Genomic DNA, 57,671 nt, shown 5'->3' on the forward strand with positions numbered 1-57,671 from the left:
TCGCCTGCGACAGCCCCGTCGCCAGCGGGAGCTCAGCGAGGGCGACGGAAGGCGGGGCCCCGGCCTCATCGCCGGGGAACACCCCGTCTTTCCAGACGAAGCCGAGCACACCGGCATCCTGCTGGTTCATCCACTCCACGACCTCTTGCGGACCCCCTCCGTAGAAGCTCTGCATGCTCGTGAAGGTGCCCGGCACGTAGGTGACGGTCGCCGTCGTGGACGCCGAGGGAGTCCCGATCATCTCGATGATGCGATGCGCGGGGGCGTCGTACAGATAGAGCTGGACGTCGCCGTCGACCGCGCGCTGCAGGTAGTGCCTCTCTGCCGTGATCGCCGCGCGCTCCTCGGGGGCGAGGTGGGGGTCGTCGAGGGAACGCTGAAGTGCTGCCACGCGATCCGCGGCGTTCTCGCGGTTGGCGGCCACCCGAACGAGCGGGGGCAGCCCACCGAGGGCGCCCAGGACGACCGGGATCGCGGCGAGCAGGGCGGAGCGGGCCGCAGGGTCGTCGATGCCGTCCCACCACGCCCGGACCTCGTCGTCGTCGGGTGGGAACTGCTCGAGAAGCGTCATCCAGTCGGGGTGGAGGGCGAGCAGCTCACTGATCTGCTGCTCCGCGTCGGCCCGAGACAGGCGCTCCAGGATGGAGATCCCCAGGCGGCGGGTCGCGGCCCGCGGGGCGAGCGCGTCGATCGACGGTGCGGGGGCGAAGAACAGAGCGGCGCTCCATCGCCCGTTCTCGCTCATCCCACGGGCGGCGGCCTCGATCGCCGCCGCGCACTCCTCGCCGCGGGTGCGCACGACCTCGCGGGCCTCGGACAGCAGCTCCTCGGCACGGACGCGGAGGGCCGCTCCGGTATCGGCGGCGCCCTGGGCAGGGTTCTGAGCAGCCGTCTCGAGCGTCTCGGTGAGACCCCGTCGATGCAGGTCGACGGCATCCACGGCCCGGCCCTGCGCCCAGGCGAGGGTCTCGGCGTACCGGTGCAGGCTGGCCGCGCACTCGACCAGCACCTGGGCGACGACCGACCAGTCGTCGGCGGCGGAGGTGCGGCGGAGCGAGAAATCGTCTGCGGCCTCACCCTGCCAGGCGTCGTGCACGGAGACGGCGAACAGCCGGTCGGCGAGCCCCACCGCCGCGTCGGACAGCTGGGTCCAGGCGCGGGCGGCGGAGAAGATCTGGTCGGGGCGACCGGGGATCAGGACGAGGGGGTCGGCGACGGAGGCGAGATCACCCATGCGCTGCTGCCGCCGCCTCGTCGGCCTCGTCGTAGGCATCCGCGGAAGCACGCAGGCGCGAGGCGATCTGCTCCGTCTCGACGAGTCGGCTGCGCCACGCACGCAGAAGAAGCGCCGAGAAGGATGCGGTCGCCGCGGCCAGTCCGCCGTGACCGAACTCGACGCGGGGGAGTGGGGCGGCGAGAGGCGCTTCGTCGCGTATGCCCTGCACCCGGGCGGCGATCTCGCGCACCGCTTCGGTGTCGATGGAGAACGACGTCATGAGGGCTCCCGCGGTGGGTCGGCGAAGGGGACGCGAGCATCGTAGGCTCACCGCGCCCGGCCGCCGGCAGAACTCTCCACAGGGTGAAGAGGGGGTGATGCCGTCGACGTGTGAGGGTGAGGTCACCCGAGCAGCAGGGCCACCGCGAACAGCACGGGAAGGCACCCGACGGTGGAGAGGAACACCACATCGCGCGACAGGATCTCGCCGACGCCGTACCGCTGCGCGAAGTTGAACACGTTCTGCGCCGTCGGGAGCGCGGCGAGAACGACGACCACGAACACCTGGTCGTCGGGCAGACCGAACCACAAGGCGACGAGCCACGCCAGAGCGGGCATGGCCACGAGCTTCAAGACCGACGCGATGACGACGTCGACGCGACGCCCGGGTTCGGTCAGCACCCGCTGTCCGTACAGCGACATGCCGTACGACATCAGCAGAACCGGCACGCACGCCCCCGCGATGAGGTGCAGCGGGTCGAAGACGATCGGCGGCAGGTCGATACCGAGCACCGCGACGAGCACACCCAGCGCTGATCCGATGAGCATCGGGTTCTTGGCCGTCTGCGTCACGATCCGCTTGACGGAGCGGGAGCCCGAGGTGACGGCATCCAGGATCGACAGCGCGATCGGCATGAGCACGAGCAGCTGGAACAGGATGACGGGAGCCGAGAACGCCGCGTTGCCGAGCATGTAGAGCGAGATCGGGATGCCGATGTTGTTGCTGTTGACCTGGCCCGCCGACAGCGCGCCGATGACCGTCTCGCCGACCGGGCGACGCAGGATCAGCGCCGAGACGAGGGTGTACAGGCCGATGATCACGGCCGCGGTGATCATCGACACCGGCAGAAGCGCCGAGAACAGCGTCGCCACGTCGGCGCGGGCGAGCACCGTGAACAGCAGGAAGGGTGAGAGCACGTAGAACGTCAGGCGACTCAGAACGTGGCGCGCGTGCGGCCCGAGCAGATCGATGCGGGCGATCACGTAGCCCACCACCACGGCGAGGCCCACGACCGCGAAGCCGGTGAGGACGCCGGTCACGCGAAGACCCGGCGGGGCAGAGGAGCGGGGGTGGGAGGCATCGATTCGAGCGTAACGGGGGCGGAGACGGTCGCGATGCACGGTCGGCTCTCGCAGCGAGGAGGCAGACGAGGCTTGAGGGGGTGGCGCCTCGGAGGGCCTCACCCTCGACGATCGCCGACGGCTGAGGGGATCAGCGCTCGATGGCCGCCTTCACCGCGTTCTCGAGGTCGTTCACGCTCTGGAGGACGAGCGGGGCGCCGTCGACGAAGAACGTGGGAGTGCTGCGCACGCCGAGCGCGCGGGCATCGTCGAAGTCCGATTTCACCCGGGCGCCGGTCGCCGGGTCTGCGACCGCCGCGTCGTACGCCGCCATGTCGAGTCCCATCTCGGCGGCGTATCGGCGGAAGGTCTCGGCCTGTGACTCCTGCGCCTCGCCCCAGCTGCTCTGCGTCTGGAAGAGGCGGTGGTACATATCCTCGAACCGGTCCTGCTGGCCGGCGGCCTCGGCCGCGACGGCCGCAGTGGTGGAGTTCGCGTGGCCCGGGAGGGGGAAGTAGCGGACGGCGTACGTGATGCGCCCCGCGTACTTCTCACGCAGCTCCTCGACCACGGGGTACGTCGCGCCGCACGCTTCGCATTCGAAGTCCAGGAACTCCACGACCGTCACCGCGTCTTCGCCGCCGTCGTCCATGACCTGGGTGTCGTCTCGAATGATCGCGGGGTTCGCCGACGGGCCGGGGGACTGGGCTCGGTCGACGAGGAAGGCGACCAGCCCGGCGACGATGAGGATCGCGAGCGCCGCGGCGGTCACGGTGAAGGGTGTGAAGAGGGATTTCATGGCTCAGTGATGGTCCTCGGGCGCGTGGTCGTGCGCGGTGGTGTGGTGGTCGGCGGGGTCATGGTCGGCCTCGAGGATCATCCCGACGGAGGTGGCGCAGGCGTCGCCGCGCCAGGCTTCCCGCCCCTCGCGCAGGGCGAACGCGGCGATGACGAGGCCCGCGACGGCGTCGGCCCACCACCAGCCGAACACCCCGTTCAGGACGAGGCCGGTGAGCACCGCAGCCGACAGGTACGTGCAGATCAGCGTCTGCTTCGAGTCGGCGACGGCGGTCGCCGACCCGAGCTCGCGGCCCGCGCGCCGCTCGGCCAGCGAGAGGAAGGGCATGATGACGACGCTGAGCGCCGTGAGGGCGATGCCGACGGGGGAGTGTTCGACTTCGACGCGGCCCACGAGGGCGAGACCGGAACTGACCGTGACGTAGGCGGCGAGGGCGAAGAACGCGACCGCGATGACGCGAAGAGTGCCCTTCTCCCATCGCTCGGGTTCGCGTCGAGTGAACTGCCACGCGACGGCGGCCGCCGAAAGCACCTCGATGGTCGAGTCCAGGCCGAAACCGATGAGGGCCGACGATGAGGCGATCGTTCCCGCCGTGAGGGCGATGACGGCCTCGACGACGTTGTAGACGATCGTGGCGGCGACGATCAACCGGATGCGGCGCTGCAGGACGCTCCGCCTATCGGTCGCGGCATCGCTCATGCGCACGTGCACGTCTCACCCGCGCAGCAGTCGGGCTCGACGTGGAGGACGACGCGCAGCAGCTCATCCAGCGCCGGCGCGAGGTGCGCGTCGGCGAGCCGGTACCAGGTGCGGCGCCCGTCGGGCACGGCCTCGACGAGACCGCAGCCGCGCAGACACGCCAGCTGATTCGACATCACCTGACGCGACACCCCGAGCGTGTCCGCCAGGTCGGACGGATACGCCGGAGCTTCCCGCAGAGCGAGGAGCACCCCCGCGCGCGTTCCGTCGGACAGAGCGTGCCCCAGGCGTGCCAGTGCGGCGGTGTGGGTCGCGGTGGCGCTCGGTGCGATCGTCGACATGCGGCCAGGATACAGAAAATCGTGAATTAAGCGAAACGTGTATCAAGACGTTCTCCGTCGTGAGCGCTTTTCCGGCAACGGCACGTCGCGGCGGGTGAGTTCGTCGACATGCGAGGCGCCGGCCGTGGGTGCTCGCGCGGTCGGCACGCCGTGCGCGGATGCGGATCTCGTCAGAGCGCACGTGCTCGGCATTTGCTGCGTGCTCTGCAGCGCGTCGGGGGTTCTTTCGCTCGATGCAGCCCATCCAGGGCTACGCCGATAATGCACATTATGTCAGCTTGAAGAGGAACGACCCTTCCCCGGCACCCACACGACCGGCGGCGATCCCTCGACCCGATCAGGTCAGAACACGTCCGACACGACTCCGGCGGCGATGGCACCCGCCGCGAGCAGCAGAAAAACCGCGAGGGCGATGCGCGCCCCGACGCCCCGCCCCGCCGTTCGGCGCGATCGCGCGCCGCTCAGGAGTGCGACGCTGCCCGCGACGAGGCTCCCGCAGGCGAAGACACCGAGACCGAGAAGAAGGCTCGCGCCGATTTCAGGCGTGTGAAGGTAGCCGAGAAGCAGCGCCCCCGCGTAGACGATCGCCGCCGTGACGACACCCGCCAGCACTCGTGCGCCGATATCGCGCCAGAACTTCTCTTCGCGGACCCACACTCCGACCCAGCCCCAGGGGCCGGTCGACGGGGTGTCACTTTCCACAGGCACGTGTGCACCCTAGCGTCCCCGCCGCGAAGGGATACGCTGCACCTCGTGTGCACGCGAATCTTCTGGAACACCAACGACGTCGCCAAGACCGTCAGCCGCTGTATGGATTGGGCCGTCAGCGACGAGCCCGAGCTGTGGTTCCTGCCCCGCGGCACGGCCCGCGACGGCCGGGCCGACGACCATTCGCTGACCTGGACGTCGGCCTACGCGAGCGTCGTGACCAGCATGTGGGGCATGGGGACCGTCGACGGCCTCAACGAGAAGGGGCTCGGCGCCCACGCCCTGTACCTCGACCCCACTGACGTCGAGTTTCCCGAGCCCGACGGGCGGCCCTCGGTCGCCAACGCCCTGTGGGTGCAGTACCTGCTCGACAACTTCGCCACCGTGGCCGACGCCGTCGCCCACATCGACCGCGTGCGCATCACCTCGCCGTTGTTCCGCGGCATCCAGCTCGGGGTGCACATCGCCCTCGAAGACGCCTCCGGAGACTCCGCGATCATCGAGCCTCTCGGGGGCGAGTTGGTCGTGCACCACGGCCCCGAGTACACCGTGATGGCCAACTCCCCCACCCTCGACAAGCAGCTCGAGAACCTCGCCCGGTACCGTCCCTTCGGCGGTGAGTTCCCCCCGCCCGGCGACATCACCTCGACCGACCGGTTCGTGCGCTCGGCGTACTTCCTGCACTACCTGCCCGAGCCCGAGAACACCGAAGAGGCCGTGGCGGGAGTGTTCCAGCTCATCGCCAACGTCTCGGTCCCCTACGGCGCACCGTACTCGACGGGCGACGTGTACCCCACCTGGTGGCGCGCCGGGGCCGACCTCACGAACCGGGTCTACTACTTCGGTTCGACGCGGAGCCCGAACATCTTCTGGGTCACCCTCGACGACCTGGCCGACACCACCGAGGTACGAAAGATCGACCCGCGCGAGCTCACGCTCGTCGGAGACCAGACCGCCCATCTCGAGCCTGCGGCGCTGCTGTACTGAGCAACATGCTCCGCTGCTGAGACCGCCGGGCGTCCAGGGCGCGGGTCAGCGCACCCAGCTCGACGTCACGTCGAGCACGCGTGCTCCTGACAGGTCGCTGATCGATAGACCGGCGAAGCGCACGGCGGCCTCCGACGTCTGCCAACGGAAGCGCGGGGCATCGGTGAGCGCCGCCTCGATGACGGTCTCGGCGGCCTCGTCGGCGGGCTGCGCGTTCGCGAACGACGTCGCTGCGCGGTCGAGGTAGGCCTGCTGCTGGGCGGCGTACGGGCCCGGCGCCGCGCGGTGCACCGAGTCGACGAACGACGAGGCGACGGCCGCGGGCTCGACGATCGACACGTCGATGCCGAACGGGGCGACGACCGGCGCGAGCGACTGCATGAGTCCCTCCACGGCGAACTTCGCCGCGCAGTACGCGTCGGAGAACGGCTGGCCCACCACTCCCCCGACGCTCGTCACCGTGACGATGCGGCCGCTCCCCTGTTCGCGCATACCGGGGAGCACGAGACGCGTCAGTCGCGCAACCGAGAGGTAGTTCGTCTCCAGCTGCTCCTGCAGCTGCGCGTCGGTGAGCTGCTCGAGCGTGCCGACGGCGCCGCGCCCGGCGTTGTTGACGAGGATGTCCACCGGGCCGACCGCGTCGACGAGGGCCTGGGCGACCGCGGCATCCGTCACGTCCAGCGCGCGGATGTCGAGTTCGACACCGGCGTCGGATGCCGCGGCGCGCAGCGCGTCGGCGCGCCCGGTGTCGCGCACGGTGGCGACGACCCGTGCGCCGCGCTGAGCGAGGCCGATGGCCGTGTGCAGGCCGATTCCGCTGGTGGTTCCGGTGACGATCGCGAGAGTCATGAGGACATCGTCGCGCATGAATCCATGGACCGGGTGTGCGGTCAGCGCTCAGTCAAGCCTGCGATGCTCACGCGATGTCGCGCGATATCTGGGACGCACCCGTTCGCCTGCCACGACGAGCTCTGAGCGTGCTCTGCGGGTCGCTTTTCGTCGTTGCCGTCGCGGTCTTCGCCGCGGTGATGGCCGTGAGTGCGCGCGACGACGGGCGCACGCAGGTGCTCATCGCGTCGATGGATGCCGAATCCCTCGCCGCGGCGAGTGCCCTGGCATCCGCGGTTCTGTTCTTCTTGCTCGTCTGCGCCATTCGCGCACCGCGCTGGTGGTTGCTGCTCTTCGTCCCGCTGCGGTTGGCGGCGTTCGGGGCGATGCTCGTGGCCGGGCTCCTCGGCGTGCTGACGGGCGGGGGCACGGTGGTGCCCCTCGTTGCCCAGGGCTGCGAGACCGGCTACGTCGTGAGCGAGCGTCCGTTCCTGCTCTCGGCGCGGATCGAGGTCCTGCGTCCCGAGGGAATTCTCGCCACCTCCGTCGCACACGTGTCGACCGACGATGGGCACACGCCCTTCTCGCAAGGCTCGTACATGGTCGTCGTCGACGGTGATCTCCTGCGCGTGTGGCACACGTTCGACAGCGCGACCGAGCCGCTGGGCGCTGTCGGCGAGCCTCGGTTCGTGCTCCCCCGCATCGTCGATCCGGGCGACGTGCGGTGCGGCCTGGCGGGAGGGCCCGAGCCGGTCACTGCGCTCCCATCGCCAACGGTCGCCCCCGATCCTGACGGTGGCCCTCGACCGACCGCCGCGGGTGACCCTCGGGTCGAGGTCGTGCGGCTGGCCGCCCTCGTCGTGAACTCCGCGATAGGTCCGGTTACGGATGCCGCGGGCGCACCCGTCGCGATCCCCTCGGCCGCCGAGCTGCCCTGCGATGGAGCGACGGGCATCGATCTCGCCCTTTCCACAGGCGACAATGCTCGCTCCTACTCGGCGATCCTGGCCGCCTTCGACGCAGCCGGATTCGCGACGGACCGCGCGATGCAGGAGGACCTCCGGTATGACGGCGTCGTGCGTGTGTCGGCCCGCGATCGCTCGACGATCGACGGGATGCTGCACTTCGTTCTTGGTGCGGAGTGCCGCACGTCCTGACCCGCCGATCCCCTCCCCCGCAGCCTCTTACCCCCGGGCACTCACCCGGATGAGGAACGCCCCTGGCTCCCGGTCGCTGTCGAGCTCGACGAGCAGACCACGCTCGGGCAGATCGATCTGCACCTGCGTCGATGCCTGGCACGGCAGCACCAGCGGCTCGCCGATGGCCGTCCCCGCCGAGGTCGAGATGCGCCCGGTCACCGCGTCAGGTCCGGCGCAATCGATCGTGACCGCGTAGGCGCCGGGGTCGATCGTCTGGTTGTCGCTGCGGAACGGAGCGACGCCGCCCGGGTCGCCGAACGTGCCCCAGGACTGCCAGAGGAAGTCGCCGGGTGCGGCGGCGGCCACCTCATCGTCGAAGTACCCCGCCCACGGGTCGGGGGTCACGGACGGCGACGCGGAGGGCGACGGCGTCGTCTCGCGCGCGACGGCGCCGGGTGAGGGCGCCGCGTTGTCGTCTCCGGTGCATCCGGTGAGTGCGATGGCCGCTACGGCGACGGTCGCGAGGGAACAGAACGTCCTGGTCGAGGGGGACATCCGGCGATCCTAGGCGCCCGTGGCCGCCCGGGCCAGGGTGTGGACGATTCCGGATACCGAGCCCCGGCCCGTCATCCGCGCGGCGTCAACTCCACCCACTGCCCGCCGAACTTCGGCGCGCGGCCGTCGCCCGACGAGGTGCCGGCCAGGCGACGTCGCACCCACGGCGCGACGTGCTCGCGGTAGTAGGCCGAGCCCCTCAGCCGCTCGATCTCAGGGATCTCGCGCAGGCGCCACCACTCCTCCGGTGCCGTCAGACCGACCGACTCGAGCACGCGCGCGGCGACGCGGTGATGTCCACGGGTGTTCATGTGCAGTCGGTCGATCGACCAGAACTCCCCGCCGGCGAGCTCGCGGTCGAACCAGTTGTACGCCGTGATGACGTCGGTGCGAGACGCGAGGCGTTCCTCGACGGCTCTCGACAGCCGGTCGCCGCGCACCTGCAGCACGCGCCCGAGGGGAAGCCCCGCCGAGGGGTTGGCCCCCGAGAGCACGATCAGCTGCACCCCCTCGTCGTCGCACCGGCGCAGCACATGCTCGAACAGGCCGACGATGCGCTCGAGGTCGGCGCGCGGACGCAGCATGTCGTTGCCCCCGCCGTTGAACGACAGGTGCGTCGGCTTCAGCGCAAGCGCCGGTTCGAGCTGCTGTTCGACGATCGGCTCGATGAGCTTGCCGCGGATCGCGAGGTTCGTGTACTCGATCGGTTCGCCGGTGGCATCCGCCCATCCCTGAGCGGCGAGGTCGGCCCACCCCCGCACGGTTCCGTCGGGCAGTTCGTCGCCGACTCCTTCGGTGAACGAGTCGCCGATCGCGACGTAGCGGACGGATGCCATGGGTCGAGCCTACGCGCGGGGCCCACCCCTTCGAGTGTCCACGACACGCCGCGTCCGTCGGGGCGAGCACGGCGTGTCCTGGACACTCGACGGTGTGTGGCGACGGGTCACGCCAGCGCGCGTCCCCGCTGCTCGCGCAAGAACGGCGCGGCGAGCACGGCGACGGTTCACGCCAGCGCGCGACCCCGCTGCTCGCGTAAGAACAGGGCCGCGACCACGGCGACGGCGAAGAACGCCGCGAAGACGATGAACAGCACCGGGGCGCCGCCCAGGGCGAGCAGCGGCGGCACCGCCAGCGGGGCGAGGATCGAGGCGATCCGTCCCACACCGGCCGCCCACCCGGCACCCGTTGCGCGCAGCGCCGTCGGGTACGTCTCGGGCGTGGCGGCGTACAGGGCGCCCCAGGCGCCCAGGTTGAAGAACGACAGCATCATGCCCGTGGCGATCAGCGACACCTCGCCCGACGCGGTGCCGAACAGCACCGCAGCGACGGCCGAACCCGCGAGGAAGGTGGCGAGCGTCGCGCGCCGGCCCCACGCCTCGATGAGCCACGCGGCGACCGCGTACCCGGGCAGCTGCGCGAGAGTGATGATGAGCGTGAAACCGAACGAGCGCACGAGGTCGTAGCCCTGGGCGACGAGGATCGTCGGAATCCAGATGAAGGCGCCGTAGTACGAGAAGTTGACGCAGAACCACAGCACCCACAGGCTCGCCGTGCGCGCGCGGAGCGACCGCGACCACAGGGCGCCCACGCGTGCGCGCGGGGCGGGAGCGGATGCCGCGACTCCCTCGGACGAGGGCTCGAGCGAGATGCGCCCGGCGGCGGCCTCGAGATCGCGCACGATCGCGACCGCCTCGCTGTTGCGACCGCGTGAGGCCAACCAGCGCGGCGACTCGGGGAGTCCCCACCGCACGATCAGGGCGTACACGGCGGGGATCGCACCGAGCGCGAACGCCCACCGCCACCCGTCGGCCGACGCGGGGACGACGAAGTACCCGATGAGTGCGGCGGCGGTCCACCCGACGGCCCAGAACGCTTCGAGGAACACGATCAGGCGCCCGCGGATACGCGCCGGCGCGAACTCGCTCACGTAGGTCGAGGCCACGGGCAGCTCCGCACCGAGGCCCAGCCCCACCACGAAGCGCAACACCAGCAGGGCGCCGAGGCCCCCGACCAGGGCGCTCGCCCCGGTTGCCACGCCGTAGACCAGCAGCGTCAGGGCGAACACCTGGCGTCGACCGAAACGGTCGGCCAGCAGCCCGCCGAGGCTCGCCCCGATCGCCATCCCGGCGAAGCCCGCCGAGGCGATCCACGACGCCTGCGTGGGCGCGAGCTGCCACTGCACCGCCAGTGCGGCGATGACGAACGAGATGAGCCCGACGTCCATGGCATCCAGAGCCCAGCCCAGACCCGACCCCGTGAGGATCTTGCCGTGACGGCGGGTGAACGGCAGCGCGTCGAGGCGTTCGGACACCCGCACGGTGTCGGTCGTCGTGGTCACCGGATGCCGGGCAGGTCGGCGTCGACGGAGAGATCGGTGTCGGCGAGCATCTCGCGCACCAGCGGAAGCACGCGGGTGCCGTACAGCTCGATGCCCGACATGAGTCGGTCGTGCGAGATGGAACCGCTGGCGAACTTCATCTGGAAGCGCGAGGCGCCGAGCACGCGCACGGTGGCGGCGATCTTGGTGGCCACGGTCTCGGGCGAACCGATGTACATCGAGCCCTCGGGGCCGACGTCCTGCTGGAAGCGCAGGCGGTTGTAAGCGGGCCAGCCGCGTTCGCGACCGATCGTCGTGTTCAGCTCGGCGACGCCCTCGTACGCTTCGTCCCACGCCTGCTGGTCGGTCTCGGCGACGTGGCCGGGCGAGTGCACCGAGATCGGCATGGCGGGCTTGCCGAGCTCCTGCAGCGAGCGGCGGTACAGATCGGCGAAGGGGCGGAACCGGGCCGACGACCCGCCGATGATGGCGAGCACGAGGCCGTAGCCGTAGCGTGCGGCGCGCACGACCGACTCCGGCGAACCGCCGACGCCGACCCACGCCTTCAGGCCGTTCTCGGTCTTGGGGTACACGTCGGCATCCTGGAGCCCGGCCCGCGTGCGTCCCGACCAGGTGACGGGCTTCTCGTCGAGCAGCAGCGAGAACAGCTCGAGCTTCTCTTCGAACAGCTGCTCGTAGTCGCTGAGGTCGTAGCCGAAGAGCGGGAACGACTCGATGAACGACCCGCGCCCGAGGATGACCTCGGCGCGACCGTTCGAGACGGCGTCGAGCGTGGCGAATCGCTCGTACACGCGCACCGGGTCATCGGACGACAGCACGGTCACCGCGGTGCCGAGATGGATGTTCGAGGTGCGGGCAGCGGCGGCGGCGAGCACGATCTCGGGGCTCGTAACCGCGAAGTCCTTGCGGTGGTGCTCCCCCACGCCGAAGAACGACAGGCCCACCTGATCGGCGAGCACGGCCTGCTCGACGACGTTGCGGATGGTCTGTGCGTCGGACTGGAGCGACCCGTCGGGGCCGCGCGAGATGTCTCCGAAGGTATCGAGGCCGAGCTCGACGGGGGTGGCGTCCATGGGGTCTCCTTGCATTCGGATGAATGAACTTTACGCGAGGACGAAACATTCCCCGCATCGGCGGAGGGGCGCCGCGATCGCGACGCCCCTCCCCTTGCTCAGCCGGAGGCCAGAGCCGCCCGCAGTGTGTCGAGACCGACGCCGCCGATGTCGAGCGCACGCGTGTGGAACTGCTTCATCGAGAAGTCGGCGCCGCGGCGCTCCTGCTCCTCGTCGCGCACCTGCTCCCAGATGCGCTGGCCGACCTTGTAGGCCGGCGCCTGCCCGGGCCAGCCGAGGTAGCGGTTGACCTCGAAACGCACGAACTCCTCGCTCATGTTGACGTTCTTCAGCATGAAGGCGAGGGCGTAGTCGTGGTCCCACGTGCCGGTTCCGTCGAGGCGCGGCTTGCCGAGGTGCACACCGATGTCGAGCACCACGCGCGCCGCGCGCATGCGCTGACCGTCGAGCATGCCCAGGCGATCGGCCGGGTCGTCGAGGTAGCCCAGCTGCTCCATCAGACGCTCGGCGTACAGCGCCCAGCCCTCGGCGTGACCGCTCGTGCCGGCCAGCAGTCGCCGCCACGAGTTGAGCTCGGCGCGGTTGTAGACGGCCTGCGCGATCTGCAGGTGGTGCCCCGGAATACCCTCGTGGTACACCGTGGTCAGCTCGCGCCAGGTGTCGAAGGTGTCGACGCCCTCGGGCACCGACCACCACATGCGCCCCGGGCGCGAGAAGTCGTCGGTCGGACCGGTGTAGTAGATGCCGCCCTCGTTGGTGGGGGCGATCATGCACTCGAGCGTGCGGATGGGCTCCGCGATGTCGAAGTGGGTGCGACCGAGCTCGGCGACGGCGTGGTCGCTCGTGCGCTGCATCCATTCCTGCAGAGCCTTCGTGCCGTGCAGCTTGCGCGACTCGTCCTTCTCGAGGAAGGCCACGGCCTCTTCGACGCTCGCACCGGGGAGGATCTCGTTCGCGATCGCCTCTTGCTCGGCGACCATGCGGGCGAGCTCTTCGACGCCCCAATCGTAGGTCTCGTCGAGGTCGATCTCGGCGCCGAGGAACTGTCGGGAGTGCAGCGCGTACATCTCGCGTCCCACACCGTCGACGTCCCCTGCGACCGGGGCGAGCTCCGACGACAGGAACGAGGCCAACGCGTCGTACGCCACGCGCGCGGCTCCCGCGTTCTGGTCGAGATCGCGGGCGAGCGAGGCGGGGAGCTGTCCCTCGGCCGGAGCGGCATTGCCGACGAACTCGGCGAAGAAGCCCGTGTCGGCGGTGTAGCGGCCGATCTGCGTCACCACCTCGGTCACCTGCCGGCGCGCGGGGACGACGCCCTCGGCGATGCCCCGACGCAGGGTCTCGACGTAGCCGTCGATCGCGGCGGGCAGGGCGCGCAGGCGCTGCGAGATCGTCGCCCAGTCGTCGGTGGTGGCGGTGGGCATGAGGTCGAAGGTCGCGCGGATGTCCTGCGCGGGCGAGGCGATGACGTTCAGGTCGCGCAGGTGCGTGCGCGCCGCGTGCTGCTCGATCATCAGATCGAGTTCGCGCACGAGGTCCATCTGCGTGACGGTGTCGATCGCATCGACGGGCTGGGCCGCCTCGAGGGCGGCCTTCGCCGCGCGTGCCTCGGCCACGAGGGCATCGGTGCCCTCGGGGCTGTAGTCGCCGAAGCGGCCGTTGTGCTCGTCGCGTCCGATGTACGTCGCCAGGGTGGGTACGCGCTCGGCCAGGGTGTCGACCCACGCGTCGGCGATCGTGTCGATCGGCGTGGGGGTGCGTTGTGCGTCAGTCATCTTTCGAGCCTAGGCAAGCCGGGGCGCAGATGCACCTCGGCCCCGGATCGCGCCGGATGCCGATACGGCAGATGACGCGGGGTCGAGGGCGCTCGGGTGCGCCAATCCGCCGGAGCAAGCGGACCGCGGCGCCGGTGCGGCAGCGCAGTCCGTGCGCCCCCGGCCCCGGCGCGGAAGCGCAGCGCCTGCCCCCGCGTCAGTGCCCGGCTTCGTCCCAGTCCGCGCCGCGGCCGATCTGCACGTCGAGCGGCACGGTGAGCTGGGCGGCGTCGGCCATGCGTGCACGCACGATCTGCTCCACGGCATCCCACTCCCCCGTCGCCACCTCGACGACGAGCTCGTCGTGGATCTGCAGCAGCACACGCGAGCGCAGACCCGCGGATGCCAGCTCGTCGCTGATGCGGAACAGCGCGACCTTCATGATGTCGGCGGCGCTGCCCTGGATGGGGGCGTTGAGGGCTGCACGCTCGGCGTTCTCGCGCAGCACGCGGTTCATGCTGGTGAGGTCGGGGAACGGGCGGCGGCGGCCGAAGATCGTCTCGGTGTAGCCGTCTTGGCGGGCCTGCTCCACCGACCCCCGCAGGTAGTCGCGGACGGCGCCGAAGCGGGCGAAGTACTCGAGCATGAGCTTCTTCGCCTCGGACTGCTCGATGCGCAGCTGCTTCGACAGCCCGAACGCCGACAGGCCGTACACGAGGCCGTACGACATGGCCTTGACCTTGGTGCGCATGGCCGGGGTGACCTCGGTGGGGTCGACGCCGAAGACGCGCGCGCCGACGAAGCGGTGCAGGTCTTCGCCCGAGTTGAACGCCTCGATCAGCCCGGGGTCGCCCGACAGGTGCGCCATGATGCGCATCTCGATCTGCGAGTAGTCGGCGGTGAGCAGGGTCTCGTACCCCTCGCCGACCTCGAAGGCCGCACGGATGCGGCGACTCTCTTCGGTGCGGATCGGGATGTTCTGCAGGTTGGGGTCGGTGCTCGACAGGCGCCCCGTCTGGCTGCCGGTCTGCACGTAGGTCGTGTGGATGCGCCCGTCGGCGCCGGTGGCCGCGTCGAGTGCGTCGATGATCTGCTTGAGCTTGGTCGCCTCGCGGTGCTTGAGCAGCAGGTCGAGGAACGGGTGCGGCGCGCTCTCTTGCAGGTCGGCGAGGGCGGCGGCGTCGGTCGTGTAGCCGCTCTTCGTCTTGCGCGTCTTCGGCAGCTGCAGCTCGTCGAACAGCACCTCTTGCAGCTGCTTGGGGGAACCGAGGTTCACCTCGTGGCCGATCGCCGCGTAGGCGTCACGGGCGAGCGCGTCGGCTCGCGCGCCGAGCTCGGCCGAGAAGCTCGACAGCTTCTCGTGCGAGACGGCGACACCGGCGAGCTCCATGTCGGCCAGAGCGGTGAGCGAGGGCAGCTCGATGTCGTCGAGCACCTCGGCGACGCGCGCGGGCATGTCGGCGCGCTGCGCCTCGGCCACGCGGCGGATGAACCACGCGAGCTGGCCGGGCGTGGCGCCCTCGGTCTCGGGGACGAGCTGCGTGGGGTCGGCCTCGGGGAGCTTCTCGTCGAGGAAGCGCTCGACGAGGTCGCCCAGCGTCTTGTCGGGGAAGCTGGGGCGCACGAGCCAGCCGGCCAGGATGACGTCGGAGGCGATGCCGCGCAGGGTCACGTCTTCGCGGGCGAGCGCCTTGATCTGGGGCTTGGCATCGGCCAGGACCTTGGGCGCATCGGAGGCCAACCACTCGGCGAGGGAGTCGCGGACCGCGGGGGTCCACGCGGCCTCGACCGCGGCGTCGGCGGTCGCCAGACCGAGGTGCGCCGGTCGGCCGCCCTCGAGGGTGAGGGACAGTCCCACGGGTCCCGTGACGCCCGTCGCCCACTCGACGAGAGCCGTGGCGTCGAGGGTGGCGGGAGTCGGCGCGGTCGCCGTGGGCAGAGCCTCGTCGACGGCATCGCCCGGGTCGCCGCCGAGGGCGTCGAACACGCGCGGCAGAAGCGTGCGGAATTCGAGACGCGCGAAGATGTCGCGCACGGCCTGCGCGTCGAGCGGCTGCATCGCGAGGTCGCCGGGGGCCTTGTCGAGCTCGACGTCGCGCAGCAGACGGTTGAGGGTGCGGTTGCGCCGCACGCCGTCGATGTGCTCGCGCAGGTTGCCGCCGACGACGCCGGTGATCTTGTCGGCGTTGTCGAGCAGGGCGTCGAGCGAGCCCCACTGGGTCAGCCACTTCACGGCCGTCTTCTCGCCGACCTTGGGCACACCCGGCAGGTTGTCGCTGGTCTCGCCGACCAGGGCGGCGATCTCGGGGTACTGCGCCGGCGGCAGGCCGTACTTCTCGATGACGGCGGCGGTGTCGTAGCGCTTCAGCTGCGACACGCCCTGCACGTTCGGATACAGCAGCGTGACGTCGTCGGTGACGAGCTGGATGGTGTCGCGGTCGCCCGAGCACACGAGCACGGTGAAACCCTCGGCCTCACCCTGCGTGGCGAGGGTGGCGAGGATGTCGTCGGCCTCGAAGTCCTCTTTCGCGAGCACGGGGACGCCCATCGCCCGCAGGCAGTCCTGCAGCAGCGGGATCTGGCCCTTGAACTCGGCGGGAGACTCGCTGCGGTTCGCCTTGTACTCGGCGTACTCGCGCGTGCGGAACGACTGCCGCGAGGTGTCGAACGCCACGGCCAGGTGCGTCGGCTTCTCGGCCTTCACGAGGTTGACGAACATCGACAGGAAGCCGTAGATGCCGTTGGTGTGCTGTCCGTCCTTCGTGGAGAAGTTGTCGACGGGCAGCGCGTAGAACGCGCGGTAGGCCAGCGAGTGGCCGTCGACGACGAGGAGAGTAGGCTTTTCGGCATCCGTCACTCCTCCAGCGTAACGAGTGCCACGGACACCCCCCCCGGTCCCGGCCCGACGAAGGCGATGATGACGTCCACACCCTCCGACTCCGTGTCCGGCCTCGACTGGGCGAAGCTGCGCGGAATGGGCGCCCTCGCCGAGAAGATGGGCCTCGAGTGGGTCGAGTTCACCGTCGACCGGTGCGTGGCCACCATGCCCGTCGAGGGCAACACCCAGCCGGTCGGCCTGCTGCACGGGGGCGCCTACGTCGTGCTCGGCGAGTCGCTGGGATCGATGGCCGCCAACCTGCACGCGGGTCCGGGGCGCCTGGCCGTCGGCATCGACATCAACGCCACGCACACGCGCTCAGCCACCTCGGGCCATGTCACCGGCGTCTGCACGCCCATCCACCTGGGGCGTTCGCTGACGGTGCACGAGATCGCGATCTCCGACGAGCAGGGCCGCCGTTGCTCGACGGTGCGCATCACGAACATGATCAAGGACGCCCCCGCGCGCTGATGTTCGTCGCGCACGCGACCCTTACCGTTGCGCTGATCGGCTCGGCCCTCCGCCGACCCCCTCCCCCGGGAACGAAAAATGGATGCCACCCGAGTGGCATCCATTTCGCGAGAGGTCTCGTCAGCCCTTCTTGGGGGCCAGCTGCTCGATGATCGCCTTGGCGACGTCCTGCATGGTCAGGCGGCGGTCCATCGACGCCTTCTGGATCCAGCGGAAGGCCTCGGGCTCGCTGAGGCCCATCTTCTCGTTGAGCAGGCCCTTGGCCCGGTCGACGAGCTTGCGGGTCTCGAAGCGCTCGACCATGTCGGCGACCTCGGCCTCAAGCGTGATGATCTGCTCGTAGCGGGCGAGGGCGATCTCGATGGCGGGCAGCAGGTCGTTCGGCGTGAAGGGCTTCACCACGTACGCCAGGGCGCCGGCCTCGCTGGCACGCTCGACGAGCTCCTTCTGGCTGAAGGCGGTGAGCAGCACCACGGGGGCGATGTGGTTCTTGCTGAGCTTCTCGGCGGCGCTGATGCCGTCGAGCTGCGGCATCTTGACATCCATGATCACGAGATCGGGACGCAGCTCGGTGGCGAGCTGCACGGCGGTCTCGCCGTCGCCCGCTTCGCCCACGACGTCATAGCCGTTGTCGCGCAGGATCTCGACGATGTCGAGGCGAATGAGCGACTCGTCTTCGGCCACGACGACGCGTCGAGGTGCGTTCGGAGCGCTGGCCGGAACGGCTTCTTGATCAGTCACGGAACCATCCTAAGTCTGGGAGGGGACAATCCCCCGGATCGCAGCCCCCGATCGCACGGGATGCTGTCGCGGGTACCGGTGGTGGGACTCGAACCCACACGTCTTTCGACAGAGCATTTTGAGTGCCCCGCGTCTGCCATTCCGCCACACCGGCAGGTGTTGCGTTCCCAATCTACCGGGCGGGAACGAAAGACGACGCGCGCCGGAACGAACCGGCGCGCGTCGTCGGGACTCAGACGTCCTGGTAACCGGGAGCCGCGCCGTGCACGGCGTCGCCGACGCGGTGCACGCGCAGGTCGTTGGTCGAGCCCGCGATTCCGGGAGGGGAACCCGAGATGACCACGACCTTGTCGCCGACCTTGGCCAGGTCGTTCGACAGCAGGTAGTCGTCGACCTGCAGGAACATCTTGTCGGTGTGCGACACGTGCTCAACCAGGGTGGAGCGCACGCCCCACGTCAGCGCCAGGCGGCGGCGGATGCCGGGCTCGGGCGTGAACGCGATCATGGGGATGGTCGCACGCAGGCGCGACATGCGACGTGCCGAGTCGCCGGACTCGGTGAAGACGCAGAGGTACTTGGCCTCGACGAAGTCGGCGACCTCGACGGCGGCGAGGGTGATCGCGCCGCCCTGGGTGCGCGGCTTGTTGGTCAGCGGCGCGATGCGATCGAGACCGTGCTCTTCGGTGGACTCCACGATGCGCGCCATGGTCTCGACGACCACGACCGGGTAGTCGCCGACGCTGGTCTCGCCCGAGAGCATGACAGCGTCCGCACCGTCGAGGACGGCGTTGGCGACGTCGCTGGTCTCGGCGCGGGTGGGCACCGGGCTGGTGATCATCGATTCGAGCATCTGCGTCGCGACGATGACGGGCTTCGCCATGCGGCGGGCCAGCTCGACGGCGCGCTTCTGCACGATCGGCACGGCCTCGAGCGGCAGCTCGACGCCCAGGTCGCCACGGGCGACCATGATGCCGTCGAACGCGTCGATGATCTCTTCGAGGTTGTCGACCGCCTGCGGCTTCTCGATCTTGGCGATGACGGGGACGTAGCGTCCTTCTTCGGCCATGATCTCGTGCACGCGGGTGATGTCGCTGGCGTCGCGGACGAACGACAGCGCGATCAGATCGGCGCCGGCGTTGAGGCCCCAGCGCAGGTCGGCTTCGTCCTTCTCGCTCAGCGCGGGCACGTTGACGGCCACGCCGGGCAGGTTGATGCCCTTGTTGTTCGAGACCGGACCGCCGACGATGACCTTGGTGGTCACGACGGTGCCGTCGGTCTCGACGACCTCGACGCGGACCTTGCCGTCGTCGATCAGCAGGAAGTCGCCGGGGCGGACGTCCTGCGGAAGGCCCTTGAACGTGGTGCCGACGATCTCTTTGGTGCCGAGGATGTCTTCGATGGTGATCTTGAAGATGTCGCCGGGCAGCAGGTCGTGGGGGCCGTTCTCGAACTTGCCGAGGCGGATCTTCGGACCCTGGAGGTCGACGAGGGCGGCGACCGGGCGACCGGCGTCTTCTGCCGCCTTGCGCACGTTGGCGAAGTTGGCATCGTGCACGGAGTAATCTCCGTGGCTCAGGTTGAGGCGGGCGACATCCACACCGGCGTCGATGATGGCGCGAACCATCTCATACGACGACGTGGCGGGCCCGAGTGTTGCGACGATCTTGGCGCGTCTCATCCGGTTTCAAGCTCCGTGAAATTTTCGGGAAGTGGCCGATCGGCCCTTGCCAGCTTAGGTGGGCAGGAGGCCGATGGCGACATCGGTCGGGCGCACCGGTGCGGGCAGCACCGTCTCGCCCATGAGGAACGTGTCGACCTCGGCGGCGGCCGCACGGCCCTCGGCGATGGCCCACACGATGAGGGACTGGCCGCGACCCGCATCGCCGGCGACGAACACGCCCGGCGTCGAGGTCGCGTAGGTGGCATCGCGTTCGACGTTGCCGCGATCGGTGAACCGCGTGCCCAGCTGGTCGCTGAGGTGCGCGCTCTCGGGGCCGGTGAAGCCCATGGCGATCAGCACGAGGTCGGCGGGGATCTCGCGCTCGGTGCCGCTCTTGGGCACACGGCGGCCGTCGAGGTACTCGGTCTCGGCGACCCGCAGGGCCCGGACCTCGCCCGCGGCGTTGCCGAGGAACTCGACGGTCGACGCGAGGAAGGAGCGCTCCCCGCCCTCTTCGTGGGCCGAGGCCATCTCGAAGAGGTTCGGCATCATCGGCCACGGCTGGTTCTCGGGGCGCTCTGACGGCGGCTGCTTGCCGATGGCGAGGTTCGTCACGCTCAGCGCGCCCTGACGGTGCGCGGTGCCGATGCAGTCGGCGCCCGTGTCGCCACCGCCGATGACGACGACGTGCTTGCCCTCGGCCGAGATCTGCTGCGGCACCTGGTCGCCGGCGACGGCCTTGTTGCCCTCGATGAGGTACTCCATGGCGTAGTGCACGCCGTCGAGGTCGCGGCCAGGGATCGCCAGGTCGCGCGGCAGGGTCGAACCGGTGGCCACCACGACGGCGTCGTAGCGCGCCCGCAGGTCGCTCCACGAGATGTCCTTGCCGATCTCGACGCCCGCGCGGAAACGCGTGCCCTCGGCCTGCATCTGCCGCAGTCGCAGCTCGAGGTGGCGCTTCTCCATCTTGAAGTCGGGGATGCCGTAGCGCATGAGGCCGCCGATGCGGTCGTCGCGCTCGAACACGGCGACCGTGTGACCCGCACGCGTCAGCTGCTGTGCCGCGGCGAGGCCGGCGGGACCGGAGCCCACGACGGCGACGGTCTTGCCGGTGAGGCGCTCGGGCGGCTCGGGCTCGACCCAGCCGTTCGAGAAGGCCTCGTCGATGATCGAGACCTCGACCTGCTTGATCGTCACGGCGGGCTGGTTGATGCCCAGCACGCACGAGCTCTCGCAGGGCGCCGGGCAGAGCCGTCCGGTGAACTCGGGGAAGTTGTTCGTCGCGTGCAGGCGCTCGATGGCGGCACGGCCCTCGCCCCGCCACGTGAGGTCGTTCCACTCGGGGATCAGGTTGCCGAGCGGGCAGCCCTTGTGGCAGAACGGGATGCCGCAGTCCATGCAGCGCCCGGCCTGGCGTTTGATGACGGCCGAATCCCCCGGCTCGTACACCTCTTTCCAGTCCATGATGCGCACGGGCACCGGTCGACGCTTCGGGAGCTCGCGCTCCGTCGTCTTGAGAAAGCCCTTCGGGTCAGCCACCCGTCACCTCCAGAATGCGCTTCCAGACGACGTCGCCGTCGGGGTCGAGCCCCTCGGCAACCGCCTCCTGGCGGGTCTGCAGCACGGCGGCGTAGTCGCGCGGCAGCACCCGGACGAAATTGTCCACCTCGGTCTCGAAGTCGTCGAGCAGACGACGGGCGAGGGTGGAATCGGTCTCTGCGACGTGCTTCTCGAGCAGATCGCGCAAGATCTCGGCATCCCCGGATCCGAGGGCGCCCAGAACGAGCTCGCCGGATGCCAGGGCCTCGCGGTTCACGAGGTCGCTGTCGAGTCGGTAGACGTAGGCCTGGCCGCCCGACATACCCGCGCCGAGGTTGCGGCCCGTGTCGCCGAGGATGACCGCGAGTCCACCGGTCATGTACTCGAGCGCGTGGTCGCCCACGCCCTCGACGACCGCCGTCGCGCCGGAGTTGCGCACGAGGAACCGCTCGCCGACGACGCCGTTGAGGAACATCTGCCCCTGCGTGGCGCCGTAGCCGATGACGTTTCCGGCGATGACGTTCTCGGAGGCCGCGAACGACGAGCCGCGCGGCGGGCGCACGACGATCGTTCCGCCCGACAGGCCCTTGCCGACGTAGTCGTTGGAGTCGCCCTCGAGGCGCAGCGTGATGCCGGCGGGCATGAACGCACCGAACGACTGTCCGGCCGAGCCGGTCAGACGCACGTCGATCGAGTTCTCGGGCAGACCGTGCTCGCCGCGCGCCTTGGTGACGTGGTGGCCGAGCATGGTCCCGACCGCGCGGGCCGTGTTGCGGATGGGCAGGTCGATCGTGAGCTGACCGCCGTGCGCGATGACGTCCTGCGCGCGCTCGATGAGCTGCACGTCGAAGTGCTCCTCGAGCTCGTGGTTCTGGTTGCGCGCGTGTCGACGCGGTTCGTCGTCGGCGAAGCGGGGTCCCTCGAGGATCGGCGCGAGGTTGAGCCCGCGCGCCTTCCAGTGCTGGATCGCCTCGTTCACGTCGAGCAGGTCGGTGCGCCCGACGATCTCGTCGATCGAGCGGTAGCCGAGGGCGGCGAGGTACTCCCGCACCTCCTGGGCGATGAACTCCATGAAGGTGACGATGTACTCGGCCTTGCCGGTGAAGCGCGAGCGCAGCACGGGGTTCTGCGTCGCGACACCCACGGGGCACGTGTCGAGGTGGCACACGCGCATCATGATGCAGCCCGAGACGACGAGGGGGGCGGTCGCGAAACCGAACTCCTCGGCGCCCAGCAGCGCGCCGATCACGACGTCGCGGCCGGTCTTCATCTGCCCGTCGACCTGCACGACCACGCGGTCGCGCATGCCGTTGAGCATGAGCGTCTGCTGCGTCTCGGCCAGGCCGAGCTCCCAGGGCGTACCCGCGTGCTTGAGCGAGTTCATGGGGCTCGCACCCGTCCCGCCGTCTTGGCCCGAGACCAGGATGACGTCACTGAGCGCCTTGGCGACGCCGGCGGCGACCGCACCGATGCCCGACTGGCTCACGAGCTTGGTGTGGATGCGGGCCGAGGGGTTGGCGCGCTTGAGGTCGAAGATCAGCTGCTTGAGGTCTTCGATGGAGTAGATGTCGTGGTGCGGCGGGGGCGAGATGAGGCCCACGCCCGCGGTCGCGTGACGCGTCCGCGCCACCCACGGGTACACCTTGGTCGGAGGCAGCTGACCGCCCTCGCCGGGCTTGGCGCCCTGGGCGAGCTTGATCTGGATGTCCTCGGCCTGGGTGAGGTACAGGCTCGTCACACCGAACCGACCGGATGCCACCTGCTTGATGGCGCTGCGACGCTCGGGGTCGAGCAGACGGTCGACGTCTTCTCCGCCCTCGCCGGTGTTCGACTTGCCGCCGATCCGGTTCATGGCGACCGCGAGCACCTCGTGCGCCTCTTTCGAGATCGAGCCGTAGCTCATCGCACCGGTCGAGAAGCGCTTCACGATGGCCGAGACCGGTTCGACCTCGTCGATCGGCACGGGCGGACGCACGTCGGTGCGCAACGAGAACAGGCCGCGGAGCGTCTTGAGCTCGTGCGCCTGGTCGTCGATGAGATGCGTGTACTCGCGGAAGATGTCGTAGCGGCGCTCGCGCGTGGCGTGCTGCAGGCGGAACACCGTGTCGGGGTTGAACAGGTGCGGGGCGCCGTCGCGACGCCACTGGTACTCGCCGCCGGTCCACAGGCGCTCGTGCGCGCGGGCCGCCGCGTCTTGGGGGTAGGCATACTCGTGGCGCGAGGCGTTCTCGGCGGCGATGACGTCGAGTCCGACACCACCGAGCTTGGACTCGGTGCCGGTGAAGTACGCGTCGACGAAGTCGCGCGACAGGCCCACGGCTTCGAAGACCTGGGCGCCGGCGTACGACGACACCGTCGAGATGCCCATCTTCGACATGATCTTCAGCACGCCCTTGCCGAGCGCGTAGATCAGGTTCTTGACGGCCTTCTGCGGCGTGATGCCCGTGATGAAGCCCGCCCGCACGAGGTACTCGACGGTCTCCATCGCCAGGTAGGGGTTCACCGCCGACGCGCCGTACCCGATGAGGGTCGCCACGTGGTGCACCTCGCGCACGTCGCCGGCCTCGACGACCAGCCCGACCTTCATGCGCGTCTCTTTGCGGATGAGGTGGTGGTGCACGGCGGCCAGCATGAGCAGCGACGGGATCGGAGCGAGGTCCTTGTTCGAGTCGCGGTCGCTGAGCACGATGAACTCGGCACCGTCTTCGATCGCCTGGTCGACCTCGCTGCACATCTGCGTCAGACGCTTCTGCAGCCCCTTGTGACCGGCCTCGACGCGGTACAGACCGCGGATCGTCACCGACGACCGTCCGCGCAGGGCGGTGTCGATGTGCTGGATCTTGGCGAGCTCGTCGTTGTCGATCACGGGGAAGTCGAGCGTGACCGTGCGGGTGTGGTCGGGTCCCCAGTCGAGCAGGTTGCGCTCCGGACCGAGACCCAGCGACAGCGAGGTGACGACTTCTTCGCGGATCGAGTCGAGCGGCGGGTTGGTGACCTGCGCGAACTGCTGCGAGAAGTAGTCGAACAGCATGCGCGGACGGTCGCTCAGCACGGCGACGGGCGCGTCGCTGCCCATGGCGCCGAGGGGCTCGGCGCCACCCTGACCCATGGGGGTGAGCAGGATGCGCACCTCTTCTTCGGTGTAGCCGAAGGTGCGCTGGCGGCGGGTGATCGAGGCGATCGGGTGCACGATGTGCTCGCGCTCGGGCAGCTCGCTGAGCTTGACGCGGCCCTTGTCGACCCACTCGCCCCACGGCTGCAGGCTCGCGAGCTCGGTCTTGATCTCTTCGTCTTCGACGATGCGGCGCTGGGCCGTGTCGACGAGGAACATGCGACCGGGCTGCAGCCGGCCGCGACGCTTGATGCGCTCGGGCGCGAAATCGAGCACGCCGGTCTCGGAACCGATCACGACGAGGCCGTCGGTGGTCTCGGTCCAGCGACCCGGGCGCAGCCCGTTGCGGTCGAGCGTGGCGCCGACGACCGTGCCGTCGGTGAAGATGAGGGCGGCGGGGCCGTCCCAGGGCTCCATCTGCATGGAGTGGTAGTCGTAGAAGGCACGCAGATCGGGGTCGATCGTGGCCTGCTTCTCGTACGCCTCGGGGACCATCATCATGATCGCGTGCGGGAGGCTGCGCCCGGTGAGCGTGAGCAGCTCGAGCACCTCGTCGAACGAGGCCGAGTCGCTGGCACCCTCGGTGCAGATCGGCAGCAGCGGACGCACGTCGCCGATGAGCTCGGACTCGAGCTGCGACTGGCGCGCGCGCATCCAGTTGCGGTTGCCCTTCACCGTGTTGATCTCGCCGTTGTGCGCGAGCATGCGCAGCGGCTGCGCGAGCGGCCACGACGGGAAGGTGTTGGTGGAGTACCGCGAGTGCACGACGGCGAGCTCCGAGACGAAGCGCTCGTCCGACAGGTCGGGGTAGAACGGCTCGAGCTGCAGGGTCGTGACCATGCCCTTGTAGCCGAGCGTCCGGCTCGACAGCGACACGAAGTACGCGTCGATCTCGTGGCGTGCGCGCTTGCGCAGGCGGTACACGCGGCGGTCGAGCTCGATCCCCGAGAGGGCGGGCTGATCGCCGACGGCCGGGCGCGCGATGAACAGCTGCTCGAAGGCGGGTCGGGCCTCGTAGGCGAGCTTGCCGAGGTTCTCGTGCTCGACGGGCACCTCGCGCCAGCCGAGGACCTCGAGGTTCTCGTGGCGGGCGATCTCTTCGATCCCCGCCTTCATCGCCGCGCGCTCGTCGTGGCCGAGCGGCAGGAAGACCATGCCGGCGGCGTACTCCCCCACCGGCGGCAGGTCGAAGTCGACGACAGCGCGCAGGAAGGCGTCGGGCATCTGGGTGAGGATGCCGGCACCGTCGCCCGTGCCCGCGTCGGAGCCGATCGCCCCACGGTGCTCGAGGTTGCGCAGCGCCGTCAGCGCCAGATCGATGATGTCGTGGCCGGCCACGCCGCGGAGAGTGGCGACCATGGCGAGGCCACAGGCGTCTTTCTCGAACGACGGGTCGTACATTCCCTGGCGGACCGGGAACGTTCCTCCGACGGTGTCGGAACGCAGGCTGGAAGCCATATCAACCGTCCTCACGTTGATGCTTCGAATGGGACGACGTCGGCCCGGAGAATTAGTTCGTGGCGGGGCTGCTTGTGGCGCTGGTGCCGACGGTGTCGCTCGTCGCGGGCGGCTCGCTCACGTCGACGAAGTCAGAGGGGTCGCCTGAGTCTACAGCCCCGGGAGCCTTGCTCTCGCGACCGGGGACGTAGGGCGACGGCTCCAGACCGAGGTGACGACGCGACTGCACGGCGAAGATCACGATGCCCAGGACGACGCCGAAGATGGCCGCCCAGACGTTCGTGCGCAGGCCCAGGATGATCTCGCTGGGGTCGATTCGGATGGATTCCCAGACGATGCGGCCCGCGGAGTACCAGACGAGGTAGATCGCGAACTGCTTGCCCCACTGCAGGGTGAAGCGCTTTCCCGCCCACAGGATGACGGCGGCGCCGAGCAGGTTCCAGATGACTTCGTAGAGGAAGGTCGGCTGGAAAAGCGTGCCGGTTGGCAGTCCGACGGGGATGGCCGGGTTGCCCGAGGCGATTTCGAGGCCCCAGGGAAGGTCGGTGGGCTGACCGAAGAGCTCCTGGTTGAACCAGTTGCCGAAGCGTCCCATGGCCTGCGCGATGATGAGCCCGGGAGCAAGTGCGTCGGCGAAGGTCCAGAACCGGATGCCGGTCCACTTGCAGCCGAGGAACGCGCCGATGGCGCCACCGATCAGTGCGCCGTAGATGGCGATGCCACCCTCCCAGATGGCCCACACGGAGCCCGGCTCGGTGATGTTCCACGGGTTGGAGCCCGGGCCGAAGTAGAAGCCCGGGTGCGTGACGACGTGATAGATGCGCGCGACCACGATCGCGAGCGGGACCGCCAGCAGGCAGATGTCGATGACGACCCACTTCTCGGCGCCACGACGCGTCAGGCGCGCGTTCGTGAGGAAGATCGCGACGATGATTCCCGCGACGATGCACAGGGCATAGAAACGGATGGGAATTGGACCGATATTGAACGACGAGATGGTCGGGCTCGGGATGCTGGCGAGCACGCCGGAGGCGGCGCTCGAGAGGGCGAACGTCATGCTGACGAGTCTAAGCGCGCTGCACGGCACCCGCGGACAGCTCGCGAGCAAGGGTGGACAACCCTTCGACGCCGCCGTCGCGGAGCGCCTTGACCAGGGCCGTGCCCACGATCGCGCCATCGGCGTACTCGACCACGCCCGCCACCTGGGCGGCGTTGGAGATGCCGATGCCGACGCACGCGTGCGTGGCGCCGAACGCGCGGAGCCGCGCGACCAGGTCACGGGCCGCGGCGTCGAGCTGGGTGCGCTCGCCCGTGATCCCCATGGTCGAGACGGTGTAGACGAAGCCCGTGGAGGCCTCGACGATCATTCTCAGGCGGTCGTCGGACGACGTCGGGGCGGCGAGGAACACCCGGTCGAGGCCGGTGCGCTCGCTCGCGGCGATCCACTCGGCCGCGGCATCCGGGGTGATGTCGGGGGTGATGAGCCCCGCTCCCCCGGCGGCGACGAGGTCGTCGGCGTAGCGGTCGACGCCGTACTGCTCGACGAGGTTCCAGTACGTCATGACGAGCACCGGCACGTCGGTGCGGGCGGTGACCTCGCGGATGATCGTGAACAGGTCGCGCATGCGGAACCCGTTCGCCAGCGCCGTCTGGGTGGCCTCCTGGATGACGAGGCCGTCCATGACGGGGTCGCTGTAGGGCGGGCCGAGCTCGATGACGTCGGCGCCGGCTTCGGCCAGCGCCACAGCGGCCTCGATGCTCGTGGCGACGTCGGGGAAGCCCGCGGGCAGGTAGCCGACGAAGGCGCCCCGGCCCTCGGCGTGGGCGGCCTCGATGGCCGCGGCGACGCGAGAGGTCACAGCTCCACTCCCGCACCGCTCGCGGCATCCGGAGCCGGCGTCACCTCGACGGGCGAACCCGGGGCCGCGGCCACGGTCTCTGCGGCGTGCGTCTGCGCGCCGCCCTCGGGGCCCTCGGTCGCGTGCTCGGCGTCGTACAGGTCGAAGTAGCGCGCGGCGGTGTCCATGTCTTTGTCGCCGCGCCCCGAGAGGTTGATCGCGATGATGGCGTCGGGGCCCAGCTCGCGCCCCACGCGCAGCGCCCCGGCGAGGGCGTGCGCCGACTCGATGGCGGGGATGATGCCCTCGGTGCGCGACAGCAGACGCAGGGCCTGCATGGCCTCGTCGTCGGTGGCGGGGATGTACTGCGCCCGACCGATGTCGGCGAGCCACGCGTGCTCGGGGCCGACGCCCGGGTAGTCGAGACCCGCCGAGATCGAGTGCGACTCGGTGGTCTGCCCGTCTTCGTCCTGCAGCACGTAGGTGCGCGCGCCGTGCAGCACGCCGGGGCGGCCCCGGCCGATGGATGCCGCGTGCTTGGGCGTGTCGACGCCGTCACCGGCGGCTTCGACGCCGTAGAGCGCGACGCCCTCGTCGTCGAGGAACGCGTCGAACATGCCGATCGCGTTGGACCCGCCGCCCACGCAGGCGAAGACGGCGTCGGGGAGTCGGCCGAGGCGCTCGAGGAACTCCGCTCGCGTCTCTTCGCCGATGATCTTCTGGAAGTCGCGCACCATCGCGGGGAACGGGTGCGGGCCCGCGGCGGTGCCGAAGATGTAGTTGGTGGTCTCGACCGAGGCCACCCAGTCGCGGTACGCCTCGTTGATGGCGTCCTTCAGCGTGCGCGAGCCGGTCGTGACGGGCACGACCTCGGCGCCGAGCAGTCGCATGCGGGCGACGTTCAAGGCCTGACGCTCGGTGTCGACCTCGCCCATGTACACGACGCACTCGAGGCCGAAGAGGGCCGCGGCGGTCGCGGTGGCGACGCCGTGCTGGCCGGCGCCGGTCTCGGCGATCACGCGCGTCTTACCCAGGCGCTTGGTCAGCAGTGCCTGGCCGAGCACGTTGTTGATCTTGTGCGAGCCGGTGTGGTTGAGGTCTTCGCGCTTGAGGAATATCCGCGCGCCGCCGGCGTGCTCGGCGAAGCGCGGCACCTCGGTGAGGACCGAGGGGCGGCCCGCGTAGTCGTGCAGCAGCGCGGTCAGCTCGGTGTGGAAGGCCGGGTCGGCCATCGCCGACTCGTAGACCGCGGTGAGCTCGTCGATCGCGGCGATGAGCGATTCGGGCATGTAGCGGCCGCCGAAGTCGCCGAAGAACGGCCCCTTCTGATCGCGCAGCTTCTGATCGCGCACGGTGGTCATGAGGTCTCCTGGAGGAACGCGCGGAGCGTGGCGACGGGGTCGCCGGTGACGAGGGCCTCGCCCACGAGCACGACGTCCGCACCCGCGGCGCGGTAGTGGGCCACATCGGCGGGGGTGAGCACGGCCGATTCGGCGATCTTGGTCGCGTCGGCCGGGAAGCGATCGGCGAGGGAGCCGAACAGGTCGCGGTCGAGCTCGAAGGTCGAGAGGTTGCGGGCGTTGACGCCGATGAGCCTGGCTCCGATGTCGGCGGCGCGCTCCAGCTCGTCGGCCGAGTGCGTCTCGACGAGGGCGGTCATCCCGAGCTCGTTCGTGAGCGTGTACAGCTCACCCAGCGTCTTCTGGTCGAGCGCGGCGACGATCAGCAGCACCAGGTCGGCGCCTGATGCGCGGGCCTCGAGCACCTGGTACGGCGTGGCGATGAAGTCTTTGCGCAGGACCGGCACGTCGACCGCCGCGCGGACGGCTTCGAGGTCGGCGAGGCTTCCCTTGAACTTGCGGCCCTCGGTGAGCACGGAGATCGCCGAGGCGCCACCCTGCTCGTACAGTCGGGCCTGGAGCGCGGGGTCGGGGATGTCGGCGAGATCGCCGCGCGAGGGACTCGCGCGCTTGACCTCGGCGATGATCTTCACCCGGTCGGCGGGGGCCAGCAGCGCCAGTGCGTCACGCGCCGGTGACTGCGCGAGCGCGTCGTGCTCGACCGACGACAGAGAGCGCGTGCTTTCGCGCTTCTGCGCGTCTTCGACTGCCCCGGCCGTGAGATCGGCCAGCACGGTCAGTGCGCCTTCGGGTTGGACTTCGCGCCGTTCGCGCCGTAGCCGGCCTTGGACATGGCCCAGCCCACGATGGCGCCGACGACGAGCAGACCCACCGAGGCCCACACGAGCACGGGCAAGTCGAGCCAGAAGAACAGCGTGCCGAACGCGAAGGCGGCGAGCATGATGATCACGGCCGTCCAGGCGGCGGGCGAGTGTCCGTGGCCGGGATCGCCGATGGGGTTGCTCATGGGGCTCCTTACAGTCGCGCGCGGGCGCGGGGGAAAGCGTGGACCAAGTCTATCGAAGCGCGAGCGTCTCCCCGGTCCCGACGTCTCGATGTCGCGAGGTCGGTCTCGACCCGGCCGCCGCGCGACGGATCAGGCCGTGGGGTCGTCGCCGCGCGACAGATCGTCCCACGAGTCGATCGCGTCGTGGGGGCGGCCGCTGTCGGCGCCCGCCTCGGTGGCGGTGCGGTACTTACGGCTCGCGCCCGACGTCCAGCCGCGCGCGGTGATGAGGGTGAACACGGCGGCAGCGGCCAGCACGACCTGTGCGAGCAGCGTCACCGCGGGCCACGGGGTGAGCGACAGGTTCGACACGAGCGCGGCCACGGCATCCGTTCCCGAGATGCCGGTGGCGTCGGTGACCGTGGCGGCGGTGGCCGAGACGGGCGTGGCCGCGAGCATCTGAACGGTGCCAAACCCGACGAGCGCGGCGATCGCGAGACCCAGGGCACCGAAGACGTAGCGCAGGACGGGGCCGACGATCGAGAGAGCCGCTCCCAGCGCGAGGGCGGCGAGGCTCAGCGGGGTGAGCACCGGGAGCGCCTCGGCGCCGGGCACCGCGAGCGTCTGCTGCGCGCCGTCGTCGAGGGTGACATCGATCCACGTCTGCGTCGAGGAGATGACGCCGATGGCTCCCGCCAGCAGCATCGCGAGCACCGACATCGATCGGGCGCGACGCATCACCGTTCCCCCACGACCGGCTGCAGGTCGTCGGCGTCGAAGCAGGTGTGGTCGCCCGTGTGGCACGCGGCGCCGATCTGGTCGACCTCGATGAGCAGGGTGTCGCCGTCGCAGTCGAGGCGCGCCCCCTTCACGAGCTGGATGTGGCCCGACGTGTCGCCCTTGCGCCAATACTCCTGACGCGAGCGAGACCAGAAGGTCACCCGGCCGGTGGTCAGCGTACGGCTGAGGGCCTCGGCATCCATCCACCCGACCATCAGCACCTCGCGCGAGTCGAACTGCTGGATGACGGCGGCGACGAGTCCGTCGGCGTCGTACTTCACGCGGTCGACGCTCACCGGCGCACCTCGATCCCCTCGGACGCCATCGCGTCTTTGACCTGACCCACGGTCAGCTGACCGGAGTGGAAGACGGATGCCGCGAGCACGGCGTCTGCACCGGCCTGCACCGCCGGGGCGAAGTGCTCCAGTGCTCCCGCGCCGCCCGAGGCGATGACGGGCACGGCGGCCACCTGACGCATCAGGCGGACGAGTTCGAGGTCGAAGCCCTGTTTCGTGCCGTCGGCGTCGATCGAGTTGACCAACAGCTCGCCGGCCCCGCGTTCGACGGCCTCGCGTGCCCACTCCAGGGCGTCGAGGGTCGTCTCGGTGCGCCCACCGTGGGTGGTCACGACGAAACCCGAGGGGGTGGATGCCGCCCGCTTGACGTCGAGCGAGAGCACGATCACCTGAGCGCCGAAGCGGTCGGCGATCTCGTCGATGAGGGCGGGGCGCGCGATCGCGGCGGAGTTCACGCCGATCTTGTCGGCGCCGACCGACAGCAGCCGGGCGACATCGTCGGCAGAGCGCACTCCCCCGCCGACGGTGAGGGGGATGAACACCTGCTCGGCGGTGCGGCGGACGACGTCGTAGGTCGTCGAGCGCTCGTCGACCGTGGCGGTGACGTCGAGGAACGTGACCTCGTCGGCGCCCTGGTCGAAGTAGAGCTTCGCGAGTTCGACGGGGTCGCCCATGTCGCGCAGGTCGAGGAAGTTGACGCCCTTCACGACGCGGCCGCCCGCGACGTCGAGGCACGGGATGACGCGACGCGCGAGGGTCATCAGAGCCTCGCGGCGAGGATCTCGGTGACGAGGATCGCGCGAGCGCCGATCGCGTACAGCGCGTCCATGACCTGGTTCACGTCGCGGCGCGGGCTCATCACCCGCACGGCCACCCACTCGGGGTCGCGCAGCGGCGAGATCGTCGGCGACTCCAGGCCCGGGGCCACGGCGACGGCCTGCTCGACGAGCGCCGCGGGCAGGTCGTAGTCGATCAGCACGTACTTGCGGGCCGCGAGCACGCCGCGCAGGCGCCGCAGCAGCGTCTCGGTGCCGGGGGCCTCTTCGGGACCGGCGATCAGCACGGCGTCGGACTGCAGCAGCACGGGCCCGAAGATCTCGAGCCCCGCCTGACGCAGCGTCGTGCCGGTGGAGACGACGTCGGCCACGGCATCCGCCACTCCGAGCTGCACGGCGGACTCGACTGCGCCGTCGAGCGGCACGATGTCGACGGCGATGCCGCGCTCGTCGAGGAACGCATCGACGAGGCCCGGGTAGGCGGTCGCCACGCGCAGGCCCTCGAGGTCGGCGATGTCGGTGAAACGTCCGGGGCGGCCGGCGAAGCGGAACGTGGAACCGGCGAAGCCGAGCGACTCGACCTCGCGGGCGCCGGGCATGCGCGCATCGAGCAGCAAGTCGCGGCCGGTGATGCCGACGTCGAGCGCGCCGGAGCCGACGTAGGTCGCGATGTCACGGGGGCGGAGGTAGAAGAACTCGACCTCGTTGACGGGGTCGACGGTGTAGAGGTCTTTGGAATCGCGTCGTCCGGTGTACCCGGCCTCCGAGAGCATCTCGGCGGCGGTTTCGGCGAGCGACCCCTTGTTCGGCACGGCGATTCGCAGCATGACGGGGGCTTTCGTGTGGGGTGAGCTGTGGGAGGAGGAGCGGGGCTCAGAGATGTCGGTAGACGTCCTCGAGCGACAGGCCCTTGGCCAGCATGAGCGTCTGCAGGTGGTAGAGCAGCTGCGAGATCTCTTCGGCGGCGGCGGCGTCGGACTCGTACTCGGCGGCCATCCACACCTCGGCGGCCTCTTCGACGATCTTCTTGCCGATGGCGTGCACGCCCGCGTTGAGCTGAGCGACGGTGCCGGACCCCTCGGGTCGCTCGACGGCCTTGGCGCTGAGTTCCGCGAACAGGTCGTCGAAGGTCTTCACGGTTCCAGGGTATCGGGTCGGCGGGGGTGGGGATGCCCGCGGGTGTGCGGTCGGCGGTTGGGGGTGGCGCGGTCGGGTGGGTGGCGCGCGGCGGCGGCAGGTGCGGTGGGGTGGGCGGCGGGCGGCGGCGGTCCCGGCTGCGGGTGCGGCGGGGTGGCTGGCGCGCGCGGCGGGCGGGGCGACGCACGGCGGAAAGGCCGTCAGCGCTCACGCGGCCCCGATGACGGCATCCGGGTGCCCCCGTCACCTCGCATAAACGCTGATCCTGCGCGCAAACGGTACGGCAGCGCGTTTATGCGCAGGAAGAGCGTTTATGCGTGAGGGCGACACGCGATGGGCCGAGACGCGGCGCCGGGCGTGGCGCGGGCGCGGCTCAGTGGTGGTGGCGGGCGGCGGAGGCGCGGAGGGACTGGATCGCGCGGTCGGGGTCGTCGGCGCCGAAGACGGCGGATCCGGCGACGAAGGTGTCGGCCCCGGCCTCGGCGGCCTGGGCGATCGTCGATTCGCCGATGCCGCCGTCGACCTGCAGCCAGACGGCCGAGCCGCGGCGCTTCGCCTCGTCGGCGAGCGAGCGGAGCTTGGGCATCGTCTCGGGCATGAACGACTGCCCCCCGAAACCCGGTTCGACGGTCATCACGAGGATCTGGTCGAACTCGTTCAGCACGTCGAACAGGTTCTCGACGGGGGTGCCGGGCTTGACCGCCACTCCGGCGCGCGCGCCCATCGCGCGCAACTGCCGGGCCAGGGCCACGGGTGACGCCGCGGCCTCGAGGTGGAAGGTGACCGACGCTGCACCCAGCTCGGCGTAGGCGGGAGCCCAGCGGTCGGGGTCGTCGATCATGAGGTGCACGTCGAGGGGCACCGGGCTCGTCTGCTGGATGCGGCCCACCATCTGCGGCCCGAACGTGAGGTTCGGCACGAAGTGGTTGTCCATCACGTCGACGTGCACGAAGTCGGCGCCCGCGATGCGTGCGAGCTCGGCCTCCATGTTCACGAAGTCGGCGGCGAGGATGCTCGGGTTGATGCGCGGGGCGTCGGTAGGCACTCGACCATTATGGGCGCGTCGGTCGCCGGCCCCCGGTGCGGGGATGCGTGAGGTGCAACGATGTGTCGCCGCAGGCGGCGCGGGAGCGACAAATCGTGGCGACTCGCGCGGTGGTGAGCGTGTCAGCGCTTGCGCAGGAGAGCGATCGACATGGCATCCGTGCCGTGGCGGTGGGGCCACAGCTGGGCGCGGAGCGAACCGTCGGCCTGGTCGGGCAGATCGATGGGCTCATCGACGATGTCGCGGACGACGGCGCGGGCATCGAGCTCCTCCACCGCATCGCCCAGGGCGCGCTTGACCTCGGCCACGACGCCCGCGGTCTCGGCGAGGTGCGGCGAGCACGTGACGTAGGCGACGACTCCCCCGGGCTTCAGCGCCTCGAAGGCCGCGAGCACGAGGTCCTGCTGCAGAGCGGTGAGGTCGGGAACGTCGCTCGGAGTCTTGCGCCACCGCGCCTCGGGACGGCGTCGCAACGCCCCGATCCCCGTGCACGGGGCATCGACGAGGATACGGTCGTACTCCCCCGGCGTGCGGGTCGCGCGTTCGCGACCGTCTTCTTCGCTCACCTCGATGTCGAGGGGGACGGATGCCACGGCCTGGCGCACGAGCCCCGCGCGCGCCGGGGCGATCTCGTTGGCGTCGAGGTGCGCACCGTGGGCGAGGGCCTCGGCGCCCAGCAGCGCGGTCTTGCCGCCGGGACCCGCACACAGGTCGAGCCAGCGCTCTCCCTCGCGCACGGGGAACGCGCGGCTCAGGGCGAGGGCCGCGAGCTGGGATCCCTCGTCTTGCACGCGGATGCGGCCACCGGAAGAACGGATGAGCGCCTCGGGGTCTCCGCCGCGCGTGAGGAACGCCGTGGGGGCGTACGGCGTGGGGCTGGCGTCGCCGGGAACCTCGGCGAGGCCGGGGAGGGCGACCATCGCGACCCGCGGGGCGACATTGTCGGCCGCGAGCAGTGCGTCGAGCTCGTCGGCCCGGCCCTCGGCGGTCAGGGCGCGGCGGAGCGCCCGCACGATCCACACCGGGTGTGAGGTCGTCAGCCCGAGGCGCTCGTCGTCGCTGCGGGCTTCGGCGGCGATGCGGTCCATCCACTGGCCGGGGGTGTCGCGCGAGACTCGGCGCAGCACCGCGTTCGCGAAGCCCGCGGCACCCTTGCCGCCGCCGTGGCGACGCGCCAGCTCGACGGACTCGTTGACCGCGGCGTGCGAGGCCACGCGGGTCGACAGCAACTGGTGCACGCCCAGCCGCAGGGCGTCGAGCACCGCCGGGTCGATGCGGTCGATCGTCCGGTCGGCGGCGGCGGCGATGATCGCGTCGTACGTGCCGCGACGGCGCAGGGTGCCGTACGTGAGCTCGGTGGCCAGACCGGCGTCTTTCGCGTCGAGTCTCGCGCGCACGATCGCGTGCGGGAGCAGCAGGTTGGCGTAGGCCTCGTCACCCGAGACTGCGCGCAGGACGTCGTACGCGACCGAGCGCGCTCCCTGCACGATCATGCGCCCAGCACCGGGTCGCTCGTGCGCAGACCACGGAACCAGTCCCCCGCGTCCATGGCGCCCTTGCCGGCGGGTTGCACGCTCTCGAGGCGCAGGGGCGTCGTGCCGGTGCCGACGATGACGTCTCTTCCGGATGCCGCGACCCTCCCGGGCGGCAGCGGCGGTGCATCGGCGGGGGTCGCCCGCAGCACCTTGAACCGGGCACCGTCGAGCGTGGTGTGGGCGCCGGGCTCGGGCGTGACCCCGGCGATCTGGTGCAGGAGGTCCTCGGCGTCGCGGGTGAGATCGAGCGCACCGTCGGCGAGCACGAGCTTGGGCGCGACGGTCGCTTCGCCCGCCTGCGGGGTGGCGGCGGCCGTTCCGGCGGCGATGTCGTCGACCACGCGGGCCAGCAGGGGCGAACCGAGCTCGGCGAGGGCCTCGAGCACGTCGGACGACGTCGCACCGGAGGGAACGGCGTAGCGCTCCTCGGCGAACACGTCGCCCGCGTCGAGAGCGGCGACCAGCTGGAAGACGCTGGCCCCGGTCACCGCGTCGCCCGCGATGAGCGCCCGCTGCACGGGGGCGGCGCCGCGCCAGCGCGGCAGCAGGGAGAAGTGCAGGTTGATCCACCCGTGCGCGGGCGTCGACAGCAGCGGTTCGCGCACGAGCCCGCCGTAGGCGACGATCACGCCGAGCTGCGGCTCGAGCGCGTCGATCCGGGCGGTGACGTCGGCGTCGAGGCGGTCGGCCTTGATCACCGGCAGGCCCAGCTCGTCGGCGGCCTGCGCCACCGGCGAGGGCGTGAGCACGCGCTTGCGGCCCCAGGGTGCATCACTGCGCGTGACGACGGCGGCGATTTCGTGCGGACCGGATGCCAGGGCACGGAGCGAGGGGACGGCGACGGCGGGGGTGCCGGCGAAGACGAGGCGCATGGTTCTCCTCAGACGGTTCGAAGCGGGCTGTGCGGAGCGGGTGGTCGGGATCGCCGCACGCTCACAGGTCGGGCTCGGGGATGTCGAGACGAACTCTGAGCGTACTGCGCGGCTGGGGACCGCGATTCTTCCGCGACTTGCGCGCGCGCAGAGCATCGGCGATCACTCCGGCCCGCAGGGCCTCGGCCACCGCGCGTCCCTGTGCGTAGTCGAAGCGCACCAGCGCCCGGGAGGTGGCGAGGTCGGGGGTCTCGGAGGTGTCGACCGGGCCCAGGATGGCGAGCGGGTCGAGCTCGGGCACCGTCTCGCGCAGTGAGGCCAGAAGCGCGTCGACGCTGCGGGTATGCCCGTCGACGCTGGCCACCCGCACGGCGGGCGGCATGCGCAGCGGTGCACGGTCGATGAGCTCGCCGCGCGCGTAGGCCGGCTGAGTCCAGGTCGCCAGCGCCCGGGCGACGGGTCCGGCGACCCCGACCAGATGCACCGGAGCGCCCGGGGCGGCGAGGGCGGCGGCGTTCGACCACCAGCGCAGGCAGCTCTCGGCGATGCGTAGGGCCTCGCTCTGCAGCATGCGGTCACCGTCGAGCAGGATGACGGCGCGGTAGCCCTTGCGCGCCAGGGGCTCGGCCCCGCGAGTGGCGATGATCAGGGCGGGCTGGTCGTCGACCTCGGCCACCGGATGCGCACCGTCGGCGACGATCACCCGCGTGTTCGGGAACGCACGACCGAGCTCGTCGGCGGTGCGCTCGCTGCCCGACGACGCCATGCGCAGCTTGGCCGACCCGCAGTGCCCGCACGTCCAGGCGTGGGCACTGCGCCCGCACCAGGAGCACACCGGGGTCGCCCCCGGCCGCGCGGCACGCAAGGGCCCCGCGCAGTGCGCGCAGCGGGCCGGGCGACGGCAGTCGGCGCAGACGAGCGACGGCGCGTACCCGGGACGTGCGACCTGCACGAGCACGGGACCGCTCTTCAGCGCCTCACGGGCCGCCGCGAACGCCGACGACGGGACGCGCGACATGCGCTGCTCGCCCTCGCGGGTGGCGCTGAGCACGATGCGCGGGCTGGGGCGACGGGTCTGCACGATCTCACGGACGTACCCCACCTCGACCAGGCGCTGCACGTCGGTCGTCCGGGTGTGCCCGGCGAACAGCAGGGCGGAACCCTCGAGCTCCTGCCGCACCAGGGCGGCGTCGCGCGCGTGCACACCCGGGGCCAGGGGCTCGGCGAGCAGGGAGTCACCGTCGTCCCAGATGGCCACGAGACCCGTGTCGTGCGCCGGGGTGTACACACCCGATCGACGACCCACCACGATGCACGGCACCGGGGCGAGGGCACGCAGATACTGCGCGTAGCGGGCGGGGCCGGACTGATCGGAATCGTCGCGCACGATGGCATCCGGGGTCACCAGCTCGGCCAGAGCCGCCAGCAGCTGCGCCTGATCGCGGTAGTCGGGAACGACGAGCACGGCGCTGCGTCCCCGCGCCAACGTGTGCACGGCGGCGGCGGCCAGAAGATCCGCCCACGCGCCGCGCGGCAGGTCGGCACTCGGATGCGGAGGGGCATCGACGGCGATGCGCTCGCCGCCGTCGATCGCCGCGGCGAGGTCGGCGTAGGGGGCGAGCAGCTGATGGGCGCGCTCGAGGGCGGCGGGAACGACCTCGGGCGGTTCGGGGGCGGGGGCGGCCGCCCAGGCCTTCTCGGCGCGCACCATGCGCTTGGGGACGGCCAGGCGCAGCACGTCGCTCACCGATCCCGCCGCGCGGTCGGCGACTCGCCGCGCGAGCGTGTACAGCCGCTCGGGCAGCACCGGCATCGGCGAGACGACCGTCTCGATAGACGACAGGGGACGCTCGCTGCCGTCATCGGCCACGACCTCGACGACGAAGGCGTCCATCATGCGACCGGCCGAGCGCAACGGCACCTTCACCCGCACTCCCGGTGCGACGTCGCCGACGAGCGGGTGCGGCACGGCGTAGTCGAACAGGCGATCGAGCTGCGGCACGGGCGACTCGAGCTGCACGCGCGCCACGCGGCGCTCGCTCACGAGCTACTCCCGCGGGCGCGATCATGCGCGCTGCCGACGCCCGCGGTGCCCAGGCCCGCGGTGCAGAGGCCCGCGGCGCCGACGTGCGTGCTGCCGAGACCCGCAATGCCGACGCCCGGAACGCCGACCATGCTGGCGCCCGCCTCGCCGACTCGCGCGCCGCCAAGACCCGCGACACCGATGCCCGCAACTCCGAGACGCGCAACGCCGACGGAGCCGCGTGGCCCGCGGCCGTGCTGCACGCTCAGATCCCGGAGGCGGCGCGCAGCTCGTCGACGCGGTCGGTGCGCTCCCAGGTAAAGTCGGGCAGTTCGCGGCCGAAGTGGCCGTAGGTCGCGGTCTGCGCGTAGATCGGGCGCAGCAGATCGAGCTGGTCGACGATGGCCTTGGGGCGCAGGTCGAACACCTCGCGGATCGCGCGCACGATCACGTCGTCGGCCACGTGCGCCGTTCCGAACGACTCCACGTACAACCCGACGGGATTGGCCTTGCCGATGGCGTAGGCCACCTGCACCTCGAGGCGGTCGGCGAGGCCCGCGGCGACGGCGTTCTTCGCCACCCACCGCATGGCGTAGGCGGCCGAGCGGTCGACCTTCGACGGGTCTTTTCCGCTGAAAGCGCCGCCGCCGTGACGGGAGGCGCCGCCGTAGGTGTCGATGATGATCTTGCGACCGGTGAGACCGGCGTCGCCCTTGGGGCCGCCGATGACGAACGGGCCGGCCGGGTTGATGTAGTACTTGACGTCGGGCAGCTCGAGACCCGTCTCGGCCAGCACGGGGTCGATGACAGTGGCCTGGACCTCGGCGCGAAGGTCTTCTTGCGAGATGTCGGGGTGGTGCTGCGTCGACAGCACGACGGAGTCGACGGTGCGCGGAACCAGGCCCTCGTAGCCGAGGGTGACCTGCGTCTTGCCGTCGGGGCGCAGGAACGGGAGCGTGCCGTCTTTGCGGACGGATGCCAGGCGCTCGGCGATGCGATGAGCGGTCCAGATCGCCATCGGCATGAGCTGCGGGGTCTCGTTCGTCGCGAAGCCGAACATGATGCCCTGGTCGCCCGCGCCCTGCAGGTCGCGGGGATCGACCGAGCCCCGCTCGCGCTGCTCGAACGCCTTGTTGACGCCCGCGGCGATGTCGGACGACTGTGCGCCGATCGAGATCGAGACGCCGCACGATTCGCCGTCGAAGCCCGTGTCGCTGGAGGTGTAGCCGATGCGGTTGACCACGTCGCGCACGATCGCCGGGATCTCGACGTAGGCGCTGGTCGACACCTCGCCGGCGACGTGCACGAGACCGGTCGTGACGAGGGTCTCGACGGCGACGCGACCGGTGGGGTCGTCGGTGAGGATGGCGTCGAGGATGCTGTCGGAGATCTGGTCGCAGATCTTGTCGGGGTGTCCTTCGGTGACGGACTCGGACGTGAACAGGCGCAGGTCGGTCAAGGCGACTCCGGGAGGGTAGCGAGGTGGGGACGGGCACAAGTATGCCCCGGGCGGCGCACGGCCGTCCGGGGCATCGTCACATCTGTGAACAGTTCACGTGTGAGCGGGTCTCGCCGGGAGATTACTCCGCAGCGCGCAGACGCAGCTTGTCTTCGTGGATCTCGTGCAGCGCGATCGTCAGCGGCTTGTCTTCGACGGTCGAGTCGACGAGCGGCCCGACGTTGTCGAAGAGGTTGCCCTCGTGCAGGTCGGAGTAGTAGTCGTTGATCTGACGCGCACGCTTGGACGCGTAGATGACCAGCTGGTACTTCGAGTCGACCTTGTCGAGCAGTGCGTCGATGGGCGGGTCGATGATGCCCTTGTCACGTCCGGCCATGGGGAACCTCCTGGTTCGGCGGGATGGGGTGGATGCGGCGCCGGAAGCGCCGAAGCATCCTCGTATTCTAGCCGACGCGGGCTCGGACTGTGCCGAGGGCCCGCCGCGGCGTGTGCCGCGGCGCCCGGCGGGGCAGCCACGGCAGTGTCGGCCACGCCGAAGGCGCGACATCGGGGCGTGTTCGGTGCACCGGGGCGCACCGTGTCCGCCCCGTTGCACCATTCGCGCCCCGAACGGGCCCGTGCGCCGAGCCGGCCCGTGCGCCGAGCCGGCCCGCGCCCCCAACCGGCCCGCGCCCCGAGCCGGCCCGCGCCCCGAGCCGGCCCGCGCGCCGAGCCAACCCGAGCCCGGCCGAACCACGCCGCAACGGGTCGGCGACGCGTCAGTGCTGCGCGGCGGCCAGGGCGACGACGTCGGCGGCGGCCGACGCGACGTCCTCGTTCACGACGCGGTAGTCGAACTCGTTCTGGGCCGCGAGCTCCACGCGGGCGGTGCGCAGGCGTCGGGCGCGCTCCTCGGCGTCTTCGGTTCCGCGTCCGACCAGGCGCTGGACGAGTTCGTCCCAGCTGGGCGGGAGCAGGAACACCAGGGTCGCCGAGGGATCGGCCGCCCGCACCTGGCGCGCGCCCTGCAGGTCGATCTCGAGCAGGGCGGTGCCGCCGTCGGCGAGCACCCGCTCGATGGGCTCGCGGGGCGTGCCGTACCGGTTCTTGTTGTGCACGACCGCCCACTCCAGCAGCGCACCGGTGGCGACCAGGCGGTCGAACTCGGCGTCGTCGACGAAGTAGTAGTGCTCGCCCTCGACCTCGCCGGGACGGGGCGCGCGCGTCGTCGCCGAGACCGAGAGTTGGATTTCGGGGTAGTGCTCCTTGATGTGCGCCGCCACCGTTCCCTTGCCGACCGCGGTGGGACCGGCCAGCACGATGAGGCGGCTGCGTCCGTCACGCGGCCCAGGCTCGGGCCACCGGCCGTCGAGGAAGGCGCGCAGCGCGTCGCGCTGCCGGGTGCCGAGGCCCCCCAGGCGCTTGACCGGCGAAATGCCGAGCGAGGCGAGGATGCGGTCGCGCTTGCTCTCGCCGATCGCGGGGATCGCGGTGAGGAACTCGGTGACGCGCATGGCCCCGGCCGCCGACAGCGGGTCGGCGAGGCCGCGCCGCAGGAGCTCCTGCGGCGAGATCACGCGCGTCGACACATCGCGCTTGAGCGCGGCACGCTCGCGACGCGCCTCGACGGCGCGGCGCGAGGCGGCGGCGCGGTCGACCTCGGGCGGGCGACGGGTCTCAGCCATGCAGGGTCTCCCGGTAGAGCGCGGCGCGCTGGTCGATGCGGGCGGCCAGACGATCGGGTCCGACCGCGAGGATGCTCCGGCTCTCGTTGGCCACGACCGCCTTCGCGACGTAGCCGAAGAGGCGGCCCAGGTCGGCGGGCTCGGCACCCTGCGCGCCGAAGCCGGGAGCGAGGATCGGCATGCCCGCGAGCGCGACGTCGCCGAGGCCGAAGGCGGCGCGGTCGACCGTGGCGCCCACCACCACGCCGATCGGGCCCAGGGCTCCGGGCGCTCCGAGGTTGGCCTCGTTGATGTCGTGCGCGACGCGCGCGGCGACGTGCTCGTGGTCGCCGACGGCGAGGGCGTCGTCGACGATTGCGCTCTGCACGGCCCGTGCCTCGGGGTTGCTCGTCGCGGTGAGGACGAATGCGCCCTTGCGGTGATGCACCGCCAAGGAGAGCGTGGCGCGCAGCGAATCGGCGCCCAGGTACGGCGTCAGGGTCACGGCGTCGGCTTCGAGCGGCGAGCCGGGCTCGAGCCAGGCGTGGGCGTAGCCCTCCATCGTCGTGCCGATGTCGCCGCGCTTGGCGTCGGCGATCACCAGCAGACCCGCCGCGCGGGCTGCGGCCATCACGTCTTCGAGCGCGGCGAAGCCCTTCGAGCCGTACCGCTCGAAGAACGCCACCTGCGGCTTGACCACCCCGACCCGGCCGACGGCGGCCTCGACCACCCGCAGACCGAACTCCCGGGCGCCCTGGGCCGTGGCATCCAGCCCCCACGCCGACAGGAGTGCGGCGTGGGGGTCGATGCCGACGCACAGGGCGCCGTGGGTGTCGAGGGCGGCGCTGAGCCGCTGGCCGAACGTTTCGCTCACAGACGCCCCGCGCGATCGATGGCGTACTCCTGCAGGCTCCGCACCTCGAAGCCGTCCTTCATGGCGCCGAGGGCGCTCACGGCGGCACCCAGGACGGCCATCGTGGTGAACAGCGCCTTGTCGGCGGCCACGGCCGCCGCGCGGATCTCGTACCCGTCGGCGCGGGCCGTGCCGCCGCTGGGCGTGTTGACGATCATGTCGATCTCGCCCGCGTTGATGAGGTCGACGACGTTCTGCTGACCCGACCCCTGCGTCTCGGAGTACTTCTCGACGACCTGCACCTTGATGCCGTTGCGGGCCAGGATCTCGGCCGTGCCCTCGGTGGCCATCAGTTCGAAGCCGAGCTCCTGCAGACGGTGGGCCGGCAGGATGACGGCGCGCTTGTCGGCGTCGGCGACCGAGATGAACACGGTGCCCGAGGTGGGCATGCCGCCGTACGCGGCCTCCTGCGACTTCGCGAACGCCGTCGGGAAGTCGCGGTCGATGCCCATGACCTCACCGGTCGAGCGCATCTCGGGTCCGAGCACCGAGTCGACGGTGTGACCGTCGGCGGTGCGGAACCGCTTGAACGGCAGCACGGCCTCTTTGACGGCGACGGGTGCGTCGAGCGGCACGCGGGAACCGTCGCCCTCGGGCAGCAGCCCCTCGGCGATGAGCTCGGCGATGGTGTCGCCGACCATGATGCGGCTGGCGGCCTTCGCGAGCGGGATGCCGAGGGCCTTCGACACGAACGGCACGGTGCGGCTGGCGCGGGGATTGGCCTCGATCACGTAGAGCACGCCGGCCGAGATCGCGAACTGCACGTTGAGCAGCCCCCGCACGCCGACGCCCTTCGCGATCGCGAGGGTGGCCTCGCGCACGCGGTCGACCTCGGTGCGACCGAGGCTCACCGGCGGAAGGGTGCACGAGGAGTCACCGGAGTGGATGCCGGCTTCTTCGAGGTGCTCCATGACGCCGCCGATGTACAGGTCGGTGCCGTCGTACAGTGCGTCGACGTCGAGCTCGATCGCATCGTCGAGGAAGCGGTCGACCAGCAGCGGCAGGCCGGGTCCGATGATCGCCTGGTCGGCGACGCGCACGAAGTAGTCGCGCAGGGCGTCGGTCGAGTAGACGATCTCCATGCCGCGGCCGCCGAGCACGAAGCTGGGGCGCACGAGCACGGGGTAGCCGATCTCCTCGGCGATCGCCACGGCGCCGTCGACGTCGATCGCGGTGCCGCTGCGGGGGGCCACGAGACCCGCCTCGTCGAGCAGACGCGAGAACAGCTCGCGCTCCTCGGCGAGGTCGATCGCCTCGGGGCTGGTGCCGAGGATCGTGTAGCCGGCGGCCTCGATGCCCTTCGCCAGGCCCAGCGGAGTCTGGCCGCCCAGCTGGCAGACGACACCGAGGATCGTGCCCGACTGCGCCTCGGCGTGCAGCACCTCGAGCACGTCCTCGAGCGTCAGCGGCTCGAAGTACAGGCGGTCACTGGTGTCGTAGTCGGTCGAGACGGTCTCGGGGTTGCAGTTGACCATGACGGTCTCGTACCCGGCATCCGACAGCGCGAACGACGCGTGCACGCACGAGTAGTCGAACTCGACGCCCTGGCCGATGCGGTTGGGGCCCGAGCCGATGATGACGACCTTCGTGCGGTCCGAGGGCGTGACCTCGGTCTCGACGTCGTAGCTGGAGTAGTGGTACGGCGTGAGGGCCGGGAACTCCCCCGCGCAGGTGTCGACCGTCTTGTAGACCGGGCGCACGTCGAGCGCGTACCGGATGCCGCGCACCTCGGCCTCGTCGAGACCGCGGATCTGGGCGATCTGCACGTCGCTGAAGCCGTGGTCCTTCGCGAGACGGAGGGTGTCGGCGTCGAGGGTCTCGGCCTGTGCGATGAAGCCGGCGACCTCGTTGATGAGCACGATCTGGTCGATGAACCACGGGTCGATCGCCGTCGCGTCGAACGCCTGCTGGGGGGTCGCGCCCAGGCGCAGCGCCTGCTGCAGCACGACGATGCGGCCGTCGGTCGGCTTCTTCGACACCTCGAGCAGCTCGTCGACCGAACGCGACTCCTCGCCCCAGTGGAAGCTCGATCCGCGCTTCTCGAGCGAGCGGAGCGCCTTCTGCAGGGCGGTCGTGTAGTTGCGGCCGATGGCCATGGCCTCGCCGACCGACTTCATGGTCGTGGTGAGCGTGGTGTCGGCGGCGGGGAACTTCTCGAAGTTGAACCGCGGCACCTTGACCACGACGTAGTCGAGCGTGGGCTCGAAGCTCGCCGGGGTCACCTTGGTGATGTCGTTGGGGATCTCGTCGAGGCGGTAGCCGATCGCGAGCTTGGCGGCGATCTTGGCGATCGGGAAGCCGGTGGCCTTGGACGCCAGGGCCGAGGAGCGCGAGACGCGCGGGTTCATCTCGATGACGATGATGCGGCCGGTCGCGGGGTCGACCGCGAACTGGATGTTGCAGCCGCCGGTGTCGACGCCCACGGCGCGGATGATGTCGATGCCGATGTCGCGGAGCTTCTGGTACTCGCGGTCGGTGAGCGTCAGCGCCGGGGCCACGGTGATCGAGTCCCCCGTGTGCACGCCGACCGGGTCGACGTTCTCGATCGAGCAGACGACCACCGTGTTGTCGGCGGTGTCGCGCATGAGCTCGAGCTCGTACTCCTTCCACCCGAGGATCGACTCCTCGAGCAGCACCTCGCTGGTGGGCGAGTCGTGCAGGCCCGCGCCGCCGATGCGGCGGAGGTCGTTCTCGTCGTAGGCGAAGCCCGAGCCGAGGCCGCCCATGGTGAAGCTGGGTCGGACCACCAGCGGGTACCCGAGCTTCTCGGCGCCGGCGATCAGTTCGTCCATCGAGTGGCAGATGACGGATGCCGCGACATCGGCGCCCGCCTCGAGCACGAGCTCCTTGAAGATCTGACGGTCCTCGCCCTTGTTGATCGCCTCGAAGTCGGCGCCGATGAGCTCGACATCGTACTTCTCGAGGATGCCGAGCTTGTGCAGCGCGATCGCCGCGTTCAGCGCCGTCTGTCCACCCAGGGTGGGGAGGATGGCATCCGGCTTCTCTTTGGCGATGATCGTCTCGATCACCTCGGGGGTGATCGGCTCGATGTAGGTCGCGTCGGCGAAGTCGGGGTCGGTCATGATCGTCGCCGGGTTGGAGTTGACGAGGATGACGCGCACCCCCTCTTCGCGGAGCACGCGGCACGCCTGGGTGCCGGAGTAGTCGAACTCGCAGGCCTGACCGATGACGATCGGGCCGGAGCCGATGACGAGGACGGAGTGGATGTCGTCGCGCTTAGGCATTCTTCTTCTCCTGGGTGGCGATAACCATGTCGCGGAAGCGGTCGAACAGGTAGTTGGCGTCGTGCGGGCCGGCAGCGGCCTCGGGGTGGTACTGCACGCTGAACGCGGGGATGTCGAGGGCGCGGAGGCCCTCGACCACGTTGTCGTTGAGACCGATGTGGCTCACCTCGACGCGGCCGAAGCCGGCGGGGCTGTCGACCACGGCGTCCAGCGGAGCGTCGACCGCGAAGCCGTGGTTCTGCGAGGTGATCTCGACGCGCCCGGTGGTCTTGTCGAGCACGGGCTGGTTGATGCCGCGGTGGCCGAAGGGCAGCTTGTAGGTGCCGAAGCCCAGGGCGCGCCCCAGCAGCTGGTTGCCGAAGCAGATGCCGAAGAACGGCAGTCCGTCGCCGAGGACGGCGCGCAGCAGCTCGACGTGCTGGTCGGAGGCCGCGGGGTCGCCGGGGCCGTTGGAGTAGAACGCGGCGACCGGCTCGATCGCGCGGATCTCGTCGATCGTCGCGGACTGCGGGAAGACGTGCACGTCGAAGCCGCGGGCGGCGAGGTTGTCGATCGTCGAGGTCTTCACGCCCAGGTCGAGCACGGCGAGGTTGCCGATGCGCTCCGCGGTGGCGGCGGTCACCTCGACCTCGGTGACGGACACCTCGGCGCTCAGGTTGCGCCCGGCCATGCCGGGAGCCTCGCGGACGCGGCGCAGCTGCTCGTCGGCATCGAGGTTCGCGAGCTCGCCCGAGAAGACGCCGCCGCGCATGCTGCCCGAGGAGCGGATGCGACGGGTGACGGCGCGGGTGTCGATACCCGAGATGCCGACGATGCCGTCTTCGACGAGCGCGTCGTCGAGCGAGCGGTCGGCGCGCCAGTTCGACACCATGCGCGAGGGGTCGCGCACGACGTAGCCGGCGACCCAGATGCGGCGTGATTCGGGGTCCTCGTCGTTCACCCCGGTGTTGCCGATGTGCGGGGCGGTCTGCAGCACGATCTGGCCCGCGTACGAGGGGTCGGTGATCGTCTCCTGGTAGCCGGTCATGCCGGTGGCGAAGACGACCTCGCCGAGGGTCTCGCCGCGCTGGCCGTACGCGCGGCCGGTGTAGCGGGTGCCGTCTTCGAGGACCAGGACGGCGGGGTCTCGCGAGATGAGTGAGGAAAGGGTCACGGCGGTCATGCGTCGCTTCCTGTCGTGAGGATGAGGGGACGGATGGCGTCGGCGAGGGCTTTCGCCGAGGCATCCTGGGGTCGGAGGTAGGTGTCGACGACGGTGTCGTCGTCGATGCGCCAGCTGATGCGCGTCAGGCCGTCGCGCTCGACCACGCGGTCGATGGCGACGGTGGCCTGAGCGGCATCCACCAGGCGGTCGCGGGTGAGCGCGATGCGGGGCTGGCCGGGCAGGTCGAGGGCGACACCGAGGGTCGTGACCGTGATGTCGACGCGGGAGCGGAAACCGAGACCCTTGATGGCGAGGCGCTCGAGCGGCTCGTCGTGACGGGTCGTGGCGACGTAGAGCCCCGGGAACATCGCCGTTTCGACGGCGTTCTCGGGCAGCTCCCCCACCGGGGCCGTGTAGCGCGCATCGCGCCGCGTTCGTCGCACCCAGGCCCAGGCCAGCAGGGCCAGCAGCACGACGGCGACGCCGGCCATGACCAGCAGGGCGCCTTCGCGGCTCACGCGAGCACCCCGGGAGCGTCGAGCAGGGCGCCGTCGACGACCGTGGGGATGCCACGACGCACGGTCCAGCGCACCTCGCCCGGCAGCTCGCGGCCGAGGTACGGCGAGTTCTTGCTGCGGCCGCGCAGGTCGCCCACCCCGAAGGTGCGCGAGGGGCGCGGGTCGTACAGCGTGAACGACGCGGCCTGTCCCGTGGTCAGCGGGGTGCCGTGGCCGTCGAGACGGCCGATGCGCGCGGGGGCGGCCGACATGACCCGCGCGACGTCGGCCCAGTCGAGCAGGCCCGTGTCGACCATGGCCAGCTGCACGACGCGCAGCGCGCTCTCGAGGCCGACCATGCCGTTCGCCGCGGCGGCCCACTCGCAGGCCTTCGCCTCGGCGGGGTGCGGGGCGTGGTCGGTGGCGACGATGTCGATCGTGCCGTCGGCCAGGCCCTCGCGCACGGCCAGGACGTCTTCTTCGCGGCGCAGCGGCGGGTTGACCTTGTACCGCGCGTCGTAGTCGCGCACGAGCTCGTCGGTCAGCAGCAGGTGGTGCGGGGTGACCTCGGCGGTCACATTCACACCGCGCTTCTTGGCCCAGCGGATGATGTCGACCGACCCCGCGGTGCTGAGGTGGCAGACGTGCAGGCGCGAGCCCACATGTTCGGCCAGCAGCACGTCGCGGGCGATGATCGATTCTTCGGCGACGGCCGGCCAGCCGGTCAGGCCCAGTTCGGCCGAGACGGCGCCCTCGTTCATCTGCGCGTCCTCGGTGAGCCGCGGGTCTTGCGCGTGCTGGGCGACGACGCCGTCGAACGCCTTCACGTACTCGAGCGCGCGGCGCATGATGAGCGGGTCGAAGACGCAGAAGCCGTCGTCGCTGAAGACCCGGACGCGCGCGCGGGAGTCGGCCATCGCGCCGAGCTCGGCGAGCCGCTCCCCCTTCTGGCCGACCGTGACCGCACCGATGGGCTGCACGTGCACGTACCCGGCCGCCTCGCCCAGCGCGAGCTCCTGCTCGACGACTCCGGCGGTGTCGGCGGTGGGCGAAGTGTTGGGCATGGCGAAGACGGTGGTGAATCCGCCGGCCGCGGCTGCTCGCGATCCGGTGAGGACGGTCTCGGATGCCTCGAACCCGGGCTCGCGCAGGTGCACGTGCAGGTCGACCAGGCCGGGGAGGGCGATCAGCCCGTCGGCGTCGACGACGGTGGCACCCGCGTGCGACAGACCCGAGCCGGTCTCGACGATGACCCCGTCGCGCACCAGGAGGTCGGTGGCATCCCGTCCCTCGACGCGCGCGCCGCGGACCAGAAGCGTCTGGGAGGGGGCGTGGCTCATCGAAGGTCCTCTTTCTCGGTGTCGGGCCGCTCGCCCGCCAGCAGCAGGTACAGCACGGCCATTCGCACGGAGACGCCGTTCGTGACCTGCTCGAGCACCGTCGAGCGAGGGGAATCGGCGGCTTCGGCGGAGATCTCCAGACCCCGGTTCATGGGGCCGGGGTGCAGAACGATGCTACCGCCCGGCAGGGCCTCCAAACGCCGCGCGTCGAGACCGTAGCGCCGTGAATACTCCCGTTCAGTCGGGAAATACGCGGCGTTCATGCGTTCGAGCTGGATGCGGAGCATCATGAGCGCGTCGGGCTCTTGCGCGATGGCGTGGTCGAGGTCGTAGTCGATCTCGACCGGCCAGCCGCGGACGTCCTGGGGAACGAGCGTGGGGGGTGCGACGAGGGTCACGTGCGCGCCGAGCGTGTGCAGCAGCCAGACGTTCGACCGCGCCACCCGCGAGTGCAGCACGTCGCCGACGATCGTGACCCGGATGCCGGCCAGGTCGCGCCCGCGGCTGTCATCGCCGAACAGACGCTTGCGGATCGTGAACGCGTCGAGCAGCGCCTGGGTGGGGTGCTCGTGCGTGCCGTCGCCGGCGTTCACGACCCCGGCGGTGATCCATCCGCTGGTCGCCAGCGTCCGCGGGGCGCCGGACGCGCCGTGGCGGATCACCACGGCATCCGCCCCCATCGCCTGGAGTGTCTGGGCGGTGTCCTGCAGCGACTCGCCCTTGCTGACGCTGGAGCCCTTCGCCGAGAAGTTGATGACGTCGGCGCTCAGGCGCTTCGCCGCCGCCTCGAACGAGATGCGGGTGCGCGTGGAGTCCTCGAAGAAGAGGTTGACCACGGTCTTGCCCCGCAGCGTGGGGAGCTTCTTGTTCTCGCGGCGCTGGGTGTCGGCCATGTCCTCGGCGACGTCGAGGATCGACAGGGCCGCGGTGCGCGAGAGGTGCTGGGTGTCGAGGAGGTGCCTCATGATCCGATCGTCACCTCTTCGATGCCGTCGATCTCGGCGAGGCGCACGTTGACGCGTTCGTCGCGGGCGCTGGGGAGGTTCTTGCCCACGAAGTCGGGGCGGATCGGCAGCTCGCGGTGCCCCCGGTCGATCAGGGTCGCGAGGCGTACGGCCGCGGGGCGGCCGATGTCCTGCAGCGCGTCGAGCGCGGCGCGGATGCTGCGGCCCGAGAACAGCACGTCGTCGATCAGCACGACGACCCGGCCGTCGATGCCGCCGGCGGGGATCTCGGTCTTGCGCGGCGCCCGGGTGGGGTTGCGGTGCAGATCGTCGCGGTACATCGTCACGTCGAGCGAGCCGACCGGGACCGGCGCTCCCCCGAACTCGCTGACGAGCGGCCCGATGCGGTTCGCGAGCGTGACACCGCGGGTCGGGATGCCGAGGAGGACGAGTCCCTCCGGTCCCTTGTTGGACTCCAGGATCTCGTGCGAGATGCGCGTCAAAGCGCGGGCGATGTCGGCATCGTGCATAACGGTGCGCGTACTCATCCGTCGCTCCCTTCTCCGCCTCACGGGACGGGGTTAAAGGTTGCTGTGGTTCGTGGTCGAGTCTAGCGGGTGGATGCCGTGACGGCAGGTCCGGGACGGTGGCGCCGTGGCGCCCGCTGCTGCGCTGTCGCGCCCGCGCGGGCTCAGCCCGCGGCGACCTCGGCCGTCTCGGCGGCGCGCGTCGAGCGGATCGGGTGACCCGTCGTCGTCAGGCAGCGACCCGACGCCAGGTCCCACTTCCAGTCGTGCAGCGAACAGGTCAGCACGCCGTCCTCGATCTTGCCGGTCTTGGTCAGGTCGGCGCGAAGGTGCGGGCACCGACGCTGCACGGTCCAGCCGTCGATCTCGGCATCCTCGGTCTGATCCGACTGCTCGGCGTACCAGTTCTCGACGTATTCGATGCGGTCGCGCGACAGGCACTTGAGGAACGTGGTGAGGAACTCGTTGAACTTGCCGGAGCGACCGACCTCGAACTGCATCGACAGGAAGATCGAGTTCGACCAGTCGATCTCGTGGTCGCGGATGTTCGTCGACACCAGGTCGGCGGGGATCGTGTACCAGTAGATGCAGTCCTCGCCGGCGTACTCGCGCACCTTTGCCTTGGGGAAGTCCACGACCATGTCGAGCTCGCCGATGCGGAAGCGCACCGCTCCCCCGACGCCGTTGCGGATCGTGCGCGCGCGGCGGAGCAGCGGCTCCCACCATTCCTTGATCGCGGCCAGCATCTCGGCGGGCGGCAGGATCTCGGCGCGCGATGCCACCTCGGCGGCGACCTCGCTCTGGCGCGCGTCGCGCTGTTCGGCGAGATAGTTCCACTTGTCGCCGAAGACCCGGTCGATCTCGGCGTCGGTGTACAGCGTCTGCGTCACGGTGACGTCGGACCCCCGCACCTCGACCTCGGCGCCGGGGAGGAACAGGTAGCCCTTCTGATCGGGGCGCTGCTGCTTCATGTGCGCGAGGAACTCCCGCTGATCCGTGAAGATCGAGTCGTTCTCGAGGCCGGTGCCGTTGTAGCGGAAGAGCTCTTCGCGCAGGAACATCGGCGGGCCCGCCATGGGGAAGACGTGCTCGGCATCCACCTTCTCGATGTAGTACATCGCGCGCTTGTTCTGCGCGTCGCGCTTGAGCTGCGCGAAGTTCTCTTTCGCATCGAGCGGCAGGTCGTAGACCATGGGCCACCAGATGGCGCCCGACACCTGCGTGAAGTAGGCGTCGGGCTTGCCGAAGTCCATGAGCTTCTCGAGGTCGAGGGGATGCGAGTCGTTCTGGTTGAGGATCGACGCGGTTCCGTCGTCGACCGACAGCGACGAGTCGCCGATGGGGCCGTCGGAGGGGGCGCGCAGCGGCGTGATCATGAGCTTCAGATCGCCGTACTGCAGGGGGACGCCCGCTTCGGTACGCACCAGGTTCGTGTACCCCAGGGCCACCAGGTCGCGCTCGAGGTCGTCGGTGGGGTACTCCGGCAGCAGCACGCGGATGTCTTTCGACACGTACCGCTCGAGCACCGCCGGGTCGAAGTGATCGCGGTGGCGGTGCGAGATGTAGAGGAAGTCCGCCGCGCCGTACCGCTCCCAGTCGAGCTGGCGGTTGTCGGGGAACGGGAACCACGAGCCGAAGAAGCTCGGACCGATGACCGGGTCGCAGAGGATGCTGCCACCCGCGGTCTCGATGAACATGCCCGCGTGGCCGAGGCCGGTGATTCTCATGTCGCTCCTGTGTCGTTGGCGAACCTGACGAGTCTACGCGGGGGTGGCTGAACGGGTTCGGGGAGCCACGGCGGGTCGCTCGCGAGAACGGATGCCGGGGTGCCCGCGCTGCGCCCCGCGTCAGGGCCCCAGCAGCCCCCGGATGTCGTCGGCGTCGAGCGAGGCCGCGAAGGCGTCGTCGTCGTCGATGACGGCGTCGAACAGTGCCGCCTTGCGATGCTGCAGCGCCCGCACCTTCTCTTCGACCGTGCCCGCGGCGATGAGCCGGTAGACGAATACGCTCCGAGTCTGGCCGATGCGGTGGGCGCGATCGATGGCCTGCGACTCCGCGGCGGGGTTCCACCAGGGATCGAGCACGAACACGTACTCGGCCTCGGTGAGGGTGAGCCCGAAACCCCCGGCCTTGAGGCTGATGAGGAACACCGGGGCGTCTCCCCCGCGGAAGCCCTCGATCACCTCGCCGCGGCGAGCCGTGCTGCCGTCGAGATGGGTGTAGGCCAGGCCCGCGGCATCCAATCGCGCGGCGGCCAGGTCGAGGAACGAGGTGAACTGGCTGAACACCAGCGCCCGATGTCCCTCGGCGGCGACCTCGGCGAGGCGGTCCAGCAGCACGTCGAGCTTGGCCGAGCCCAGGTGCGCGTCGTGCTCGTCGACGAGGCCCGGGGCCAGCGCCAGCATGCGCAGCAGCGTCAGCGAGCGGAAGACGATGAAGCGCTGCCGGTCGAGGTCGTCGAGCAGCCCGAGCACCTTCTGCCGCTCGCGCTGCAGCACCCGGTCGTAGAGCTCCTGGTGCGCGGGCCCCAGGGCGACCGCGATCTCCTGCTCCTGCTTGGGCGGGAGATCGGAGGCCACGACGTCTTTCGTGCGGCGCAGGAGGAAGGGCCGCACGCGGCGGCGGAGACGATCCAGCGTCTTCTCGCGGTGCGCGCCGGCCGCGGCGGCCGACAGCGCGGTGGGCGCGTCGGCGGGCAATTGCTCGATCGCGCGCGTGTAGTCCTCGCGGAACTGCCGGATCGACGGGAACAGCCCGGGCGCGGTCAGCGCGAGCAGGGCCCACAGATCGTCGAGGCCGTTCTCGATGGGGGTGCCGGTCGCCGCGAACACCGCGTCGGTGCGCAGCGCCGCGATCGCGCGGTGGATGCGGGTCGCCGGATTCTTCACGAACTGCGCCTCGTCGAGCACGACCCCCGCCCAGTGCGGACCGGCGAACTCCTCGGCATCGGCGCGCACGACCCCGTACGGGGCGACCACGATGTCGACGTCGGCGGCGACCTCGGCGATGGTGAGCTCGCGACGGACGGCGGTGGCTTCGACGACGGCGACCCGCAGGCCGGGAGCGAACCGCGCGGCCTCGTCGCGCCACGTCGGCAGCACCGAGGTCGGGGCGACCACCAGCCACGGCCGCTCGTCGCCGAGGTTTTTCGCGTGGGCGATGAGGGCGAGCAGCTGCAGGGTCTTGCCGAGCCCCATGTCGTCGGCCAGGATTCCCCCCAGTCGATGCCGGTGCAGCAGGGCCAGCCACGACAGGCCCTCGCGCTGGTACGGGCGCAGCTCGGCGCGGAATCCGGGGGGCGTCGGCACCCGCGGCACGTCGGCGACGTCGCGCAGGGCGCGGGCGAGCCGGCGCCACTCGACCGCCGCCTCGGACTGGTCGGCGAGGTCTTCGAACTCCGCCCACAGCGACAGATGGGTGCGCGGCAGGCGCGGCCCGGCCTCCCACTCGTCGAGGGCCGCCGCCTCGTCGAGCAGATCGCGGAGCCGCTGCAGAGCGGGGTGCGCGAGCGAGAACCACGCGCCGTCGGAGAGCTTGATGCGCGTGCGCCCGCGGGAGAGAGCCGAGAACAGGGTGGCGAACGGGATCGTCCGGCCCTCGATCGTCACCACGATCCCCAGGTCGAACCAGTCGCGGTCGACGGACTCCACCGCCGTGATGCGCAGCGAGGGGTCGCCCCGGAGCTCGCGGAACGACGGTGCCGTGCCGGTCGTGCGCACCCGCACCTCGTCGAGCAGGTCGACGGCGGGGAGCACGCACGAAACGAACACCGCCGCGTCGGCATCACGCAGCGTGGCGCGCGCCGACACCGGCAGGTCGGATGCCGCCAGCCACGCCGTCTCGAATCGTTCGCCGATCTGCGCTTCGGCGCGGAGGTCGCGCTCGGGGTCGTCGGCCGTGGCGTCGTAGGCGACGCGGTGCGTGCCGGGGTACACCCAGGTGAGGACGAAGGCCACGTCGTCGTCGGCGTACGTCACGGCGACCTCGAGGGTCGGCCGCGGGGGCGGTGGGGCCGGAACCCCCGCCCCCACCGACAGCGGAGCGCGCCGGGCGAGGCGGGGGTACATCTCGGCCAGGAACTCCGCCGCATCGGCCGACGAGACCTCGACGACCCCGCCGCCGAGAAGGGCCGGCAGGGGCGCCGGCAGCTCGACGGCGGCGAGCACGATCGGCACGGGGTCGCGGTCGAGTTCGTAGGCGAACAGCCCCGCGGCGCCGAGGGCGCGCGCGTGGGCGGCGTCGACGCGCCGCTCGTCGATCTCGAGGTCGGCCGAGACGCGCAGCGCTCCCCCGCCCACCGCGTCGAGCGCCACGCGCGCGGTGGCGGTGCGCGCGAGGCGGACCCTCTGCTGAGGATGCATCGGGACGATCGGGATGCCGAGCACCTCGGCACTGCGCAGGAGCGGCCACAGCAGGGGCGAGTCGGCGGCGTCGAGGGCGACCGTATCGCCCGACGGCGCGAAGGGGCCGGTGGTGCGCAGCGCCTGGGCCAGCGCGTGCAGTTCGGCGAACCAGCGCACGTGCGCGGGGTCGAAGCGACCCGACGATCGGCGCACGACATCCCAGGTGGCATCGGCGCGGATCCAGGCGTCGCGGGCTCCGCGCACGAGCGGACGTGCGACCAACTGCAGGTCGTCTTGGCGCTGGGCGAGCGAGCGCGGGGTCACCGGCACGACCGCGCGGGCCTCCCACCGCGCCGGGTCGTACGCTTCGCGCTGGCGCAGCTCGACGCCCAGGGCGAGCGGCTCGAACGCGGTCGTCTCGCCCGCGGGGACGAGGTCGCGCCACGAGGTCACGGGAGCATCCTGCCGGGAGCCTCCGACATCGGCGCGGGTGCGGGCGCCGGACGCGCGGACGCCCGCGTCACGGCATCCGGGAAACGACGCGACGCGACCGCCGACACCGGGTCGGGGCCGCGTCGGAACACGTCGAGAGGGGTCAGGACGAACGCGCGATGCGCGCCAGCACGCCGTGCACGAACGAGCCGGAGTCGTCGGTCGAGAACTCCTTGGCCAGCTCCACGGCCTCGTCGATGGCGACGGCCACGGGAACCTCGTCGTTGTAGAGGATCTCCCACGCGGCCATCCGCAGCAGGGCACGGTCGACGGCCGGCATGCGCTGGAGCGACCAGTCCTTCGAGAACGTGGTGATCTGCTCGTCGATGGCGTCGCGGTTGTCGATCACGCCGTCGACGATGTCGCGGGCGTACAGCCACGAGGCTTCACGCGCGGGCTCGGATGCCGCGCGCTTGGCCTCGGCGGCCAGCATGATCGCGAGCTCTTCGCCGCGCACGTCGGCCTGGAAAAGGATGTCGAGGGCGCGCTTGCGCGCCTTAGTCCTCGCGCTCATTTTGTCAGGACCACGGGGTCAGCTGATGCGACCGAGGTAGTCACCCGTGCGGGTGTCGACCTTGATCTTCGTGCCGGTCTCGAGGAACAGCGGAACCTGCATCTCGTAGCCGGTCTCGACGGTGGCGGGCTTGGTGCCGGCCGACGAGCGGTCGCCCTGCAGGCCCGGCTCGGTGTAGGTGACCTCGAGGATGACCGACGGCGGCATCTCGACGTAGAGCGGGTTGCCGTTGTTCAGCGCGATCTGCACCTGCTGGTTCTCGAGCAGGAAGTTGGCCGCGTCGCCGACGGTGGCGGCTCCCACGGTGATCTGGTCGTAGTCGAGCACGTCCATGAAGACGAAGCCGTCACCGTCGTTGTAGAGGTAGGTGAAGTCGCGGCGGTCGACGTTCTCGGTCTCGATCTTCGCGCCGGCGTTGAACGTCTTGTCGACGACCTTGCCGCTCATGACGTTCTTGAGCTTGGTGCGGACGAACGCGCCGCCCTTGCCGGGCTTGACGTGCTGGAACTCCACGACGCTCCAGAGCTGACCGTCGATGTTCAGGACGACGCCGTTCTTGATGTCTGCGGTGGATGCCATGAGGTCGCTGTTCCGTTTCGTGTGAGGAGGGTCCGCGCTGTGGCGCGCACCCGGCGACCGAGTCTACGCGATGCCCCGACGCCGGTGCGATCCGCGCCCGGGCGCGGCGCGTCAGCCCTCGGCGCGTCCGGCGATGACGGGGATCAGCAGGTCGACCGCGCGCGCATAGCCGGGCACTCCCTCGCCGATGACGTGCACGACGGCGACGTCTTCGATGTACGAGAAGTGCCGGAAGGCCTCGCGCTCCTTGATGTTCGAGATGTGCACCTCGGCGACGGGGAGGGCGACGGATGCCAGGGCGTCGCGCAGGGCGATGGAGGTGTGCGTGAGTCCTCCGGCGTTGATCACGATCCCGGCGCAGTCGAGACGTGCGTCGTGGATCGCGTCGATCAGCATGCCCTCGTGATTGCTCTGCACGGCGCGCACCTCGAGCCCGTGACGCGCGGCGGCCTCGTCGACGACGCGTTCGACGTCGGCGAGCGTGTCGCGACCATAGATCTCGGGCTGCCGCGTGCCGAGCAGATTGAGGTTGGGGCCGTTGACGAGCAGCAGGCGGCGGGGCGTGGTCATGTCGGGCACGCTATCAGCGCCGCCCCTGCGCGGTGAGGCGCACCGGGGCGGTCCCGGCGCCGTAGCCGGCGTAGGCGTCGACGCGCTCCACGAACTCGAAGAAGACCTCGCCGATCGTGCGCGTGTAGAAGTGCAGGTACTCGCCCGCGTCGTCGCGGTCGTAGCCGAGGTGCAGGTCGCGCAGCTCGTCGACGGTGGCCTCCGACAGATCGAAGCGGGCGGCGATGTCGTCGTAGTAGTTGGCCGGCATCTCGAGCGGCGCGAAGCCGCGATCGCGCGCCGCGCGGGCGACGTGGCGCACGTCGTCGCAGACGAAGGCGACGTGCTGCGGGAGTGCGGCTCCCGCGCGTTGCGAGGCGAGGATGGGCGGGGCGACGTTCAGGGGCAGGCGCACCGTGCTGCCCGGCGCGACGAGCACGCGGCTGGCCACGAGTCCACGGGGCCCCGGCACGTCGGTGCTGCTGTCGACGCGCAGCGCGAAACCCGCGGTGTAGAACAGCGTCGCCTCCTCGATCGCGTCCCAGGGCTGGCTGAGGCTGACGTGATCGACACCCGTGATGGCCGTGTCTCGCGCGGCCTCGCCGTGCTCGAACTCGCCCACCCACGCCGGGTCGCCCTCGTCGGCCGCTTGCGCCCAGTACACCTCGGTGCCGTCGGGGGCGATGGCGCCGTCGAGGCGCTCCTCGGTGGCGTAGGTGCGGCGGTAGGCCCGCGGTACGCGCAGCTCGTCCATGCGCAGGTCGACCGCCTCGGCGTCGTCGACCTCGAGCCCGACGGCTGCGAGCCGGGGCTCCCAGCCCCGGGCGTGCTGCTCGTTGAGCACCACCCGCGCGTCGCCGGCGGTCCACAGGGTCACGGGCTTCGTGCGGTGGCGTCCGCGCGAGGTGAAGCCGAGCTGGCCGAGCAGCTCCTCGATCGCGGAGGTGTCCTCGGCCTTGACCTCGACGAAGTCGACGCCCGACGGGGCCGCCGAGTCGGGCAGCATCGACAGATCGCCGCGGTGGGTCGTGGCATCCGGGATCTCGCGGGCCACGGCGTCTTCGAGCCAGCGCAGCGACCGGCGGGCGTGCAGCGCCGTGCGGCGCGGGTCGGTCTGGCGGAACGTGTCGTTGAACACCTCGAGTGACCAGGGTCCGGTGTAGCCGGCCTCGACGATGCGCGCGGTGAAGTCGGCGA

General features: G+C 70.7%; 51 protein-coding genes and 1 tRNA gene (2 of these 52 cut by a window edge). 3 read left to right on the plus strand and 49 right to left on the minus strand.

Annotated elements, in window-relative coordinates; all coding sequences use genetic code 11:
- The 7 genes from IFU19_RS04235 to IFU19_RS04265 form a co-directional block, all read right to left on the minus strand.
- Positions 1-1,234: the 5' portion of a putative T7SS-secreted protein gene (locus tag IFU19_RS04235; protein WP_192013007.1), read on the minus strand. The gene continues 524 nt to the left of window position 1, outside the view; the window shows 1,234 of its 1,758 coding nt (coding positions 1-1,234); it begins with the start codon at positions 1,232-1,234; its stop codon lies beyond the left edge, outside the window.
- Complete coding sequence (locus IFU19_RS04240) at positions 1,227-1,496, minus strand: hypothetical protein (RefSeq protein WP_192013008.1); 270 nt, start codon at positions 1,494-1,496, stop codon at positions 1,227-1,229. Before IFU19_RS04240 ends, IFU19_RS04235 begins: the two co-directional genes overlap by 8 nt.
- 122 nt (positions 1,497-1,618) lie before the next feature.
- A complete protein-coding gene (locus IFU19_RS04245) occupies positions 1,619-2,536 on the minus strand; it encodes an AEC family transporter (protein WP_055837505.1) in 918 nt (305 codons plus the stop codon).
- Positions 2,537-2,708: 172 nt separating this feature from the next.
- Positions 2,709-3,356, minus strand: a complete 648-nt coding sequence (locus tag IFU19_RS04250) for a DsbA family protein (RefSeq protein WP_192013009.1) — start codon at positions 3,354-3,356, stop codon at positions 2,709-2,711.
- Positions 3,357-3,359: 3 nt separating this feature from the next.
- Entirely contained in the window at positions 3,360-4,055 is a 696-nt protein-coding gene (locus tag IFU19_RS04255; protein ID WP_192013010.1) for a cation diffusion facilitator family transporter, read from the minus strand.
- Positions 4,052-4,396, minus strand: coding sequence for an ArsR/SmtB family transcription factor (locus IFU19_RS04260; RefSeq protein WP_055837498.1), 345 nt, complete (start codon positions 4,394-4,396; stop codon positions 4,052-4,054). The genes IFU19_RS04255 and IFU19_RS04260 overlap by 4 nt, the downstream gene beginning before the upstream one ends.
- A 342-nt stretch (positions 4,397-4,738) precedes the next feature.
- Entirely contained in the window at positions 4,739-5,104 is a 366-nt protein-coding gene (locus IFU19_RS04265) for a hypothetical protein (RefSeq protein WP_191915134.1), read from the minus strand.
- A 45-nt stretch (positions 5,105-5,149) separates the two neighbouring features.
- Here IFU19_RS04265 and IFU19_RS04270 point away from each other — a divergent pair, with 45 nt between their 5' ends.
- The gene (locus IFU19_RS04270; RefSeq protein WP_192013011.1) at positions 5,150-6,091 is read left to right on the plus strand and encodes a linear amide C-N hydrolase; all 942 of its coding nucleotides are present in this window, start codon (positions 5,150-5,152) and stop codon (positions 6,089-6,091) included.
- 45 nt (positions 6,092-6,136) lie between these two features.
- Here the strand turns inward: IFU19_RS04270 and IFU19_RS04275 are convergent, their stop codons facing one another.
- Positions 6,137-6,940 carry an SDR family NAD(P)-dependent oxidoreductase gene (locus tag IFU19_RS04275; protein ID WP_192013012.1) on the minus strand — a complete coding sequence of 268 codons (804 nt, stop codon included), beginning with the start codon at positions 6,938-6,940 and terminating at the stop codon, positions 6,137-6,139.
- 74 nt (positions 6,941-7,014) lie between these two features.
- On the opposite strand from IFU19_RS04275, the gene IFU19_RS04280 reads away from it, so the two are divergent.
- Positions 7,015-8,076 carry a hypothetical protein gene (locus IFU19_RS04280; protein WP_192013013.1) on the plus strand — a complete coding sequence of 354 codons (1,062 nt, stop codon included), beginning with the start codon at positions 7,015-7,017 and terminating at the stop codon, positions 8,074-8,076.
- A gap of 27 nt (positions 8,077-8,103) precedes the next feature.
- On the opposite strand, the gene IFU19_RS04285 is transcribed toward IFU19_RS04280, so the two are convergent.
- The 6 genes from IFU19_RS04285 to polA form a co-directional block, all read right to left on the minus strand.
- On the minus strand, positions 8,104-8,613 hold the full coding sequence (locus tag IFU19_RS04285) for a hypothetical protein (protein ID WP_192013014.1): 510 nt from the start codon (positions 8,611-8,613) through the stop codon (positions 8,104-8,106).
- A gap of 71 nt (positions 8,614-8,684) precedes the next feature.
- The gene (locus tag IFU19_RS04290; protein ID WP_192013015.1) at positions 8,685-9,449 is read right to left on the minus strand and encodes an SGNH/GDSL hydrolase family protein; all 765 of its coding nucleotides are present in this window, start codon (positions 9,447-9,449) and stop codon (positions 8,685-8,687) included.
- A 167-nt stretch (positions 9,450-9,616) separates the two neighbouring features.
- Complete coding sequence (locus IFU19_RS04295; protein WP_055837478.1) at positions 9,617-10,951, minus strand: MFS transporter; 1,335 nt, start codon at positions 10,949-10,951, stop codon at positions 9,617-9,619.
- Complete coding sequence (locus IFU19_RS04300; RefSeq protein WP_055837474.1) at positions 10,948-12,024, minus strand: LLM class flavin-dependent oxidoreductase; 1,077 nt, start codon at positions 12,022-12,024, stop codon at positions 10,948-10,950. The genes IFU19_RS04295 and IFU19_RS04300 overlap by 4 nt, the downstream gene beginning before the upstream one ends.
- 98 nt (positions 12,025-12,122) lie before the next feature.
- A complete protein-coding gene (locus IFU19_RS04305) occupies positions 12,123-13,799 on the minus strand; it encodes a DUF885 domain-containing protein (protein WP_055940189.1) in 1,677 nt (558 codons plus the stop codon).
- A 196-nt stretch (positions 13,800-13,995) separates the two neighbouring features.
- Positions 13,996-16,635, minus strand: coding sequence for a DNA polymerase I (gene polA, locus IFU19_RS04310; protein WP_192013016.1), 2,640 nt, complete (start codon positions 16,633-16,635; stop codon positions 13,996-13,998).
- Positions 16,636-16,695: 60 nt separating this feature from the next.
- On the opposite strand from polA, the gene IFU19_RS04315 reads away from it, so the two are divergent.
- A complete protein-coding gene (locus IFU19_RS04315) occupies positions 16,696-17,127 on the plus strand; it encodes a hotdog fold thioesterase (RefSeq protein ID WP_055837944.1) in 432 nt (143 codons plus the stop codon).
- A gap of 120 nt (positions 17,128-17,247) precedes the next feature.
- Here IFU19_RS04315 and IFU19_RS04320 read toward each other — a convergent pair whose 3' ends face one another.
- The 35 genes from IFU19_RS04320 to IFU19_RS04490 all read right to left on the minus strand — a co-directional run.
- Positions 17,248-17,868, minus strand: coding sequence for an ANTAR domain-containing response regulator (locus IFU19_RS04320; RefSeq protein WP_055940193.1), 621 nt, complete (start codon positions 17,866-17,868; stop codon positions 17,248-17,250).
- Positions 17,869-17,941: 73 nt separating this feature from the next.
- A tRNA-Leu gene (locus IFU19_RS04325) sits at positions 17,942-18,022 on the minus strand.
- Between the two features lie 78 nt (positions 18,023-18,100).
- Complete coding sequence (gene pyk / locus IFU19_RS04330) at positions 18,101-19,546, minus strand: pyruvate kinase (protein WP_055837460.1); 1,446 nt, start codon at positions 19,544-19,546, stop codon at positions 18,101-18,103.
- Between the two features lie 54 nt (positions 19,547-19,600).
- Positions 19,601-21,067: a glutamate synthase subunit beta gene (locus tag IFU19_RS04335; RefSeq protein WP_055837457.1), complete on the minus strand. Its 1,467-nt coding sequence runs from the start codon at positions 21,065-21,067 to the stop codon at positions 19,601-19,603.
- Positions 21,060-25,637 (minus strand): glutamate synthase large subunit, encoded by a 4,578-nt coding sequence (gene gltB / locus IFU19_RS04340; protein WP_249405350.1) that lies wholly within the window; start codon positions 25,635-25,637, stop codon positions 21,060-21,062. The genes IFU19_RS04335 and gltB overlap by 8 nt, the downstream gene beginning before the upstream one ends.
- 52 nt (positions 25,638-25,689) lie before the next feature.
- A complete protein-coding gene (lgt, locus tag IFU19_RS04345) occupies positions 25,690-26,694 on the minus strand; it encodes a prolipoprotein diacylglyceryl transferase (protein WP_055940197.1) in 1,005 nt (334 codons plus the stop codon).
- Between the two features lie 10 nt (positions 26,695-26,704).
- Positions 26,705-27,496: a tryptophan synthase subunit alpha gene (gene trpA, locus IFU19_RS04350; RefSeq protein ID WP_055837447.1), complete on the minus strand. Its 792-nt coding sequence runs from the start codon at positions 27,494-27,496 to the stop codon at positions 26,705-26,707.
- Positions 27,493-28,836, minus strand: coding sequence for a tryptophan synthase subunit beta (gene trpB / locus IFU19_RS04355; RefSeq protein WP_055837444.1), 1,344 nt, complete (start codon positions 28,834-28,836; stop codon positions 27,493-27,495). Before trpB ends, trpA begins: the two co-directional genes overlap by 4 nt.
- Positions 28,833-29,609, minus strand: a complete 777-nt coding sequence (gene trpC, locus IFU19_RS04360; protein ID WP_191915125.1) for an indole-3-glycerol phosphate synthase TrpC — start codon at positions 29,607-29,609, stop codon at positions 28,833-28,835. The genes trpB and trpC overlap by 4 nt, the downstream gene beginning before the upstream one ends.
- 2 nt (positions 29,610-29,611) lie before the next feature.
- The gene (locus IFU19_RS04365) at positions 29,612-29,842 is read right to left on the minus strand and encodes a DUF6704 family protein (RefSeq protein WP_055837438.1); all 231 of its coding nucleotides are present in this window, start codon (positions 29,840-29,842) and stop codon (positions 29,612-29,614) included.
- 129 nt (positions 29,843-29,971) lie between these two features.
- Positions 29,972-30,559, minus strand: coding sequence for a Trp biosynthesis-associated membrane protein (locus tag IFU19_RS04370; RefSeq protein WP_192013017.1), 588 nt, complete (start codon positions 30,557-30,559; stop codon positions 29,972-29,974).
- Positions 30,559-30,897: a phosphoribosyl-AMP cyclohydrolase gene (hisI, locus tag IFU19_RS04375; protein WP_055837432.1), complete on the minus strand. Its 339-nt coding sequence runs from the start codon at positions 30,895-30,897 to the stop codon at positions 30,559-30,561. The genes IFU19_RS04370 and hisI overlap by 1 nt, the downstream gene beginning before the upstream one ends.
- Complete coding sequence (gene hisF, locus IFU19_RS04380; protein ID WP_055940204.1) at positions 30,894-31,658, minus strand: imidazole glycerol phosphate synthase subunit HisF; 765 nt, start codon at positions 31,656-31,658, stop codon at positions 30,894-30,896. Before hisF ends, hisI begins: the two co-directional genes overlap by 4 nt.
- On the minus strand, positions 31,658-32,500 hold the full coding sequence (hisG, locus tag IFU19_RS04385; RefSeq protein ID WP_192013018.1) for an ATP phosphoribosyltransferase: 843 nt from the start codon (positions 32,498-32,500) through the stop codon (positions 31,658-31,660). Before hisG ends, hisF begins: the two co-directional genes overlap by 1 nt.
- Positions 32,501-32,546: 46 nt before the next feature.
- A complete protein-coding gene (locus IFU19_RS04390) occupies positions 32,547-32,810 on the minus strand; it encodes a phosphoribosyl-ATP diphosphatase (RefSeq protein WP_192013019.1) in 264 nt (87 codons plus the stop codon).
- A 373-nt stretch (positions 32,811-33,183) separates the two neighbouring features.
- Positions 33,184-33,855, minus strand: a complete 672-nt coding sequence (gene rpe / locus IFU19_RS04395) for a ribulose-phosphate 3-epimerase (protein WP_082509713.1) — start codon at positions 33,853-33,855, stop codon at positions 33,184-33,186.
- 122 nt (positions 33,856-33,977) lie between these two features.
- Positions 33,978-35,348, minus strand: a complete 1,371-nt coding sequence (locus tag IFU19_RS04400) for an RsmB/NOP family class I SAM-dependent RNA methyltransferase (RefSeq protein ID WP_192013020.1) — start codon at positions 35,346-35,348, stop codon at positions 33,978-33,980.
- Positions 35,345-36,262 carry a methionyl-tRNA formyltransferase gene (gene fmt, locus IFU19_RS04405; protein ID WP_192013021.1) on the minus strand — a complete coding sequence of 306 codons (918 nt, stop codon included), beginning with the start codon at positions 36,260-36,262 and terminating at the stop codon, positions 35,345-35,347. The genes IFU19_RS04400 and fmt overlap by 4 nt, the downstream gene beginning before the upstream one ends.
- 61 nt (positions 36,263-36,323) lie before the next feature.
- Positions 36,324-38,306, minus strand: a complete 1,983-nt coding sequence (locus IFU19_RS04410) for a primosomal protein N' (RefSeq protein ID WP_192013022.1) — start codon at positions 38,304-38,306, stop codon at positions 36,324-36,326.
- A 244-nt stretch (positions 38,307-38,550) separates the two neighbouring features.
- The gene (gene metK, locus IFU19_RS04415) at positions 38,551-39,744 is read right to left on the minus strand and encodes a methionine adenosyltransferase (protein ID WP_070408009.1); all 1,194 of its coding nucleotides are present in this window, start codon (positions 39,742-39,744) and stop codon (positions 38,551-38,553) included.
- Positions 39,745-39,865: 121 nt separating this feature from the next.
- Positions 39,866-40,120 (minus strand): DNA-directed RNA polymerase subunit omega, encoded by a 255-nt coding sequence (gene rpoZ, locus IFU19_RS04420; RefSeq protein WP_055837405.1) that lies wholly within the window; start codon positions 40,118-40,120, stop codon positions 39,866-39,868.
- 382 nt (positions 40,121-40,502) lie between these two features.
- Complete coding sequence (gene gmk / locus IFU19_RS04425; protein ID WP_192013023.1) at positions 40,503-41,408, minus strand: guanylate kinase; 906 nt, start codon at positions 41,406-41,408, stop codon at positions 40,503-40,505.
- Complete coding sequence (gene pyrF / locus IFU19_RS04430; protein WP_191915119.1) at positions 41,401-42,261, minus strand: orotidine-5'-phosphate decarboxylase; 861 nt, start codon at positions 42,259-42,261, stop codon at positions 41,401-41,403. The genes gmk and pyrF overlap by 8 nt, the downstream gene beginning before the upstream one ends.
- Positions 42,258-45,545: a carbamoyl-phosphate synthase large subunit gene (gene carB, locus IFU19_RS04435; RefSeq protein ID WP_192013024.1), complete on the minus strand. Its 3,288-nt coding sequence runs from the start codon at positions 45,543-45,545 to the stop codon at positions 42,258-42,260. The genes pyrF and carB overlap by 4 nt, the downstream gene beginning before the upstream one ends.
- On the minus strand, positions 45,538-46,707 hold the full coding sequence (gene carA / locus IFU19_RS04440; protein ID WP_055837389.1) for a glutamine-hydrolyzing carbamoyl-phosphate synthase small subunit: 1,170 nt from the start codon (positions 46,705-46,707) through the stop codon (positions 45,538-45,540). The genes carB and carA overlap by 8 nt, the downstream gene beginning before the upstream one ends.
- Positions 46,704-47,207, minus strand: coding sequence for a PH-like domain-containing protein (locus tag IFU19_RS04445; RefSeq protein WP_055837386.1), 504 nt, complete (start codon positions 47,205-47,207; stop codon positions 46,704-46,706). The genes carA and IFU19_RS04445 overlap by 4 nt, the downstream gene beginning before the upstream one ends.
- Positions 47,204-48,526, minus strand: a complete 1,323-nt coding sequence (locus IFU19_RS04450; RefSeq protein ID WP_192013025.1) for a dihydroorotase — start codon at positions 48,524-48,526, stop codon at positions 47,204-47,206. The genes IFU19_RS04445 and IFU19_RS04450 overlap by 4 nt, the downstream gene beginning before the upstream one ends.
- Complete coding sequence (locus tag IFU19_RS04455) at positions 48,523-49,491, minus strand: aspartate carbamoyltransferase catalytic subunit (RefSeq protein WP_055940225.1); 969 nt, start codon at positions 49,489-49,491, stop codon at positions 48,523-48,525. Before IFU19_RS04455 ends, IFU19_RS04450 begins: the two co-directional genes overlap by 4 nt.
- Positions 49,488-50,018, minus strand: coding sequence for a bifunctional pyr operon transcriptional regulator/uracil phosphoribosyltransferase PyrR (pyrR, locus tag IFU19_RS04460; protein ID WP_055837376.1), 531 nt, complete (start codon positions 50,016-50,018; stop codon positions 49,488-49,490). The genes IFU19_RS04455 and pyrR overlap by 4 nt, the downstream gene beginning before the upstream one ends.
- Before the next feature lie 143 nt (positions 50,019-50,161).
- A complete protein-coding gene (locus tag IFU19_RS04465) occupies positions 50,162-51,724 on the minus strand; it encodes a Rieske 2Fe-2S domain-containing protein (protein WP_192013026.1) in 1,563 nt (520 codons plus the stop codon).
- A gap of 120 nt (positions 51,725-51,844) precedes the next feature.
- Positions 51,845-54,793 carry an SNF2-related protein gene (locus IFU19_RS04470; protein ID WP_192013027.1) on the minus strand — a complete coding sequence of 983 codons (2,949 nt, stop codon included), beginning with the start codon at positions 54,791-54,793 and terminating at the stop codon, positions 51,845-51,847.
- A gap of 142 nt (positions 54,794-54,935) precedes the next feature.
- On the minus strand, positions 54,936-55,346 hold the full coding sequence (gene nusB, locus IFU19_RS04475) for a transcription antitermination factor NusB (RefSeq protein WP_055837367.1): 411 nt from the start codon (positions 55,344-55,346) through the stop codon (positions 54,936-54,938).
- A gap of 18 nt (positions 55,347-55,364) precedes the next feature.
- Positions 55,365-55,925 (minus strand): elongation factor P, encoded by a 561-nt coding sequence (gene efp, locus IFU19_RS04480; RefSeq protein WP_055837365.1) that lies wholly within the window; start codon positions 55,923-55,925, stop codon positions 55,365-55,367.
- A gap of 111 nt (positions 55,926-56,036) precedes the next feature.
- Positions 56,037-56,495 carry a type II 3-dehydroquinate dehydratase gene (locus IFU19_RS04485; RefSeq protein WP_055940449.1) on the minus strand — a complete coding sequence of 153 codons (459 nt, stop codon included), beginning with the start codon at positions 56,493-56,495 and terminating at the stop codon, positions 56,037-56,039.
- A gap of 13 nt (positions 56,496-56,508) precedes the next feature.
- Positions 56,509-57,671, minus strand: the 3' portion of a protein-coding gene (locus IFU19_RS04490; RefSeq protein WP_192013028.1) for a bifunctional sugar phosphate isomerase/epimerase/4-hydroxyphenylpyruvate dioxygenase family protein. Its footprint extends 658 nt past the window's final position; 1,163 of the gene's 1,821 nt are visible here — the last part of the coding sequence; the start codon falls outside the window, past its right edge; the stop codon is at positions 56,509-56,511.

Origin of the sequence: Microbacterium sp. CFBP 8794 (assembly GCF_014841235.1) — a bacterium.
Lineage (GTDB): Bacteria > Actinomycetota > Actinomycetes > Actinomycetales > Microbacteriaceae > Microbacterium.

Coding starts and splice junctions, on each gene's coding strand:
- IFU19_RS04260 (WP_055837498.1), bottom strand. CDS start 4,396: ATGTCGACGATCGCACCGAGCGCCACCGCGACCCACACCGCCGCACTG.
- fmt (WP_192013021.1), bottom strand. CDS start 36,262: ATGCGCCTCGTCTTCGCCGGCACCCCCGCCGTCGCCGTCCCCTCGCTC.
- carB (WP_192013024.1), bottom strand. CDS start 45,545: ATGCCTAAGCGCGACGACATCCACTCCGTCCTCGTCATCGGCTCCGGC.
- IFU19_RS04280 (WP_192013013.1), top strand. CDS start 7,015: ATGTCGCGCGATATCTGGGACGCACCCGTTCGCCTGCCACGACGAGCT.
- pyk (WP_055837460.1), bottom strand. CDS start 19,546: ATGAGACGCGCCAAGATCGTCGCAACACTCGGGCCCGCCACGTCGTCG.
- hisF (WP_055940204.1), bottom strand. CDS start 31,658: ATGACCCTCGCGCGTCGCGTCATCCCGTGCCTCGACGTCGCGGGCGGC.
- IFU19_RS04485 (WP_055940449.1), bottom strand. CDS start 56,495: ATGACCACGCCCCGCCGCCTGCTGCTCGTCAACGGCCCCAACCTCAAT.
- IFU19_RS04370 (WP_192013017.1), bottom strand. CDS start 30,559: ATGCGTCGCGCCCGATCGATGTCGGTGCTCGCGATGCTGCTGGCGGGA.
- IFU19_RS04300 (WP_055837474.1), bottom strand. CDS start 12,024: ATGGACGCCACCCCCGTCGAGCTCGGCCTCGATACCTTCGGAGACATC.
- IFU19_RS04255 (WP_192013010.1), bottom strand. CDS start 4,055: ATGAGCGATGCCGCGACCGATAGGCGGAGCGTCCTGCAGCGCCGCATC.
- gmk (WP_192013023.1), bottom strand. CDS start 41,408: ATGGCTGAGACCCGTCGCCCGCCCGAGGTCGACCGCGCCGCCGCCTCG.
- IFU19_RS04315 (WP_055837944.1), top strand. CDS start 16,696: ATGACGTCCACACCCTCCGACTCCGTGTCCGGCCTCGACTGGGCGAAG.
- IFU19_RS04285 (WP_192013014.1), bottom strand. CDS start 8,613: ATGTCCCCCTCGACCAGGACGTTCTGTTCCCTCGCGACCGTCGCCGTA.
- IFU19_RS04465 (WP_192013026.1), bottom strand. CDS start 51,724: ATGAGAATCACCGGCCTCGGCCACGCGGGCATGTTCATCGAGACCGCG.
- IFU19_RS04250 (WP_192013009.1), bottom strand. CDS start 3,356: ATGAAATCCCTCTTCACACCCTTCACCGTGACCGCCGCGGCGCTCGCG.
- IFU19_RS04305 (WP_055940189.1), bottom strand. CDS start 13,799: ATGACTGACGCACAACGCACCCCCACGCCGATCGACACGATCGCCGAC.
- IFU19_RS04400 (WP_192013020.1), bottom strand. CDS start 35,348: ATGATCGTGCAGGGAGCGCGCTCGGTCGCGTACGACGTCCTGCGCGCA.
- IFU19_RS04290 (WP_192013015.1), bottom strand. CDS start 9,449: ATGGCATCCGTCCGCTACGTCGCGATCGGCGACTCGTTCACCGAAGGA.
- rpoZ (WP_055837405.1), bottom strand. CDS start 40,120: ATGGCCGGACGTGACAAGGGCATCATCGACCCGCCCATCGACGCACTG.
- pyrR (WP_055837376.1), bottom strand. CDS start 50,018: ATGAGTACGCGCACCGTTATGCACGATGCCGACATCGCCCGCGCTTTG.
- IFU19_RS04240 (WP_192013008.1), bottom strand. CDS start 1,496: ATGACGTCGTTCTCCATCGACACCGAAGCGGTGCGCGAGATCGCCGCC.
- carA (WP_055837389.1), bottom strand. CDS start 46,707: ATGACCGCCGTGACCCTTTCCTCACTCATCTCGCGAGACCCCGCCGTC.
- gltB (WP_249405350.1), bottom strand. CDS start 25,637: ATGGCTTCCAGCCTGCGTTCCGACACCGTCGGAGGAACGTTCCCGGTC.
- IFU19_RS04275 (WP_192013012.1), bottom strand. CDS start 6,940: ATGACTCTCGCGATCGTCACCGGAACCACCAGCGGAATCGGCCTGCAC.
- IFU19_RS04450 (WP_192013025.1), bottom strand. CDS start 48,526: ATGAGCCACGCCCCCTCCCAGACGCTTCTGGTCCGCGGCGCGCGCGTC.
- IFU19_RS04455 (WP_055940225.1), bottom strand. CDS start 49,491: ATGAGGCACCTCCTCGACACCCAGCACCTCTCGCGCACCGCGGCCCTG.
- hisG (WP_192013018.1), bottom strand. CDS start 32,500: ATGCTGCGAATCGCCGTGCCGAACAAGGGGTCGCTCGCCGAAACCGCC.
- trpB (WP_055837444.1), bottom strand. CDS start 28,836: ATGACCACCGTGCGCGATCAGAAGCTGCGCGATCAGAAGGGGCCGTTC.
- IFU19_RS04365 (WP_055837438.1), bottom strand. CDS start 29,842: ATGAGCAACCCCATCGGCGATCCCGGCCACGGACACTCGCCCGCCGCC.
- nusB (WP_055837367.1), bottom strand. CDS start 55,346: ATGAGCGCGAGGACTAAGGCGCGCAAGCGCGCCCTCGACATCCTTTTC.
- efp (WP_055837365.1), bottom strand. CDS start 55,925: ATGGCATCCACCGCAGACATCAAGAACGGCGTCGTCCTGAACATCGAC.
- lgt (WP_055940197.1), bottom strand. CDS start 26,694: ATGACGTTCGCCCTCTCGAGCGCCGCCTCCGGCGTGCTCGCCAGCATC.